Raw genomic sequence first — 55,578 nt, forward strand, 5'->3', positions numbered from 1 at the left:
AAATATCCACCGGCGTGCCGGTGATCCGGGTGATGAACTCGTCGAACTCGTTCTTCAGATAGCCCAGCGAGAAGTTGGCGGTGATGTCGTCGGTCAGGAAGGCCGAACCTTCCAGCTCGAAGCCGTAGATGGTCGAGGCGCCGGCGTTGTCGACCACCGAGGCGATGCCGACGGCCGGGGGCGTGGCCACCTGCTGGGTCGTGATCTGCTGGTCCTTGTAGTCGGAATAGAAGACCGCCGAGGCGAAGTTCATCCGTCGGTCGAAGGCCGAACCCTTCAGGCCCAGCTCATAGGTGGTGACCGTCTCAGGCTGGTAGCCGTCGACCGTCTGCGGCACCAGGGCGGCGTCGCCCCGCATGTCCCAGCCGCCCGACTTGAAGCCCTGGCTGACCGAGGCGTAGCCGGTGATGTCTTCACTGAAGTCATACGAGACGCTGGCGCGCGGCGTGAACTTCTCGAAGGTGTCGGACGCCGAATAGTTGGTCCGGGTGGCGAAGATCGCCCGGTCGGTCCCGCCGGTATAGGGGGTGCGGGTCGCGCCCAGATAGAAGAGGCGCAGGACCGAGGCGTCCTTGTCGTCCTTGGTGTAGCGTCCGCCCAGCGAGACGTGCAGCCGGTCGGTGAGGTCATAGCTGAAGTCGCCGAACACCGAGAAGGACTTGGTGTCCACCGATCCCGCCGCCGCAATGGCCAGACCCAGATTGCCCGCGATGGTGTCGAAGGCGCCGGACGAGGTGCCGTCCAGATAGAAGACGCCGGCCACGCCCGACCAGCGGTCGCCGGTGAACAGGGCCTGGAACTCCTGGGTGAACTGGTCGTCCGAATAGATGGCCGGCACGTCCAGGGTCGGCAGGGGCGTCTGGTCGAAGTCGATGATGGTCTGGGTGTCGCCCGAGCGATAGGCGGTGATCGACTTCAGGGTCAGCATGTCGTTGACCCGGTACTCGCCGGTCAGGGACACGCCCTCGGTGACCACCTTCTGCTCGCCGGTGATCCCGGCATAGGTATCGTATTCGTTGGCCGGGGGCGTATAGCCGCCGGTGGTCGAGTTCACCTCGCGGTGGCCGTGACGCGGGCTGGAATCGTCCTCGACCCGGTCCCAGGCCAGGCGGAAGAACAGGCTGTCGTTCGGCGTCCACTCGGCGCTGGCGCGATAGGCGGTGACGTCCTTGTCATACTGATCCTGGCCGGTGTTCAGGTTCTGGCCGTAGCCGTCGTGCTGATAGGTGGCGACCGCGCCCCCGATCGCGAAGGTGTCGCCGACGGGGACCGAGCCGGACAGCAGGAAGTTGTGCTCATTGTACGAGCCCACCTCGGCCCGCGCCGTCAGGCTGGGATCGACGCCCAGGCGCTTGGTCACATATTTGATCGCCCCGCCGATGGTGTTGCGGCCGTAGAGGGTGCCCTGCGGCCCGCGCAGCACCTCGATGCGCTGGATGTCGAAGATGTCCAGCACGGCGCCCTGCGGACGGGCGACATAGACGTCGTCGATATAGAGGCCGACGCCGGGCTCGAAGCCCCACAGCGGGTCCTGTTGGCCCACGCCGCGGATGAAGCTGATCAGGGTCGAGTTGGAGCCGCGCGCGACCTGAACAGTGGCGTTCGGCGTCTGCTGCTGCAGGGCGGTGATATTGGTCGCGCCCGTCTGTTCCAGCCGCTCGGCGCTCAGCGCCGAGACGGCCACCGGCACGTCCTTCAGCTGTTCGTCGCGCCGACGGGCGGTGACGACGATGTCGTCCACCATATTGGCTTGTCCGGCGTTGGCCGCCTGGGCCGCCGCCTCGGCGTCCTGGGCCGTGGAAGCCCCCGCCAGCACGCCCCACGCCGCGCCGGCCAGCAGCGCGCACTTCACATGACGATTCATGATCCTTAACCCCTTTGTCGTTTCCAGCCTGGTTGACGCTTTTATTCAGCGTTCAATGATTTTCTTGAACCTGACCCGGTTTCGACCGTCTGTCAAACCCCGGGGCTGCCGCAACGTCGTCATCCGCCCACACGGACCGTGCAGCGTGGCGCCGTTGCACCGGCGCCGGCCCTGGCCTAGAGCCTGATCCGTTGAGGAGGAACCGCTTCGCGGTTCGGCTGAAACGGTGAATCAGGCTCCAGATTAAAGCGAGAGCATGATTCACGCTTCTGTCGGAACCGCAAAGCGGTTCCGTCCGAAACGATCATGCTCTAGCGTCGCCGCCATGAGCCAGATCCCCGCCGCGCCCCGTCCCGTCGCCGCCGCCCGGCGCAAGACGGCCGCGCCGGATGCGACGCCTGCGCGGCGCGGCCGTCCGCCCAAGGCCCAGGCCAAGGCGGCGGGTGAAACCCGCGAGCTGATCCTGGATGCGGCCGAGGATCTGTTTTCCAAACACGGCTTCTACGGCGTCACCATCCGCGAGGTGGCGCGTGAGGCCGGCGTCGACACCGCCCTGGTCCACTATTATTTCGGGGCCAAGCGAGACCTGTTCGACGCGGTCTTTCTGCGTCGCGCCGAGGTCTGGAACAATGAACGAGTCGCCGCCATCAACCGTTACGCCGCCCAGGCTGAGGAGACCGGGCGGCCCATGACGCTGGAGGGGCTGCTGGAAGCCTTTCTGCGACCGCCGTTCGAATGGTCGCTCAAGGGCGGGCCGGGCTGGAAACACTATTCCGCCCTGGTGGCCCAGACCAACGCCAACCCGACCTTCGGCGGCGAAACCATGGCCCGCTATTTCGACCCGGCCATCCGGCGGCTGATCGAACTGATCGCCCAGGTCCTGCCCGAGGCCAGCGAGGTCGATCTCTACTGGGGCTATCACAATCTGTCGGGCGCCCTGACCCTGACCCTGGGCGAGACCGGACGTCTGGACCGACTGTCGGGCGGTCGCGCCCGATCCGGGGATCTTCAGACGGCCGGCGACTATATGGTCCGGTTCGCGGCGGCCGGCTTTCGCGCCGTGGCGGGACTGTCGCCTTCTAGCTGAAGAAGACCGCCCACATCAGCCGGCCGGGCAGGAAGGTCAGAAGGCCGGCCACGATCAGTCCTCCGACGAACATGGAGGTCATGGCCCGCCGATGGGCCTGCACCCTATGGCGACGGGCGGCGTAGACCGCCATGGGCAGGCCGACCACCGTCCAACCGCTGAGCAGATGGATCAAGGACAGGCCCGCAGGTCCGCCGGGATTGATGGCGTGAATGAAGAAGGAGCTGATCGCCGTCGTTCCCATCGCCGCCACCCAGGCCCAGCCCAGCGTCCGGTGCAGCCGCGTGCCCTTCACCCCGATCAGCAGCACGATCCCGATCGCCAGGGCCGTCAGGGCGGCCGCCACATGAACTTGGATCGCCGTCGGCGCGGCGGCCAAGAGGTCCAGCTTCGGCGCGTGCGGACGGAAACCCAGCCGTGCGATCTGACCATTGTCTCGGGTCAGATAGATGAGGATCGGAACGCCCAGCAGGAAGAGACCGGCGGCGGACGGCAGATGACGGGCGAGACGGGGGGACATGGCGGGAAAACTCCGGATGAAGGCGGCCCTCCTGCCCGGGGTCCGGTCCTTCCGCATCCGCCCCTGCGTGAACGCCCACCTCGGTTTCGCGAACGCCCACCCCCTTCCGCCCTGGAGGAAATCATGGTTTCAGATCGGACTCCGAACGTAGAAGGCCCTCATGACGTCACCCGCCGACGACCGCCGTCGAACCTTTCTGAGGGGCCTGGTCGTGGCGGTCCTGGTCGGCGTCTTTCTGGCCTCGACCGGCGCCTTCGGCAGCGCCGGCGCGCCCTATCTGGAACGGCTGGCCTATTGGGTTCTGATGATGATCCTGGGCGGCCTTTGGGGCCATCTGTGCAGCGGCTTGGTCACGCGCTTCATCGACGTGGACGACCGGCCCTGGTTGACGATCGGCCTGATGACGGCGGTGATCACCGGCCCGTTGAGCCTGATCATCTGGGCCGCGACGGGTCTCTTCTTCGCCCAGCGCCTTTATCCCCTGTCCGCCCTGCCCCAGCTGTTCGGCCCGGTCCTGATCGTCACCCTGGCGGTGACGACGGTCAATGTCTTCCTGGGCCGCGCCCAGCCGGTTCAGACCCACGCCGCGCCGCCCAGCCAGCCGACGCGTCCGGCGCGCTTTCTGGATCGCCTGCCCCCCAGGCTGAAGGGCGCGACCCTCTACGCCGTTCAGGCCGAGGACCACTATCTGCGCCTTCACACCGATCGCGGCTCGGACCTGATCCTGATGCGCCTGTCCGACGCGGTCGAAGAGTTGGAGGGACTGGAAGGCGCCCGCACCCACCGCAGCTGGTGGGTGGCCCGTTCGGCCGTGCGCGGCGTCGAGCGCGGCGACGGCCGCGCCACCCTGACCTTGGAGGGCGGGCTGAACGTCCCGGTCAGCCGCCGCTACGCCCGCACCCTGCGCGAAGCCGACTGGTGGTGAAGCGTCGGGCCGCCTCAAGTGGCGGGGTACTCTGCCATGGCCAACTGATCGACCAAAGCATCCACGGACATCTCGGCTTCCGAGATCGAGGCGGCGAGACGATCGTCGGAAAACTCGTCGTATTCAACGGCGACGACTTCGCTTTCGTAAAGACCGATGTAGGCAAGGGGAATCTTCAGCCCCGCCTCCACGAGATTCATGTGCGCCAAACGGCCGTCCGGTCCATAACCATAGTCACCACGCGCCGTCAGAATGATCAGACGCTTGCCTGTCGGCAGCATAGGCCAATAGGGAACGTCTGATCGCGCGCGATCGAAACCGAAGGTCACCCCGACACGCACCACATTGTCGATCCAAGCCTTTAGCGGTGCGGGCAATCCGAAATTGTACATGGGCGCGCCGATGACGACGAGATCCGCCTTCATCAAGGCGTCAGTCAAGGCGTCGCTCTCCGCCAATACGACCTTCTGAGCTTCCGTGCGCAGTTCAGGCGGACAGAAGGCGGCGGCGATCCAGGCCTGGCTCACCGGCGTCGGCGGCGTCCGTCCCACGTCAAGATAATCGACGATGTCCTGCGGCCTCATCTCCCTCCAACGATGGATGAAACGTCGACTGAGGCGGCGGGTATGCGATCCATGCTTGTCGCGCCCGGACTCTCCCTGCCGTGCGCTGGAGTCGATGTGAAGCAGGCGAATTGGGTCTAGGATGGAGGGGCTCATGACAAGCTGAACTCACGTGATATGGAAGACATGCGAGCTTATTTTTCTGTAGGTACGGTTGACGAACGCAAAATTTTCGATGGATGGGTGAAATGGATTCATCCGTAGTGACACAGCGAAGACTGCCGCCCCTGGGGGCTTTGCGCGCGTTCGAGGCGGCCGCCCGATGTCTGAGCTTCCGGCGCGCGGCCGAAGAGCTTTGCGTGACGCCGACCGCTGTCAGCCATCAGGTCCGCCTTTTGGAAGAGTGGCTGGGACAGCCGCTCTTCCTTCGCCTAGTCCGCCGGGTGGTCTTGACGAAGGCCGGCGAAACGCTTCTTCCAACCCTCCAGGGCGGCTTCGACGCCTTCGAACGAACGCTTGCGGACATCCGGCAGCACGACCGGCGAAAGGCGGTGACCTTGACCGCGCCCGTCCTCTTCACCGCGCGGCGGCTGATCCCGGCCCTCGCAGATTTCCAGGCCGGCGATTTGGATTTGCGGCTCCACGCGAGCGACGCCGTGGTCGATCTCAACGGAGGCGGAGCCGATCTGGCGGTGCGCTATGGAGCCGGCCCCTTTTCCGGCTTGGTGTCAGAACCGCTCGTCTCGGAACGTTTCGGCGTGGTCAGCAGCCCTCGTCTCCGCCTGACCCGCGTCGACGACCTGTTTAGCGTCCCCTTGCTTCATATCGACTGGAGACGCGCCGGGGACGACCCCGATTGGAAGCGATGGGCGACGGAGGCTGGGCTAAGCGGATTGGCCGTGGAAAAGGGCGCTCGCTTCTCTGACGACACCCATGCGTTGGCCGCCGCGACAGCGGGCCGGGGCGCCGCAATCGCGGCCCTTGAGCTGGCGCGACCCGAGTTGGAAGCGGGGCTTCTGGTCAATCCCTTCGGTCCGATTCTCCTGGGGCAACCATACCATTTGGCCGCGACCCCTGAAGCTTGGGAGGACGAAAGGGTTCAGGCGGTGGCGTCTTGGCTCAGACAGGCGATCATCGGGGCAGCGGCCGACTGAAGATAGGCGCCTAGCTGTGACTCAGCCGGCCTCGTCTCTGGTTGCCAACGCCGCCACCGAGGCGGCGCAGCCGGTCAGGGTGTCGTCGCCGATCTCGACCTTGGCCGTCAGCGGATAGGCGCGATCGCTCATGCCGTCCGAACATTCCGTGGCGATCAGGACGACGTTTAGCGCTTCGTTCAGATCGGTCGAGGTGGCGTAGGTCGCAACCGTGCCCTGCACCGTGGCGCCCCGGTTCGGCGCATGCTGCGCCGGCTGATCCACACGGGTGTAGGTCAGGCCGTCCGGCGTGATTTCGACGCTCCAGAAGGGTTCGGTTCCGAGAGCGCGCACCGGCTTGCCCAGATCGACGCCCGCCAGCACGGGGGCGGGCTCGGGCGGCGGCGCCGCCTCCGGCGCTTGATCCTTGCGATCATAGCAGCCCGCCAGCAGGGGCAGGACCAGAATGATCGCCGTCAGGGCGGCGGGGATCGGGCGCATGCGGAGACCTCTCTCGATTGGCCAGCAAGTGTGGGCGACATCCTCTTCGGTCAAGGGCGGCGGCTGAGTTATGGTGCGGGAATGTCGATTCGCCTGACCGCATACGAGTTCTTCGCCGGCGGCGGTTTGGCCGGCCTCGGCCTGAACGGGGCGAATCCCGGCGGCGTCTCGGGAATAGAGACCGTCTTCGCCAACGATATGGACCGGGCAAAGGCGGCCGCCTTCACGGCCAATCATCCACGGATCCCGTTTCATCTGGGCGACGTCTGGGACCTGACGACGGCGGACCTGCCCGGCGCACCGGACCTGGCCTGGGCTTCGTCCCCCTGCCAGGACGTCAGCCTGGCGGGTGGGCGCGGCGGGCTGACGGCGGGACGGTCCGGCGCCTTCTGGGGTTTCTGGCGTCTGATCGAGGGCTTGTCGCGCGAGGGACGCGCGCCCGGGATCATCGTTCTGGAGAATGTGATCGGTCTGCTGACCTCGGGCGCAGCGCAGGGAGAGGACTTCGCCGCCGTCTGCACGGCCATGGCGGCTGGCGGCTGGCGGATCGGGGCCTTGGAAATGGACGCCGCCCACTGGCTGCCCCAGTCACGCCCGCGCCTTTTCGTCGTCGCCATGGCCGAAGAGATTGCTGCGGCGGCGCCGCAGACGCGCGCGCCGAACGGCCCTTTCCACTCATCCCGGCTGATCGCGGCCCAGGCCCGTCTGCCGCAGGCGGCGCGTGACGCCTGGGCCTGGTGGAGCCTGCCGGTCCCGTCGCGCCGCAATCTTGATCTCGGCGCCCTTCTGGAAACGGACGAGACCGCCGTCTGGCTGGACGACGGCGAGGCGATCCTGGCCCTGGCCGCTCCGCTGCACCGCGCCCGTCTGGAGGCGGCGATCGCCTCGGGACGGCGCACGGTCGGCGCCGCCTATCGCAGGGTCCGCCGAGAAAACGACCGCAAGGTCCAACGGCTCGAAATCCGGTTCGACGGCTTGGCGGGCTGCCTCAGAACGCCGGCCGGCGGTTCGTCGCGCCAATATGTCGTCGTCTGCGACGGGGGACGCGCCCGGGTGCGGCGGCTGACCGGCCGCGAAGCGGCGCGCCTGATGGGCGTGTCGGACGACTATCTGTTGCCGCCCAGCCAGAGCGCGGCCCTGAAGCTGATGGGCGACGCCGTCGCCGTGCCGGTGGTGCGCGCCCTGGCGGAGGGACTGCTGAAACCCGCGCTTTCGGCGCGGCGAGCGGCGGCCTGAGGCGTCAGATCGCCCAAGACCTCAGCGCTGGACCCACTGGCCCTGGGCGTTTCGATACCATTGGCCGGCCGGAATCCGGGGCAGAAGCTGGCTCTGGAACATCCGGGCCCCGGCCACGTCGGGGGTGGCGCCCGCATCGGCGGCGCTGCGGGCGTAGGCGGCGCGGCGGCCGGCGTTGGTCGCTTCGACGGCCGCGCGCAGATCGGCGTCGGCGCTTGAGGTGCGGAAGCCCAGATAGCCGTCCGCCTGTTCACCGACGACCCCGGCGGCCTTGGCCTGATCGATCATGGCCTTTTGGGCGCTGGTCTGAGCCAGGGCGGCGCCGGCCATGGAGACGGCGGCGGCGACGGCGCCGACGGCGATAAATCTGCGAAAGCTCATGTCAGCCTGTCCTTTCAGGAAAAAGCGAGGCGATCAGAAGAGGTTGGGGTTCTGTTGCAGCAGCTGCTGCAACTCTTGATCCAGCCGGACGCGCACGTCTGCGTCCAATTTGGCGTAGATCTGGATGGGCGCAACCTCCAGACGGACCGTCGGGGCGCAGGCCGCGACGGCGGCCGCGGCGGCTCCGAGGCCCAGTCCGGCCAACTGGCGCTTGGTGATCATGGCTTAGACTCCGGCTCGATCAGGTTTGAAGATGCAATAGCACGGCTGCGCGTGAACGGTCTCTGAATGGCCGGGCTCACGGCGCCGTCTCTTCCTGCTGCCCTTGGCGGGCGCGATTCACCGCCAGCAGGTCCGAGAACAGCTGATTGGCGTTCAGGGTCGTATCCAGCGTCAGGTCGATCTGGGTCCCGGACGGCAGGGGCAGTTCCCGCTTGAGGAATTCGCGACTGATCAGCTCCGCCAGGGTCAGACGCAGTTCCTGACGCTGGGGCGGCGCGTGCCGGCCGCGAATACGGAACAGGACCGACAGCCGCCCGCCGACCAGACTGTTCACATCGGCGCTGAGCACGTCGAAGGCCAGGTTCTCCATCGCCTGATAGGCCAGATCCTCGACCATGTTCGGCGGCACGTCCGCTCCGCCTCCGCCGGCGTCCACATCGGTCAGAACCTCGCGCTTGATCGACAGCCGCCCCGGCTGGACCGCCGCCAGGGTCCCGTTGCGGATCGTCAGTCCTGCCTTGGGGTCCATGGTGAAGGGCAGACGGCCCGAGACCACCGCATCCAGCACCACCTTGTCGTCGAAACCCGTGTCGGCCACCACGTCGCCCAGTTGGACCCGGTCCAGCACCACCACCCCGTCATAGGGCTGGGCGGCGTCCAGCGGCACGACGAACGGCTCTACCGAGACGACGCCGCCGCCGGCCTGAACCGAGCCTGCGGAGATCTTGATCCCGGCTGCGTCGACGGCGAAGGTCAGGTCCAGATTCGTCGCCTCCGTCCCCACGGCCAGACTGTCCACCGTCAGCTTCTGATCCGGCGCGGTGATCAGCGGCGTCAGGCTGGTGAAGACGATGTCGCCCTTGACGCCCTTGACCGCCCCGGCCGGGCTGACGAAGTCCAGCCCCGGCACGCTCAGACGCCCGCTCGACGTGGGTTCGGCGGTCTTGGTCCAGTCGAACCGGCCCTCGAAGGCGACCGAACCGGTCACGGGCGACTGCACCAGGTCTGCAACCAGGGGCGTCAGCATGGCTGGTTGCAGGCCGCCCTCGACGAAGGTCACCTGGGGAACCGAAATCTGGAGGCCGCCGACGCCGCTGCGGCCGTCGTGGGTCAGGGTCAAGCGCCCCATGGCGGCCCCCGCCGCCTTGCCGGTCCCTTCCAGGTCGAAACCGCCGCGCCACACCTCCTCGGCCAGCCGCACCTGTCCGACGGCGGCGAGCGGTTCGAACCGCTTCGGGGTCAGGGCGTCCACCGCCCGCGCCTGGGTCACCGTCGCCGTCAGCCCCACGCCGGAGGATGCGCCGTCCACCGTCACCCGACCGGCGGCCCCTTCGAACCGCATGCCCAGGAAGGGCGCCTGGGCCGAAAGGCGATCAAAGCCGCCGACGACGCGCCAGACCCCCTCCTTGGCGCTGAGCAAGGGCGCGTCCGTGGGACAGAGGGCGCCGGCGACTTCATGGACGTCGTTCTCGTCCAGCTCCAGCCGTTCGACCGTCAGGTCCACACATTCGGGGGTGGTGTAGGTGATCCGTCCGTCCGCAAGGGCCAGAAGCCCCCGCGTCCGGGCGTCGATCCCGCGCGCCACGTCGAAATCCAGTCGCGCACGGCCGTCCAGTTGAGCCTCGAAGCCGGCGTCGGTCAGCCGCCACTGCGGCACGTCCACCTCCATTTCCGGCAGTCCCCGTCCCCGCGTCGCCGTCAACCTCAGCGCGCCGCCGCCCAACCGTCCCGGCTCGGCGGCGTAGGCGGTCTGGCCCGCGGGCTGCGACAGGGTCAACACGCCGCCGTTGGCGGGCTTGGCCGTGACCGGTCGCAGGACGCTGGCCTCCGTCCCGGCCGACCCTGTGACCAGGCGAACCGCCGGGGCGTTCAGGGCGAAACCGCCCAACGCCCGCTTCATCTCGGCCAGTTCGGCGATGTCGTCGGGCCCGACCGGCCCGAACAGGGGCCAGGCGCCGTCCGCCGACCGGATCGCGCCCTGGGCGACGATGCGGACCGCCGCGTCCTTGACGACGTCCAGGCTCAGATCGGCGGTCCCACGCCTTAACGTCAGGTCGCCCCAGCCGATACGGTCGAAACCGGCCTTGACCGGCCCGGTCGCCTCGAAAGCCGCGTCGCGCCCGCCCAACGTCAAGGCTCCGGAACGGATCGAGAGACCGCGCGTCTCGACCCCGCCCGCCGCGCCGGCCTCCGCGGTCAGGACCAGCGGCGTCTCCAGCCCCCAGCCCAGGGCGTCTGCGCGCTTGACCTCAAGGCGTCCGCCTTCGGCTCGGACCCGCGCCTGCGTCGCCTTCAGCCCCGGGCCGTCCACGGCCGCCGCCGCCAAGGCCAGGCCGGTCTCGCCGTCCAGCTGGAAGTCTTCGATCCATCCGGCGGTTCGACCGTCGAACCGGGCCTGGATCTCTGCATCACGCGCCTGGGTCGCCCCCAGGCCGAGAACCTCGCCCGTCAAACGCGCATGGAGGCGCGCGCGGCCATCGCCGCGTCGCGTCTTCAAATCCCGATAGGGCAGGTCCCCGTCCAGGCTCAGCAGGGCGCGACGCCCGCTCAGGCCGGCGCCGACGAAACGCTCGGCCTCACCCCGCAACCTTAATTTCACCCGGTCGCCGGTCGTCGTCAGATCGATCGCAGCGGCGAACCCCTGGGCCTGAACCTCGCCGCTTTGAAGCGCGGTCGCCGGAACCGCCGCCTTCAGCCGCATCAGCTTGCCGTCGTCCACCCGCGCATCGCCCAGAATCCGCACGGCGCCGTAGTCCGTCTCCAACAGCGCCCGGCCGTCTTCGACGATGACCAGGGGCGCGCGCGCATCCGGACGCGGCGGGCCGCCCGTGAAGGATTTGATCACCGGGTCCAGCGATCCGAACGCCAGCTTCCCGTCCTTCCAACTGGCGCGCATCACCGGCCTGACCAGTCGAACGCGGCTGGGCGTCACTCCCAGCCCCGTCTTCGACCAGGGCCAGGCCACGGCGTAGTCCACCTCGACCCGCTCGACCGTCACGTCCGGATTTTTGGGATCGCCGATGCGGATACGCCCGACGAAGCCGTCCAGCTCGATCCGCTCGACCTCGACCTCCGCCTGGACCCCGCGCCGGTCCAGCCAACCCACCAGGACCTCGCGCGCCGCCGCTCGACGATTCAGATAAAGCGCCGCCAGCAGGAGGGCGACGACCAGCACCCCAACGCCGGCGACGCGGCCGAGCCGACGCAGCGGATCGTTCCGCCGGGACGGCGGACGCGACCGGTCGGATGGCGTCGTCGTATCGGTCAAACGTCCAGACCGGAAAGCGAAAGAACCATTTTCCAGACCGCCATCGCTGCCCCCGATGAAGATTTACGCCCCAAGCGTCGCCTTGAAGACGCGCGTCCGCAACGTCCGTTCTCATCTTCCGTTGCAGCCAAGCGGGGCGACAAGAGGGCAACCTATGGAACGGGGGCAGGACGACTACGCACCCTTACGGGCTTGAGCCGTCTCTTAACGCCTTGTAAGCAACCGCCTTCCCAAAGTGGAACAGGCGAGGTATAGGCCTAGCCTTCGCATTTTCAGGAATGCGGCGCAGTTTGGTGACTATGGTTTGACGCCTCTGGCGTTGCAGCACGACGAGACCGATGGCTCAGTTCGACCCTCGCCGACAGCCGATGCGCCTCGCCCCGCACGCTCTGACCGCCGCCGCCGCGGTCTCGGTGGCGCTTCTGGCCGGCAGAGTCTATCAACCCGCCAGGGCTGAAGAAGTTCCCGTCCCCTCCTCGGCCCAGATGGCCGCCATGGAGGTTCAGGCCTTCGCCGCCGCCAATGCTCCGGCCGGCATGACCGCCCCGGAAGCCGTTCCCGTCCAGATCCGTCGCGGCGAAACCTTTGAAGAGGCCGTGCGCCGCACCGGCGTCGCCCCGGAAGAGGCCAGCGCCGTCGCCGCCACCGTCGCCAACGCCTTCGACCTGTCCGACCTGCGCGCCGGCCTTCGTTTCGAGACCGCCATCGCCAAGCCGCGCGACGGCCGAGGCGACGCCCGCCTGATCGGCCTGACCATGCGAACCGGCCCGGCCAGCCAGCTGACGGTGTCGCGCAGCTTCGACGGCGCCCTGCGCCTGCGCTCGCTTGAGGAAAAGGTCACCCACGAGACCGTGGTGCTGAAGGGGGACGTCGAACGCTCCCTGTCGGCCAGTGCGCGTGAACTGGGCGCCACCGCCTCCATCGTCCGCGCCGCCAGCCGCCTGTTCGCCACCAAGTTCGACATGCAGCGCGACATCCGCGCCTCGGACGAGTTCACCATGGTCTTCGACCGGGACGTGACCGAGGCCGGCCGCACCGTCGCCGTGGGCGATCTGGTCTATGCCGAACTGCGCGGCGTGACCTTCTATCGCTTCAAGCCGGCCGGCGCCAAAGAGGCGCAGTTCTTCGACGCCTCGGGCAAGAACCTGCGGTCGGCCATGATGCGCACCCCGCTGCAGAACTTCCGGCGCGTGTCGTCGGGCTTCGGCTTCCGGACCCATCCGATTTCCGGCTATCGCAAGATGCACCAGGGCATCGACTTCGCCGCCGGCACCGGGACGCCGGTCGTCGCCCCCGCCGACGGCGTGGTGGTCGAGGCGCGCCGCTGGGGCGGCTACGGCAACTGGCTGCGCATTCGCCATAACAACGGTCTGGAAAGCGGCTACGGCCACCTGTCCCGCTACGGGGCCGGCATCCGCGCCGGCCAGAGGGTCAGCCAGGGCCAGATCGTCGCCTATGTCGGCTCGACCGGCGCCTCCACCGGTCCGCACCTTCACTATGAAATTTGGCGCAACGGACAACGGATCAATCCGGCCGGCGTCAAAACCCAGGAGGGCACCGAACTGTCCGGCGCCGACCTGGCCGCCTTCCGCGCCGAAAAAGCTCGGATCGACCGCATCATCGCCTCCGGCGGCCAAAAACGCCCCGCCCTCCAGCAAGCCTCCGCCAACGGTCTGCGCGCCGCCCAAGGCTGAGTCTCAGCTGAAATCTAGACGTCGCTGGGCGCTTGGCGCTGCCCCGAGCCTCTCAGAATCCTACTGCATCGCCATGCCGAGGCGGGGCATACGGCCTGCGTCGTCTACCACGCGGCTTGGCTGTTAGATGAATTCCGTCTCGACCGTTGCGCGTCTGGCGCCGTCAGGCTCCAAGAAGGCGATCAACCGCAGAGCGCCAAACAAAAGGAAAATGGCGCACCCGAAGAGATTCGAACTCCTGACCCCCAGATTCGTAGTCTGGTGCTCTATCCAGCTGAGCTACGGGTGCGTCTGCCTTGCGGCGAGGGCGGGTCTTTAGCCGCTGAACGGGGTGGACGCAAGCCGGGGAATGCAGTTTCTGTAGCGGGGTTGATCGGCGTGGTCCCCTGGCGGGCCTCGTCGCCCGGACCTCTCCCCCTGTCGGACCGCCTGAATGTTGTTTTTGCGTCGTCGTCTCGTGTCCCTGTTGGTCGCGGCGGTTTCCGTCCCGACGCTTTTGGCCGGATGCCAGACCCCGGCCGCGGCGCCTTCGCTGGAGGCGCGGTCGGACCCGGCCGGGGCCCCGTCGATCGCGCGGGGGCCGTTCGTCGCCGCCGCCAATCCCCTGGCGGTCGAGGCCGGGATGAAGGTGCTGCGCCGGGGCGGCTCGGCGGTAGATGCGGCGGTCGCCGTCCAGGCGGTGCTGGGGCTGGTGGAACCCCAATCGTCAGGCCTGGGGGGCGGGGCCTTTTTGATGAGCTATGAGGCCAAGACCGGCCGGATCACCGCCTATGACGGGCGCGAGACGGCCCCCGCCTCGGCCACGCCCGAACTGTTCTATGAGGACGGCGAGCCCCTGCCCTTCATCGACGCCATACTGTCGGGCCGATCGGCCGGAGCGCCGGGGGCGGTGGCCATGCTGGCCATGGCCCATCAGGATCAGGGACGGCTGGCCTGGCGCGATCTGTTCGATGACGCCGAACGGCTGGCGCGCGACGGCTTTGTGGTCAGTCCGCGCCTGGCGGGCATGATCAACGGGCCGTGGCCCCAGGCCAAGACCCGATGGGCGAGCGCCCTGTTCACCGGCCCAGACGGCCGCCGCTACCGGGCCGGGGACGTCATGCGCAATCCGGCTTACGCCCGGACGGTTCAGGCCCTGGCGGCCGAGGGGCCGGGAGTCTTTTATGGTGGACGCATCGGCCGGGAGATCGCCCGCACCGTCGCCGAGGGTCCGCGCCCGGGCGGCCTGACCGAGGCGGACATCGCCGCCTATCGACCGCTTCGCCGCGACGCCCTGTGCCGGCCCTATCGGATCTATGTGATCTGCGTTCCGCCCCCGCCGTCCAGCGGGGTGGCCCTGTTGCAGTTCCTGGCCATGGCGGAACACACGCCCGACATCCAGAAGGGGGCCGACAGTCCCGAGGCCTGGGTGGCCTTCGGCCGGCTGCAAAGGCTGATGTATGCTGATCGTGACCGCTATGTCGGCGATGCGGATTTCGTGGGCGTGCCGATCGCGGGCCTGCTGGACCCCGCCTATGTGGCCCAGCGCGCGGCCCTGGTCCCCGAGGTCGACGGGCCGGTTCCGGCGGGCGCGCCGCCCGGCTCTGCGCCGCGCAGCGCGGACGCCACGGCCGAGCCGGGCGGAACCTCGCACATGGTCATCGTCGATGCGGACGGGAATGCGGTCAGCATGACCACCACGGTCGAAAGCATCTTCGGCGACGGGCGGGTGGTCGAGGGCTTCTTCCTGAACAATCAGCTGACCGACTTTTCCTTCACCCCGTCCGAAGACGGCCATCCGGCGGCCAACGCCGTAGCGGCGGGCAAGCGGCCGCGCTCGTCCATGACCCCCGTTCTGATCCTGGATCGACAGGGGCGTCTGGTCGGGGCGATCGGGTCGCCCGGCGGGTCCAGCATCCTGGCCTATGTGGCCAAGGCCCTAGTCGGGATGATCGACTGGAACCTGCCGGTGCAGGAGGCGATCGCCCTGCCGAACCTGGTGGTGCGGGGCGGTTCGGTCGGCGCCGATACGGCGCAGATCGCGCCGGACATCGCCCAAGCCCTGGGTGCAGCCGGCATGGGGTTGAGGCCCAACGCCACGGAGACATCGGGCCTGCATGGGGCGATGTGGCGCGACGGCCGCTGGGACGGCGGGGCCGATCCTCGGCGGGAGGGGGTCGCGGTGTCGGAAGCGCCTTGAGGCCCGGAGCCGGACGCGGTCAGCGGCGGGGCTTGATCGAGAGCTGGAAGGCGATCAGCCCCTCATCCACGTCGGTGTCCAGCCCGTTCATGCCGCGCAGCCCCTTGCCGGCGTCGATTTCGCGATAGACCAGGCCGACCGAGGTCTGGATGGCGCCACGGCGATAGGCCACGCCTACGGAAGCGTCGCCCAGGAAGGCCCCGCGGTCCTGGGTATAGCCGGATCGAGCGTAGTCGCCGTCGCGGGTGCGGGCGAAATTATAGCCGACGGCGCGGCCCGAGCCGGCGGCATAGAGGTACCAGCGCGGACGCTGGCCGAACCGGGCGTCGCCGTCGGGCGCCAGGCGGTCCAGCCCCTCGCCGATCTTCAAAGTGGCGCCGGCTTCGGCCGATCCGCCCTCGCTGCCCAGGCCGACACCGGCATGGGGCGTCAGACTGACCTCCAGGCCAGAGGCCGTGCGGCCGACCGCGCTGCGGAAGCCGCGCACATAGCGCAGATCATAGGCTTCGGGCTCCAGAACGGCCCGGTCCTGGAGGGTGACCGGCAGAGGGGAGCCGTCGGCGCGTGTCAGGCGGCCCGCGGTCTCTAGGCTGAGCCGATCGGTGAAGCCTTGGCGGTCGATCCAGATGTCGCGGCGGGTGCTGGCGGCGATCCCTTGAGCCTCGCCCGAGATCGCCAGGGGCGTCTTCATCTCGATCTCAGGGCCGAAGGGCGCGTCGGGAGAGACCCGAAAACTCTGCTGTTCGTTCAACCGAGCCGTGACGTTCGATCCGGTTTCGGGTGCGGCGTCAAAGGCGTCGGGGACCCAGGCCTGGGCGCGAGCATCGACCGCGCCGGCGGACGCCAGCACGCTTGCCACTCCAAACAACCAGGCCGCTACACGCATTCGGTCTCCCCACCGTCCGCTGTTCTCCAGCTTGCACCATGCAGGGCGGGAGTCCAACAGACATTTTCACGACATTCTTTGGTCGTTTTTCAACGCCGCGCCTTGTGGCGGGTTCCGAACACGAAAAAAGGGCTCCGTGACCACGGAGCCCTTTCACGCCAGTTGCTGCGGCGCAGGAGGCCTATTGGCAGGCCAGACACTCGTCGTAGTCGGTCTTGGGCATGGAGAAGAGGTCTGGCTGGTTCGGGTCGATCTCGGCCTCGGCCTTGTCCTCGGCGCCGGCGAAGGCGGCGCGCTGAACCGACTTGGATCGCAGATAGTACAGGGACTTCACGCCGCGTTCCCAGGCCGACCAGTGCAGCATGTGCAGGTCCCACTTGTTGACGTCGCCGGGGATGAAGAGGTTCAGCGACTGGGCCTGGCAGATTTCCGGGGCGCGGTCGGCGGCCAGTTCCACCACCCAGCGCTGGTCCAGTTCGAAGGCGGTCTTGAAGATCCCCTTCTCGTCCTCGCTGAGGGCGTCCAGATGCTGGACCGAGCCCTCGTGCTGGAGGATGGAGCTCCAGACCGCCTCGGTGTTGATCCCCTTCTCGTCCAGCAGACGCTCCAGATAGGGGTTCTTGACGGCGAAGGAGCCCGACAGGGTCTTGTGGGTGTAGATATTGGCCGGGATCGGCTCGATGCCGGCTGACGTCCCGCCGCAGATGATCGAGATCGAGGCGGTCGGGGCGATGGCCAGCTTGTGGCTGAACCGCTCCATCACGCCGCGCTCCTCGGCGTCGAGGCAGGGACCCTTCTCCTCGGCCAGGATGCGGCTGGCCTTGTCGGCCTCGCGGCGCAGGTGCTTGAACAGGCGCATGTTCCACGACTTGGCCATGGCGCTCTCGAAGGCCACGCCCTGTGACTGCAGGAAGGAGTGGAAGCCCATCAGGCCCAGGCCCACCGAACGCTCGCGCTTGGCCGAATAGACGGCGGCGGCCATGGCCGGCGGGGCGCGGCGGATGAAGTCTTCCAGAACATTGTCCAGGAAGCGCATCAGGTCCTCGACGAAGCGGGGCTCCTCGCGCCATTCCAGGAAGGTCTCGGCGTTGACCGACGACAGGCAGCAGACGGCGGTCCGGTCCACGCCCAGGTGGTCGCGGCCGGTGTGCAGCATGATCTCGGCGCACAGGTTGGACTGTTTGACCTTCAGCCCCAGCTCCCGCTGGTGCGGCGCCATCTGGCGGTTCACCGTGTCGGAGAAGATCATATAGGGCTCGCCGGTCTGCATCCGGATGTCGAGCAGCTTGGTCCACAGCGAGCGGGCGTCGACGGTCTTCAGCACCTCGCCGGTCTTGGGCGAGCGCAGGCCGAAGGTGGAGCCGGTCTTCACCGCCTCCATGAACTCGTCAGTGACGTTGACGCCGTGGTGCAGGTTCAACGAGCGACGGTTGAAGTCGCCCGAGGGTTTGCGGATCTCGAGGAACTCCTCGATCTCCGGGTGGTGGATGTCCAGATAGACGGCGGCCGAGCCGCGCCGCAGCGACCCCTGGCTGATCGCCAGGGTCAGGCTGTCCATCACGCGGATGAAGGGGATGATGCCCGAGGTCTTGCCCGCGCCCTTGACCTTCTCGCCGATCGAGCGGACGCCGCCCCAGTAGGTGCCGATGCCGCCGCCGTTCGAGGCCAGGGCGACGTTCTCGTTCCAAACGCTCTGGATGCCGTCCAGACTGTCCCCGACGGCGTTCAGGAAGCAGGAGATCGGCAGGCCGCGATCGGCGCCGCCGTTCGACAGGACCGGGGTCGCCGGCATGAACCACAGGCGGCTCATATAGTCATACAGGCGCTGGGCGTGGTCGGCGTCGTCCGAGAAGGCGGTCGAGACGCGGGCGAACATGTCCTGATAGCTCTCGCCCGGCAGCAGGTAGCGGTCCTCCAGCGTCTTCTTGCCGAAATCGGTCAGCAGGGCGTCGCGCGAACGATCCACCTGGACCGATTTCACGACGGTCAGATGCGGTTTCTCAGGCGCCGCGTTCGTCGCAACACCTTGGAATTCCGCTGTCTTCAAAGCCTCGCCGCCAGCCATAGTCATCTGCGTCCTGAACAATAAACTGCCTAGAGCCACCTGCGCCGTAACCACATCATCTAGTGGCTCCAACGCTCCCCGAGCCCACATATAGGGCGCACATGCCTAATAAGCCGTCAACGTCTTGACGCTCGCTTTGTCGGCGAATCGGTCGGACAAGTCGGCCTCGCCTGGGGAAAGTTCAGCGCGCAAGCCAGCAAACCCCTCACGGACCTTCGCGGCCGAGACATCACGAAGGCGTGATCGGAACTTCGGTCCAGCTTGGCCGTTTCGACGCCCCATGGCCGTTTCCGACTTCCGTCCCTTTTTGATACGCCTGCTGACGGTCGCGCGCGCCGAGACGGCCGCTTTGACGGCCCTGTTCGTCGCCGCCTTGGGCGTGACGGCGTTCGTCGAGATCGCCGACGACATGACCGAGACCGACGGTCAGAGCTTTGATCGTCAGGTGCTTGGCCTGATGCGGCCCTATGCCGACGATCCTGGCCGCCCCTGGGGGCCGTGGTGGCTGAAGGAGGCGGCGGCGGACCTCACATCGCTGGGCGGCATATCGGTGCTGGGCCTGTTCGCCCTGATCGTCGTCCTCTTTCTGCTGAGCCAGAGGAAATGGCTGTCGTCCCTGCTGCTGGTCCTGGGGCTGACGGGCGGCGTCATGCTGAGCGAGGGGCTGAAGGCGGTGTTCGAACGCGAGCGTCCGCCCCAGGCGCTTCAGGCGGTCGAGACGATCAACGCCAGCTTCCCCTCCGGTCACGCCCTGCTCGCGACAGTCTTCTATCTGAGCGTGGCCGTCATGTTGACCCGCGCCTTTCCTCGCAGGCGGTTCAAGATCTTCGTCCTGGGCGTCGGCATGGTCATGGCTCTGCTGGTCGGCCTGACCCGCATCTATCTGGGCGCCCACTGGGCGACGGACGTCTTCGCCGGCTGGGCCGTGGGCTCGGCCTGGGCCATGCTTCTGTGGCTGGTCGCCTATGGGGTCGCGCGTTGGCAAAAGCGTCGCCGGGCGCCCTTGCAGGACGAACCGTCTCCGACGGCGGACGAGACGCCCGGCGATCCGACCAAAGTCTAGAACCTACTCAACCGCGGGAGGCCCCATAGTCGGCGCCGACGACGCCTCGTCCGAACAGGGGCGCGCAGACGGGAGAGACGCCATGGATCACGCCGCCCTCTACGCCGAGCGGCTGAAGACGCCGGACGAAGCCGCCGCCCTGATCCGATCCGGCGCCAGGATCGCCATGGGCCTGGGCGTGTCCCAGCCCCCGGCCCTGCTGAAGGCCCTAGCCCAACGGGCCGAGCGGGGCGAGGTCGAAGACCTGAACCTCTATTATCTCCTCTCCACCGCCATCGCCGGCGACACCGTGCTGCGCTACGAGCTGATGGACCGCATCCGGCCCTGGAGCCTGTTCCACAGCGCCGTCGAACGCCGGCTGGAGCAGCGCGCCTTTGAGGAGGGGCGACCCAGCCCGGTCCAGTTCATCCCGACCGGTTTCCAGCAATCGCCCCGACTGCTGTGCGACGAGGTCGGCGTCGATACCTTGGTCTGCACCGTCTCGCCGATGGACGCCGACGGCTTCTTCTCCTTCGGCACCAATACCGACTACGCCAAGCCGGTGTCGGAGACGGCCCGCACCATCGTGGTCGAGGTCAATCCGCATATGCCGCGCGTGTACGGCGACTGCACCGTCCATGTGTCCAGGGTCGCCGGGATCGTGGAGCACGCCGCCCCCCTGCTGGTCACGCCCAGGGCCGAGCCCCAGTCGGCCGACCTGGCCATCGGCCGGATCATCGCCGACCTGGTCGAGGACGGGGCGACGCTGCAGATGGGGATCGGCGCCCTGCCCAACGCCGTCTGCGACGCCCTGAAGAACCACCGCGACCTGGGGGTCCATACCGAGATGCTGACGCCGGGCCTGGTCGAACTGATGCAGGCCGGGGTGGCGAACCATACCCGCAAGACCCTGCATCCTGGAGTCGGGGTCTTCGCCTTCTCTATGGGCGACCAGAACACCTATGACTTCCTGCACGAGAACCGGGGGCTTGAGGCCCGGCCCGTCTCCTATGTCAACGATCCGGCGGTCATCGCCCGCAACGCCAAGATGGTCTCGGTCAACGCCACGCTCCAGATCGACCTGAGCGGCGCCTGCTGTTCGGAGTATCTGAACGGCCGCCAGTTCACCGCCTCGGGCGGCCAGCTCGACTTCGTGCGCGGCGCCTATGGCTCCGACGGCGGCAAGTCGATCATCGCCTGTCATGCGACGGCGGCCAGGGGGAGCTGCTCGCGCATCGTCGCCCGGCTGGACGGCCCGGTCACCACGCCCCGCAACGACGTGCATATCGTCGTCACCGAGCACGGGTGGACCAACCTGAAGGGCCGATCGACCAGCGAGCGGGCCCGCGCCCTAATCGCCCTCGCCGCGCCCGAGTTCCGCGACGGCCTCACGGCCGAGGCCAGGCGGCAGGGTCTGATCTGAACCCCTTCTTGCGAGTCGTTATCGGCTTTTCATTTCCGGCGTCCTGGCCTAAACCCCGCCGCGTCATCGGGGAGTAGCCGCCCGCAACCATCAGCGGGGCCCGCGTCAACATACTTCCTCTCCCGGAGAGGATGGCGCGGGAACGGTCCAGGGTCTTTCAGATCCGGATCACGGCAAGACCGGCGGCTTTCGCAGGGACGTCCATGCGGGGCCCGGCTGCGAACGCCACAGGTCCGTCCGCCGAGGCTCCCGCGCATACAGGTTCCCGTTGGAAGCCTTCCTCATTTCGACCGGCCTGGTCTCCATCGCGGAGATCGGGGACAAGACCATGTTGCTGTCCATCGTGATGGCGGCGACCTGGCGACGGCCCACGCCCATCATCCTGGGCATTCTGGCGGCCACCCTGCTGAACCACGCCTTCGCCGCCCTGGCCGGCACCGTCCTGGCCCATTTCATCACGGGCGAGTGGATGCGCTGGATCGTCGGCCTCGCCTTTCTGGGTTTCGCGGCCTGGGCCCTGATCCCCGATACGCTGGACGAGCAGAAGGGCGAGGTTCAGCGCGGCTTCTGGGCCATCTTCTGGACCACCGCCTCGGCCTTCTTCCTGATCGAGATGGGCGACAAGACCCAGGTGGCCACCGCCATGCTGGCCGCCCGATTCGAGAATCTGCCGGTGGTCGTCGCCGGCTCGACCCTGGGCATGATGCTGGTCAACGGGCCCGCCGTCCTGCTGGGCGAGACGGCGGCGAAGAAGCTGCCGCTGAAATGGATCCGGTTCGCCGCCGCGGCCGGTTTCGCCGCGACGGGCCTGTGGATTCTGCTGACGCCTTAGAGCCTGATCGGTTGAAGCGGGATCGCTTCGCGATCCCGCTGAAGCCGTTAGGCATGCTTCAGCGGAAGACCGTCAAAGCGAGGTGCTGCAACAGCATGATGGTTTTGGCGTCGCGGATGCGGCCGTCGGCGATCATGGCCAGGGCCTCGTCCACGGTCGGCTCCAGCACCTCGATGTCCTCGCCCTCGTCCGGATGGCCGCCGCCGTCGCCGATCCGCATGGACGCATCATATTCGGCGACGAAGAAGTGCAGGATTTCGGTGACAGAGCCGGGGCTCATGAAGGCCTCGAACACCTTGCGCACCGCGCCGAGGCGATAGCCCAGCTCCTCCTCGACCTCGGCGCGGATCCGCACCTCGGGCTCGGCGTCGTCCAGCAGGCCGGCCGCCGCCTCGATCAGCAGGTCGTCATAGCCGTTCAGATAGGCCGGCAGCCGGAACTGCCGCACCAGCAGCACGGTGCGCGCCGCCGGATTATAGGGCAGAAGCACCGCCCCATTGCCCCGGTCGTAATGCTCCCGCTCCTGGGTCTGCCAGACGCCGTCGCGCCGTTTCCAGTCGAAACGGGTCGTCTTCAGCACATACCAGTTGTCCGAGAGAAGCCGGGTCTGATGGATCCTGATGCGGTCCTTTACGGTCATTCGGCTTCTCCCGCGACGCAGCCTAGCCCTGGCGCGCGCCGCGCTTGGCTAGAACACGCAGGCGGAGCGCATTCAGCTTGATGAAGCCGGCGGCGTCCTTGTGGTCATAGGCCTGGACGCCTTCTTCGAAGGTCACCAGATCCTGGTCGTACAGGCTGTTGGGGCTCTCGCGGCCGATGACCGAGACATTGCCCTTGTAGAGCTTGACCTTGACCGTGCCGGAGACCTTCTCCTGGCTCTTGTCGATGGCGGCCTGCAGCATCTCGCGCTCGGGCGAGAACCAGAAGCCGTTGTAGATCAGCTCGGCGTATTTCGGCATCAGCTGGTCCTTCAGGTGCATGGAGCCGCCGTCCAGGGTGATGCTTTCGATGCCGCGGTGGGCCGCGATCAGGATGGTCCCGCCGGGGGTCTCATAGACGCCGCGCGACTTCATGCCGACGAAACGGTTCTCGACCAGGTCGAGACGGCCGATGCCGTTGTCGTGGCCGTACTGGTTCAGGGCGGTCAGGAGGGTGGCCGGGCTCATGGCCTCGCCGTTGATCGAGACGGCGTCGCCCTTCTCAAAACCGATCTCGATGACGGTCGCCTTGTCCGGCGCGTCCTCGGGCGAAATGGTCCGCTGGTGGACGAACTCGGGGGCCTCGACCGCCGGGTCTTCCAGCACCTTGCCCTCGGAGGACGAGTGCAGAAGGTTGGCGTCGACCGAGAAGGGCGCCTCGCCGCGCTTGTCCTTGGCGATCGGGATCTGGTTCTTCTCGGCGAAGTCCAGCAGGGCCTCGCGGCTGCGGAACGCCCACTCGCGCCAGGGGGCGATCACCCGGATGTCGGGCTCCAGGGCGTAATAGCCCAGTTCGAAGCGGACCTGGTCGTTGCCCTTGCCGGTGGCGCCGTGACAGACGGCGTCGGCGCCGACCTGACGGGCGATCTCGATCTGGCGCTTGGAGATCAGCGGGCGAGCGATGGAGGTGCCCAGCAGATAGTCGCCCTCGTATTGCGCATTGGCGCGGAACATCGGAAAGACGAAGTCGCGCACGAATTCCTCGCGCAGGTCGTCGATGAAGATGTTCTCGGGCTTGATGCCCAGCTTCAGCGCCTTTTCGCGCGCCGGGCCAAGCTCCTCGCCCTGACCCAGGTCGGCGGTGAAGGTCACGACCTCGGCGTTATATTCGGTCTGCAGCCATTTCAGGATGATCGAGGTGTCCAGCCCGCCCGAATAGGCGAGGACGACTTTCTTCACGGGCTTGTCGGCGGGGGCGGACATGGCGGCTCTTTCGGTAAATTCGACGGCGCGATGGGGAGAATTGACGCGCGCATAAGACCGGGGGTCCGGCGATGCAACCTTTTCCGGGGCGGCCCCACGGAAAGATGAAGCTTTGTTCATGTTCACTTGGTCGCGTTGCCAGTGGATCGACCGTCGTTATGGTCGTCGTTCATCTGTCACCAAGGATGTCGAACCCATGCGTCGCGCCTCTTCCCTCGTCGCCGCCGCCGCCCTTCTGGCGGTCTCCACCCCGGTCTGGGCCTCAAACGCCGCCGCGTCGGCCCCCGCAGCCTCGGCCCAGGCCGCCGCGCCCGCCCTGCGGGCCGCACCGGTGTCCGAACTGGTCGCCGAGGTGGACATTCCCTACACCCGCTTCACCCTGGACAACGGCCTGACCGTTCTGGTCCATGAAGACCACAAGGCCCCGGTTGTGGCCGTATCGGTCTGGTACAACGTCGGCTCCAAGGACGAGCCTGAGGGCAAGACGGGCTTCGCCCACCTGTTCGAACACCTGATGTTCGGCGGCTCGGAGAATGCGCCGGGCAGCTATTTCACCCCGATGCGCAACATGGGCGCGACGGACATGAACGGCACCACCTGGTTCGACCGCACCAACTATTTCGAGACGGTTCCGACCCCGGCGCTGGAACAGGCCCTGTTCATGGAAAGCGACCGGATGGGCTATATGCTCGGCGCCATCAGCCAGGAGACGCTCGATCTCCAGCGCGGCGTGGTCCAGAACGAGAAGCGCCAAGGCGACAACCAGCCCTACGGCCTGAACGAATACAAGCAGCTTGAGGCCCTGTTCCCGGAGGGCCACCCTTATCGCCACTCGACCATCGGCTCGATGGCCGACCTGGACGCGGCCTCGATGGAGACGGTGCGGGACTGGTTCCGCTCCAACTATGGTCCGAACAACGCCGTCCTGGTCCTGGCCGGCGACATCACCCCGGCCAAGGCGCGGGAGCTGACCGAGAAGTATTTCGGCCCGATTCCGCGCGGCCCGGTCAACACCCCGGCCCAGGCCTCCGTACCGACCCTGCCGGCGCCGGTCAGCGAAACCACCCACGACCGCGTCTCCAACGCCCGAATTCAGATCAGCTGGGCCGTGCCCGGCCTGTTGGACGCGGACACCGTGCCGCTCAGCATCGGCGCCTCGGTCCTGGGCGGCCTGGCCAGCTCGCGGCTGGACAATGAACTGGTGCGCGGGGAGCAGACCGCCGTCTCGGTCAGCGCGAACAACGGCGCCTTCCACCGCGTCGGCATGTTCGAAATCACCGTCGACGTGAAGCCGGGCCAGGACCCGGCGGCCGTCGAGGCCCGCGCCCGCCAGATCCTGAACGATCTGATCGCCAACGGCCCGACGGCGGCCGAGGTGGAACGGGTCAAGACCCAGTACGTCTCGCGCACGGTTCAAGGTCTGGAACAGGTCGGCGGCTTCGGCGGCAAGGCCGTGGCCCTGGCTGAGGGCCAGCTCTACGCCGGCGATCCGGAGCACTACAAGAAGGAGCTCCAGGCCTATGCGGCGGCCACCCCCGCCCAGGTCCAGACGGCCATGCAGAAATGGCTGACCCGTCCGGCCTATACCCTGACCACCCTGCCGGGCGAGCGTGAGGCCTATCAGGAGGCGGCGGAGGCTCCCTCGGGCGCCAACCGCACCCCGGCGCCCCCGATCGAGCGCGTGGCCCGCATGCCCAAGCCCGAGATCGCCGCCGTCGCCAACGTCGACTTCCCCACTGTGGAGCGCACGCGCCTGTCGAACGGGGTCGAGGTGGTCTACGCCCAGCGCGACGCCGTGCCGGCGACCAAGATCGCGGTCGAGTTCGACGCGGGCATCGCCGCCGACGAGGCGTCCAAGCTGGGGCTGCAGACCCTGATGCTGGACCTGATGGACGAGGGCACCCGCAGCATGAACGCCACCCAGCTGGCCGAGGCGCAAGAAACCCTCGGCGCCGCCATCTCGACCGGCGCCACCATGGATCGGTCGGTGGTCCAGCTGTCGGCCGTGACGCCCAACCTGGAGCCCTCGGTCGCTCTCCTGGCCGAGGTGGTCAAGACCCCGGCCTTCGCCGCATCCGAGCTGGAGCGGCTGCGCGCCACCCGTTTGGCGCGGATCGCGGCGGAACGGACCCAGCCGGCCGCCCTGGCCAATCGCGCCCTGCCGGAACTGATCTACGGCTCGGCCAGCCCCTATGGCCGCCCGTTCAGCGGCAACGGCGACGAGGCCAGCGTCAAGGCGATCACCGAGGCCGACATCCGCGCGGACTACGCCGAGTGGATCCGGCCCGACAACGCCAAGATCTTCGTGGTCTCGGACAAGCCTCTGGCGGAGATCAAGCCTCTGCTCGACGCCCAGTTCGGCCATTGGGTCCCCTCGGCCACCCCCAAGGGCGTGAAGGATTATTCCGCGCCGATCCCCGCGACCCCGTCGAAGATCGTGCTGATCGACCGGCCGCAGTCGCCTCAGTCCTACATCATGGGCGGGACGGTCTTGTCGGCCAAGGGCTCGGACGACCTGCTGGTCTTCAACGCCGCCAACAATGTGCTGGGCAACGACTTCCTGTCGCGCATCAACTCGGACCTGCGCGAGACCAAGGGGTGGTCTTACGGCGTCAACGCCTCGACCGCCGGCTTCGTCGGCCGCGTGCCCTATCTGATCACCGCCCCGGTCCAGGCCGACCAGACCGGGCCGGCCATCACCGCCCTGAACGCCCAGTTCAACGACTTCCTGAAGGGCGGCAAGGGCGTGACGCCGGCTGAGCTGGAGCGGACCGTCAACGGCAATACCCGCCGTCTGGCCGGCAGCTATGAAACCTCCTTGGCGGTTCTGAACGCCATGCGGGTCAACGACATGCTGGGCCGTCCGGACGACTATCCGGAAACGGTGGCCGCTCGCACCAACGCCCTGACGACGGCCGAACTGGACGCCGCGGCCCAGGCCGCGCTCGACCCGTCCCGCTTCGTCTGGGTGGTCGTCGGCGACGCCTCGGTGGTCAAGCCCCAGCTCGACGCCCTAGGCCTGCCGGTCGAGGTTCGCTCGGCGAGCGGCGCCGCCCAGTAAGAGCCTCGTCAGTCGCAAACGACAAAGGCCCGGAGCATTTGCTCCGGGCCTTCTTTTTCGTCCTTACCGCGCCGAAAGGCTCAGATCAGGGCGCCGTGGCAGTGTTTGAACTTGCGGCCCGAGCCGCAGGGGCAGGGCGCATTGCGGCCGGTCATCTCCCAGCCCGGCGGAAGCGCCTCGACCGGCAGTTTCGACCGGTCGTCGCCGATCAGCTGGCCTTCGGGGTTCTGAGCGGCCGGATCGGCCATCTCATTTTCGCCGGTGCCGGGGTTCAGGTGGATTTCCTGGAACTCAGGCAGTTCAGGCGGCGCCTGGAAGCGGAACTCCACCGTCATCAGCCAGCGGGTGACGTTGTGGCGCAGGTCGTAGAGCAGACCTTCGAACAGGTTGAAGGCCTCGGTCTTATACTCCTGCAACGGGTCGCGCTGGCCGTAGCCGCGCAGGCCGATCACGCCGCGCAGATGGTCCAGATGGACCAGGTGTTCGCGCCACTGCATGTCGATCATCTGCAGCATGAATTGCTTTTCCAGGCCGCGCGTCTGTTCGGCGCCGATCAGCTCCAGACGTTCGGCCGCGCGGGCGTCGGCGGCGGCGAGCAGCCGCTCCTCGATCTCCTCGTTGGAGACGCCTTCCTCGGCTGCCCAGTCGTGGAGCGGCAGCTCCAGCCCCAGGGTCGAGCGGACCTTTTCATCCAGGCCGTCGATGTCCCACTGTTCGGCATAGGCCTTGGGCGGCATGTAGCGTTCGACCAGGTCGGACACCACGTCGCGGCGGAAGTCGCCGACCAGTTCCGACAGATCCTCGGAATCCATGAACTCCTGGCGCTGTTCGAACACGGCCTTGCGCTGGTCGTTCACGACGTCGTCGTACTTCAGCAGGTTCTTGCGGATGTCGTAGTTTCGGGTCTCGACCCGCTTCTGGGCGGTCTCGATGGCGCGGTTCAGCCAGGGATGGGTGATGGCCTCGCCCTCAGCGACGCCGAAGGTCTTCATGATCGAGTCCAGACGGTCGCCGGCGAAGATGCGCAGCAGGTCGTCCTCGCAGGACAGATAGAATTTCGACACGCCGGGGTCGCCCTGGCGGCCGGTGCGGCCGCGCAGCTGGTTGTCGATCCGGCGGCTCTCATGGCGTTCGGTGCCCAGGACGAACAGACCGCCGGCGGCGAGCGCCTTCTCGCGGTTGACGGCGATCTCGGCCTTGAACTCGGCCTCCTTGGCCGCGTGCATCTCGGGCGTGACCTCGACGGCCATGTTCCGCTGTTCCAGCAGCCATTTCTGCATCTTCATCTCGAGGTTGCCCCCAAGCTGGATGTCGGTGCCGCGGCCGGCCATGTTGGTGGCGATGGTCACCGCGCCCGGCAGACCGGCGTCGGCGACGATATAGGCCTCCTGCTCATGCTGGCGCGCGTTCAGGACCGAGTGCGGAATGCCGCGCAGCTTGGTCTCGTAGGTAATGTCATAGGCGGCGTCGCCGATCTTCTCGGCCTCCTTGGCCTTGCCCTCGTACTGGGGCTTCAGCTTGCGCGAGACCTCGACCTTGTACTCATAGGTGCGCAGCAGCTCGGACAGCTGTTCGGAGCGCTCGATCGAGACCGTGCCGACCAGGATGGGCTGACCCGCCAGGTGACATTCGGCGATCTGTCGGGCGATGGCCTGGCTCTTTTCCGCATGGGTCCGATAGACTTCGTCGTCATAGTCCTTGCGCTGGATCGGCCGGTTGGTCGGCACCTCCAGCACCTCCATCTTGTAGATGTCGCCGAACTCCTGGGCCTCGGTGGCGGCCGTGCCGGTCATGCCGGACAGCTTCTGATACAGGCGGAAGTAGTTCTGGATCGTGACCGAGGCCAGGGTCTGGTTCTCGGGCTGGATCTTGACGTCCTCCTTGGCCTCGATGGCCTGGTGCAGGCCTTCGGACAGGCGCCGGCCGGTCATCATCCGGCCGGTGAACTCGTCGATCAGAATGATCTCGCCGCCCTTGATGATATAGTCCTTGTCCCGCTGATACAGGGTGTTGGCGCGCAGGGCCTGGTTGGAGTGGTGGACCAGGCTGATGTTGGCGGCGTCGTAAAGACCGGTGGTGTCGGGGGCGAAGTGGCCGCCCTTCTCCAGGGCCTCTTCCAGACGCTCGGAGCCCAGCTCGGTCAGCAGAACCTGCTTCTGCTTCTCGTCCAGCTCATAGGTGTCCTTGTCCTTGATCAGATCTTTGATCAGGGCGTCCAGCACCTTGTACAGGTCCGACCGGTCCTCGGTGGGGCCCGAGATGATCAGGGGCGTGCGCGCCTCGTCGATCAGGATGGAGTCGACCTCGTCGACGATGGCGAAGTTGTGGGGGCGTTGCACCATCTCGCGCCGGTCATAGACCAGGTTGTCGCGCAGATAGTCGAAGCCGAACTCGTTGTTGGTGCCGTAGGTCACGTCGGCGGCGTAGGCGGCCTGGCGCTGGCCCTGGGACAGGCCGTTGACGATGACCCCGACCTCAAGACCCAGGAAGCGATAGACCCGGCCCATGGTCTCGGCGTCGCGGCGGGCCAGATAGTCGTTGACGGTGATGACGTGGACGCCCTTGCCTTCCAGGGCGTTCAGATAGACCGGCGCCACGGCGACCAGGGTCTTGCCCTCGCCGGTCCGCATTTCGGCGATGCCGCCCTCATGCAGGATCATGCCGCCCGCCAGCTGGACGTCATATTGACGCTGGCCCAGCACCCGCTTGGACGCCTCGCGCACGACGGCGAAGGCTTCCGGCAGGATCCTGTCCAGGTTTTCGCCATTGCTCAGACGGTCGCGGAAAGCGTCAGTCATCATCCGCAGCTCGTCGTCCGACAGGGCGGCGAACTTGGGCTCGAGCGCATTGATGCGCTGGGCGTGGTCCTGGAAAGCCTTGACCTTGCGGTCGTTGGAAGAGCCGAAGAGTTTCTTGGCGAAGCCGAGCATGTCAGATCCGGTAAAGGTCGAGCGTCATTAAGGAGCGGCTCTGAAATCCCGTGAGGGGCGGCGAGGATCGCGCCCCAAGCGGCGTTCGGACCGATGACGGCCCCGCCGCGCCGACACAGGCGCGCGCGAAGGGCCGCGCAGACGATCAAAACCCCTCGACTTGGGCGCAGGCGGGACTTAAGCACCGCCCTAACCCCTGTCAACGCGGGGGCTTTCGGCCGCCTTCGACGGAGCGTCCCCTTGATCCCATTCCGGCGCCTCCATTTCCGACACGCCCCTTCCCGAGGGGGCCTTGGATCGGTCGGCGGCATCGCCTTGGTCGCCGCGACGGCCTTGGCTATGACGCTGGCCGCCTGTTCGCGCGGCGGCGACGACGATCGGGCGCCGCAGCCGGGCGACCGGCAGGTGGCCAAGGTTCAGGACCAGATCATCTGGGCCTCGGACGTCAAGCGCGAGGCGGTGGCGCAGGGTCTGATCGGAGAAGGCGAGCCCCTGGACGTGACCTCCGATCTTTTCCGCCGGGTTCTGGACGAGGTGGTCGATCAGAAGCTGCTGGCGCGCGAAGCGGAGCGCCGTCGCCTGGACGCCTCACCTCTGGCGCAGCGGCGGCTGGAGGCGACCCGCGAACGGATTCTAGGCGACATGCTGGTCGAGAGCGTCGTCAACGGCGCCATCTCCGATCAGGCGATCCAGACGCTTTACAATGAGCAGCTGCGCCTGGCGAAGACGTCCGAGGAGATCCGGGTCCGCCTGATCCTGTCGCGCACCAAGCCCGAGGCGGACGCCGTCATCGGCATTCTGGGCCAGGGCGCCAGCTTCGAGGCCGTGGCCATGGAGCGGTCGATCGACGAGGCCACCCGCTTTTCTGGCGGCGACCTGGGCTATTCCACCCTGGACGTCATGCCCCAGGCCTATGCCGGCGCCCTGCGTGACAAGCCGGCCGGTTCGACCGTCGGTCCCTTCCAGACCGAGGGCGGCTGGGCCGTGCTGCGGGTCGAGGACCGGCGCAAGGAAAACCCGCCGACTCTGGAACAGGCTCGGCCGCAAATCGTCCGCTACCTGACCTATGAAGGGGTGAGACGCCTGTTGGAACAGCTGCGCGACAAGGCCAAGGTCGATATTCTGCTGCCCGGCGGTTCCGGCGCGGGTGACGAGGAGCCGGCGTCGGCGCCGTCGGCGGGCCTGACCCGCCCCGCCCCGGCTCCCGCCCCGCCTTCCGCGTCTGACACTCCCCTCCCGGCCGCCTGACATGACCAAGACCCCCACGACCGGCCAAAAGATCGAACAGGCGTTCGAAAAGGCGCTGGACCCCTTCGCTGCAGCCCTGAAGCGCGCCACCCGTCCCGCCGAAGCCGCCGCCGCGCCCGCCGCTACGCCCGCCGGAAAGCCCGGCCTGGCCGTCTCGCCCCTGGCTGTGCCCTTCCCGACCATTCCCCCCATCGGCGGGGGCGAGATCGCCACCGCCCGCCCCCGCTTCTACAAGCATGAGCGCGACGACCTGGTCGTTTTCCGGTTCGCGCGCGGCACCAGCTGCGCCGGGGTCTTCACCCGCCACAAGATCGGCTCGGCGCCGGTCGACTGGTGCAAGAAGCATCTGGGCGGCGCCGAGGGCGGCAAGGACGTGCGCGCCCTGGTGGTCAACGCCGGCTGCGCCAACGCCTTCACCGGCAAGGCCGGCGCCGACGCCGCGCGGCGGGCGGCCTCTGAGGTGGCCAAACGGTTCGGATGCCGCCAGCGGGACGTCATGATGGCCTCGACGGGCGTGATCGGCGTGGTGCTGGACGAAAAGAAGATCATCGCCAAACTGCCGGACATCGAAGCCGGTCTGGACGCCGACCTCCATCCGTCCGAACAGTGGGCCCGCGCCGGGCGCGGCATCATGACCACCGACACCTTCCCCAAGGGCTCCTACGCCGAGGCCGAGATCGAGGGGTATAAGGTCCGGATCGCCGGGATCGCCAAGGGGTCGGGCATGATCGCGCCGGACATGGCGACCATGCTGGCCTTCATCGTCACCGACGCCGACATCCATCCGAACGTGCTGAAGGCCCTACTGGGCCTGCACGTCCGCACCACCTTCAACTCGGTGACGGTGGACGGCGACACCTCGACCAATGACACGGCCCTTCTGTTCGCCACGGGAACTTCGGGCGCACCGCGGATCGGCCGCGTCGGCGACCGGCGGCTGAAGAGTTTCTCGGCCGCCCTGGACAAGGTGATGCTGGATCTGGCGCACCAGCTGGTGCGCGACGGCGAGGGGGCGACCAAGTTCGTCAAGGTGACGGTGGACGGCGCCGCCAGCCCGGCCTCAGCCAGAAAACTGGCCAAGTCGATCGCCGACAGCCCCCTGGTCAAGACCGCCATCGCCGGCCAGGACGCCAACTGGGGCCGGGTGGTCATGGCCGTGGGCAAGACCGAGGAGCCGGTGGACCGCGACCGTCTGGCGATCAGGTTCGGCCCGCACCAGGCCGCCGTCGATGGCGCCCCGTCCCCGACCTACGACGAGGCCAAGATGACCGCCTATATGAAAAATCCCGAGATCGACATCACGGTCGACGTCGGCGCGGGCCGGGCCTCGGCGACGGTCTGGACCTGCGATCTGACCAAGGGCTATATCGAGATCAACGGCGATTATCGGTCGTGACCGAGACGCCGCTCCCCACCGTCCTCGTCGTCGCCGTCGCCCTGATCGACGTCGACGGACGGGTGCTGATCGCCAAACGCCCCGAGGGCAAGACGCTGGCCGGCCTGTGGGAGTTTCCCGGCGGCAAGGTCGAGCCCGGCGAACGGCCCGAGGCGGCCCTGATCCGCGAACTGCGCGAGGAACTGGGCATAGAGGTCAGCGAGAGTTGCCTGGCGCCCTTCGTCTTCGCCAGCCACGCTTATGATTCCTTTCACCTGTTGATGCCATTGTATCTGTGTCGCCGGTGGGACGGCGTGGTCGCCGCGCGCGAACACGCCGCCCTGGCCTGGGTCAGACCGAACCAGCTTTCGGACTATCCCATGCCGCCGGCGGACGAACCTCTGGTCGCCTGGCTGCGCGATCTGCTGTGACCACCGCCCAAGGAGCGGACATGAACGGATTCATCAGCCGCTTCCTGAACGACGACTGCGGCGCGACCGCCATTGAATACGGTCTGATCTGCGGCTTGATCTTCGTCGCCATCCTGGGCGGTCTGAACGCCCTGGGGGGGTCCAACGGCGCCCTCTACAAAGACGTCATGCAGAAGATCGCGGACACCCTGGGACGCTGACGCGCTCCCGCAGCAGCGCGATCAAGCCTGATCGCCCTCCTCCCCCGTCAACTCCTTCACCCCCAGGGCGTCGGCCAGCCGAACCTTGGCCGAGCCGCGCGGCAGCGGCTTCTGCTGGCTCTCGTGCGGCTTCCAACCGGCCAGATGAATGATTTCGAAGGTGGCGGAGATCCGCCCGTCCGCGTCGCCGTGGCGCTCGGCGTAAAGACGGGCCGCGCGGCTCAGAATCGCGCGGTTCAGGGGGCGGATCGGCCCGTGCAGCACATTGGTCTCGCCCATGGCGCGCAGATCGCGGACCAGGGCGAACAGGTCCGCATAGCGGACGACGAAACGGTCCACGTCCGAGACCGGCAGGGCGAAGCCGGCGCGCTGGAGAAGGGCGGCCCCGTCATATCCGTCGGCGAAGGGCGAGACACGCGCCTGGGCCCCGCCGCGTTCGGCCAGCTCGGCCTCTGTCAGGACGGCCCGAAGCTCCTTCAGGGTGCCCGCGCCGAACAGGGTCCCAAGGAACAGGCCGTCCGGCTTCAAGGCGCGTCGAATCTGGGCCAATGCGCCGGGCAGGTCGTTGGCCCAGTGGAGATTGAGCAGGGAGACGATCAGATCCGTCGTCCCGTCTTCCAGCGGCAGGGCGTCGCGACCGGGGGCGGCCCGCTCGGCCCGCGAGGTCGGGGCGACGATCCGCCCTACCCGACCCGCCGCGTCGCTGGACGCCAGGGCTCGGGCGAAGGGGCCGGGATGGGCGGACAGATCGACCGCGACGGGAAAGTCGCGCAATATGGCCTCGAGACTGCCGACCGCGTTTTCGGCCGCGCGGACGTGAAGAAAATCGGCCTGCGTCAGCCGCCTTTCGGACCGCGCCAGTCGCGCCTCTCGACGCCCGGCGTCAAAGATGCGCGGGGGGGCGGTCGTCGGCGACACGGCGTCGGGGCCGGAGGAGGGGGAAAGGCTCATGGACCTTCAGGATGGGGGTTTGGGGCGCGCCTGGGAAGGGGCGGCGCGTCATTTGCGACGCGCCGGCCTGGACTTCGCGCGGGGACTGGCCGATCTGGTCCTGCCGCCCCTGGCGCATGACAGCCCCGAGGCCACGGCCGCTGCGGGCCTGACGCCCGACGCCTGGAGCCGCATACGGTTCTTGGAGGCGCCGGTGTGCGACGGCTGCGGCGCGGCTTTCGAATTCGACGGCGGCGCCTTCGCCGAGACCCGCTGCGCGGCCTGTGTCGCCCAACCCTATGTCTTCGCCCGCGCCCGCGCCGCCTGCGTCTATGACGAGGCGTCCCGGAACCTGATCCTGCGCTTCAAACACGGGGACCAGCAGCAGTTCGCCGCCCTGTTCGCGCGCTGGATCAGCCGAGCGGGCGCCGAACTGGTCGCCGAGGCCGATGCGGTGGTTCCGGTGCCGCTGCACCCGTTGCGACTGCTCTCACGCCGGTTCAACCAGGCCGCGGAGATCGCCCGCCCCCTGGCCCGGCGCGCCGGGCTGGATTACCTGCCCGACGCCCTGATCCGCGCCAGCCATACGGCGAGCCAGGGCGGCAAGAGCCGCCGCGGCCGACGGCTGAATGTGAAAAAGGCCTTCGCCGTGACCGAGGCCGGGCGACGCCGCCTGAAGGGGCGCCGCATCCTTCTGATCGACGATGTGTTGACCACGGGCGCGACCGGCGAGGCCTGCGCGCGCGCCCTGCTCGACGCCGGGGCGCGGGCCGTGGATCTGGCCGTGATCGCACGGGTGCGAAACGCCCGTGAACTGACTATGTAGTTCCTATCGCTCCCCGCGCGGCGGCTCGCTGCCTGAGGGACACTCTTATCTGGAGTTCTGATTTGGCCGACGTCGTCATCTACACCAAGCCCGGCTGCCCCTATTGCTACAGCGCCATGGCGCTTCTGAAGAAGAAGGGAGTCGATTATCATGAGATCGTCGCCTCCAACGACCCCAACAAGAAGGCCGAGATGGTCGAGAAGTCGGGCGGGCGCATGACCTTCCCCCAGATCTTCATCGACGGTCAGCACGTCGGCGGCTCGGACGACATCCACGCCCTGGACCGCGACGGCAAGCTCGACCCGCTTCTGACGGCCTGATGCGATGAGCGGCGGGCTCGACATCGCCCTGATCCAGACCCGCACGCCGGCGACGGCCGAGGCGGCCCTGGCCCATGTCGAGCCCCTGATCCGCAAGGCGGCGGCGGGCGGGGCGAAATTCGTCCTGACGCCGGAAGGGACCAATGTCCTGGAGCAGCGCCGCGACCGACGCGACGCCGCGATAACGGATGAAGAGGCCGACGTCGCCGTCCTGGGCCTTCGCCGTCTGGCGGCGGAGCTGGGGATCTGGCTGCTGATCGGCTCGGCCATCGTCCGCTCCGGCCAAACGGGGGACGGGCGAGCGGCGAACCGGTCGCTGCTGGTCGATCCGGCGGGCGCGATCACGGCCCGGTACGACAAGCTGCACGTCTTCGACGTCGAACTGCCCAATGGCGAAAAATATCGCGAAAGCGCCACGGTGCGGCCCGGCGACGGGGCGGCCGTCGCCGACACGCCCTGGGGGCGGCTGGGCCTGACCATCTGCTACGACATCCGCTTCCCCCACCTGCACCGCCAGCTGGCCAAGGCCGGGGCCTCGATGATCGCCGTGCCCGCCGCCTTTACGGTTCCGACCGGAGAAGCCCATTGGGAGGTGCTGCTGCGCGCCCGGGCCATAGAAGCCGGCGCCTTCGTCCTGGCCCCGGCCCAGGGCGGGCTTCATGAGGACGGGCGCCGCACCTGGGGGCGTTCGACGGTCGTGGGCCCCTGGGGCGAGATTCTGGCCAAGGCGGATCATGACGAGCCTTGCATTCTTACGGCCAGGCTGGACATGGAGGCGACGGCCAAGGCCCGGACCGCCGTGCCGGCCCTGACCCACGACCGCGACTTTCTGCCCGCCCGCTGATTCAGCCCCAACCCTCATGATCCGATACGCCCTCAATTGCGACCAGGCCCACGGTTTTGAAGCCTGGTTCGGCTCGTCCGCCGACTATGACGACCAGGCCGCGCGCGGCCTGGTGGAATGCCCGTTCTGCGGTTCGCGCGCGGTGCGGAAGGCGATCATGGCCCCGGCCGTCAGCGGAACGCGCAAGTCGGACGCGGCCCCCGAGATCGCCGCCCGGATGCAGACCATGATGATGGAGGCCGCGCGCGAGGTGCGCGCCCATGTCGAGGCGAACTTCGACTATGTCGGCGACGCCTTCGCCCGCGAGGCCCGCGACATCCATGAAGGCCGGTCCGAAAAGCGAGAGATCTACGGCGAGGCCACGCCCGCCGAGGTGAAGAAGCTGAAGGAGGACGGCGTGCCGGTCGCCCCCCTGCCCGCCCCGCCGCCGGACCCCTCCAAGGTCAACTGAGGTGACCTCGGGGGAGGAACGGTATCAGGAGTTCGCGCCGCCGCCGGCGCTGGCGCCCTTCGTCCGCGTCATCTGGACCTACGCCGCCCCCGATACCAGTCCAACCATCCAGCGTATCGCGCCTGACGGCTGCCCCGAACTGGTGTTCGACCTCGGCGCCCCCTACGCCGAACAGGGCGAGGACGGTGCTTTCCACCTGCAGCCCCCCGCCCTGTTCGCCGGACAGATGACCTGTCCCCTGGCCATGAAGCCGACCGGTCCCATCGAACTGGTGTCCGTCCGGTTCGAACCGGACGGGGCGCGTGACTTTCTGGGTCGACCGCTGGTCGAGGCGACCGACAGACGGCTGGACATGGTCGAACGCCTCATCGGGTTCGATCCGCCGCCGGGCGATCCGACGGGCCAGGCGGAGGCCTTCGTCGCCTGGCTGACCCGCCAGAAGCAGCACGGGGACTGGACGATCGACCCGATCGTTCGCCCAGAGATCGATGAGGCGGCCGCCGAGCGGCCCGCGCCGCCTCGGTCGTCGGGGGCGCAACGGGCGCTTCAGCGGCGCTTCGCCGACCGGGTCGGTGTCTCGCCCCGCCTGCTGCGTTCGATTTTCCGCTTTCGCCGGGTGTTCGACCACGCCGCACAGCCGGACGGCGAGGCTCAGAGCTGGCTCGAAGCGGGGCTACAGGCCGGCTATTTCGACCAACCGCAGATGGCCCGCGATTTCCGGCGCTTCCTGGGCTGCACCGCCACGGAATGGGCCCGGGAGCAGCACGCCCTGGCCCGAGCCATAGCGTCGCAAACCTACAAGCCGTCGAGCCCGCACGCCGCCTAGCCTGTCGACATCGACCGGAGAGGGAAACCCACCATGCTGACCCCGCTGCTTCTCGCCGCCGCCCTTCAGACCGCGCCGGATCTGCGTCCCGATCTGGGCTGGATGGCCGGCTACTGGCTGTCCTGCGAACCGGGCCGCGAAGTGTCCGAGACCTGGACCGATCCACGCCTGAACCTGATGCTGGGGACCTCGCTGACCGTCCGCGGCGGACGGGCGGGGTGGGAGCTGTCGCGCATCGCCCCGGTCGATCCGACCCCGGCCGCGCCCCTGGCCTATTTCGCCCAGCCGGAGGGCCAGCCTGCCGCCGTCTTTCCGGTAGTCGCCTCCGGGCCGAGCCGGGTGGTGTTCGAACAGGCGGCCGACGACGACTTTCCAAAACGGGTCGTCTATGAACGCGACGGCGACGTCCTGAACGCCCGGATCGAAGGCGTGCTGGTCGGCCAGGAGAGGATCATTCGATGGCGGTTCCAGAAGGCGGCGCTGAACGCGCGCTGCCCCAGCTAGTCTGGCGGCCCATGCGGCCGAGCGACATCGACGCCGTGGTCGAGATCGCCCGTCTGTCCTTCCCCGATCATTTCGAGGCAGGGGCCTGTTTCGAGAACCGGCTGGCCCTTTATCCGCGCGGCTGTTTCGTCCTGGCGGACGGGGACGCCCCGGCGCAGGGCTATCTGATCGCCTATCCCTGGCGGGCCGACGGGGCGCCGCCGCTGAACACGGTGATCGAAGGCCTGCCGACGGACCCGGCTGTCCTCTATCTACACGACCTGGCCCTGCAGCCCGAGACGCGGGGCGGCGGGCTGACGCACGCGGTGGTCGAACGGCTGGCGGAACAGGCGACGGAGGACGGCTGGCCCGCCGTCGCCCTGGTGGCCGTCAATGACGCCGTCGCCTTCTGGTCCCGCCACGGCTTCGTTGAGCAGACGGCGCCGGGCATGGCCGCCAAATTGGCCAGCTACGGCGCCGACGCCCGCTATATGGTGCGTCGTCTCTAAAACTGGTTCAGCAGGCGACGCCCGCCGGCCTTGACGAACAGGCGGCGTTCGGAAGCAGGCAGCTGATAATAGGCGCGGCGCCGCATTTCCCGCTCGCACATCTGCGGCAGCCCCAGGTCGCTAGGCGTCAGAACCGCCCGATGCTGGGCGCACCAGTCTCGGCTGGCCGTCTGAATTCGATCGGCCAGAACCGCTGCGTCCCCCGTCCGGCCCATGCTCAGCCCCTTGGCGTCCACGCGCATGTCCGGCGCGCCGCAGGGCGCCAGAACGGCCGCCGCCAGCATCAATCCCATTAAGCCCGTCATCATCGTCTCCCTTGTCCAAACGGTCACGCCGTCGAGGGGTAGAGGAGTGGGCTCGACCGCGCGGATGCGGCGTCCGGAATGAAATATCGGTAAGGCGGCGGCAGGCGGCGAAACGCCCGCTCTGGTCTTTCCGTCAACATGGCTGTAAGAGGCGCGCGCTCCCTGCACGCCTTTTCATGACCAGCGGCCGCCCGCATCTCGGCCGCGCCTTTTCGCGATTATCAAATGAACCTGCGCAACGTCGCCATCATCGCCCACGTCGACCACGGCAAGACGACCCTGGTGGACCAACTTCTGGCACAGTCCGGCGTCTTCCGAGCCAATGAGGCGACGACCGAGCGCGCCATGGACTCCAATGACCAGGAGAAGGAACGGGGCATCACCATCCTGGCCAAATGCACCTCGGTGCTCTGGAACGGCGAGGCCGGCGAAACCCGGATCAACATCATCGACACCCCCGGCCACGCCGACTTCGGCGGCGAGGTGGAGCGGATTCTGGGCATGGTGGACGGCTGCGTCCTGCTGGTCGACGCCGAGGAAGGCGTCATGCCCCAGACCAAGTTCGTCCTGACCAAGGCGCTGAAGATGGGCCTGCGCCCCATCCTCTGCATAAACAAGGTCGACCGCGCCCACGCCGATCCGGACCGGGTCCACAACGAGACCTTCGACCTGTTCGCCGCCATCGGCGCGACCGACGAACAGCTGGACTTCCCCCACATCTACGCCTCGGGCCGCAACGGCTGGGCCACGCTGGACCTGAACCAGCCGAACGACAATCTGGCGCCCCTGTTCGACCTGATCGTCCGCCACGTCCCGCCGCCCAAGCAGCAGCAGAATGTGGACAAGCCGTTCCAGATTCTGAACGTCCTGATCGAATCCGACCCCTTCCTGGGCCGTCTGCTGACGGGCCGGATCGAGAGCGGCAAGGCCGTGCCCGGCATGGCCATCAAGGCCCTGGACCGCGACGGCAAGGAGATCGAGCGCGGCCGCATCACCAAGGTCCTGGCCTTCCGCGGTCTGAAGCGCCAGCCGCTGGACGAGGGCTCCGAGGCCGGCGACATCGTCGCCATCGCGGGCATGTCCAAGGCGACCGTGGCCGACACCCTGTGCGCCCTGGAAGTCACCGAGGCCCTTCCCGCCCAGCCGATCGACCCGCCGACCATCTCCATGACCGTCTCGGTCAACGACAGCCCCCTGGCCGGCCGCGAAGGCGACAAGGTCCAGTCGCGCGTCATCCGCGACCGCCTGCTGAAGGAGGCCGAGGCCAACGTCGCCATCCGCGTCACCACCACCGAAGGCGGCGACGCCTATGAGGTGGCCGGTCGCGGCGAACTGCAGCTGGGCGTTCTGATCGAGAACATGCGCCGCGAGGGCTTCGAACTGTCGATCTCGCGTCCGCGCGTGGTCTTCCAGGAAGGTCCGAACGGCGAGAAGATGGAGCCGATCGAAGACGTCATGATCGACGTCGACGACGAGTTCTCGGGCATCGTCATCGAGAAGCTGTCGGCTCGTAAGGCCGAAATGACCGACATGGGCCCGTCGGGCGCCGGCAAGACCCGCATCCAGCTGAAGTGCCCCTCGCGTTCGCTGATCGGCTATCAGGGCGAGTTCCTGACCGACACGCGCGGTTCGGGCGTGCTGAACCGGGTGTTCAGCCACTATGAGCCGCACAAGGGCGCCATCGCCGGCCGTCTGAAGGGCGTGCTGATCTCGAACTCCGACGGCGAAACCGCCGCCTTCGCCCTGTGGAACCTGGAAGACCGCGGCGTCATGTTCGTCGGCGCCGGGGAAAAGACCTATCAGGGCATGATCATCGGCGAGAACGCACGCTGGGACGACCTGGACGTCAACCCGATCAAGGGCAAGCAGCTGACCAACGTCCGCGCCGCCGGCAAGGACGAGGCCGTGCGCCTGACCCCGCCGCGCCAGATGTCGCTGGAACAGGCCATCGCCTATATCGACGACGACGAGCTGGTCGAGGTGACGCCGAAGTCCATCCGTCTGCGCAAACAGGTGCTGAACCCGTCGTTCCGCAAGAAGCGCGTTCGCCCGGAGTGATCCTTCACTGACGCATAGGGGTTCGGCGCCTATATGGGGCGGCCATGACCCTTGTTTCGCCCAGCCTGGATGACCGCCTTGACGAGGCCGCCCGCGCGGAAGACCCGCGCGCGGCGGTCTCTGTCGTTCTGCGCGAGGCTTATGACGCCGCCCGCGCCCGGGCCGAGCGGAAGCTGGACGGGGGGATGAAGGGGCGCGAGGTCGCCCGGCTCTACGCCAAGGCCGCAGACGACATGCTGGCGGCCCTGTGGCGTGTGGCGACCGAGGTCCTGTTTCCGGTTTCCCCGGTCGAGAGCGAGCGTCTGTCCCTGGTGGCGGTCGGCGGCTACGGCCGGGGCGTTCTGGCGCCCTATTCCGACCTGGACCTGTTGTTCCTGCGGCCGGCCAAGGCGACGCCGCGCGGGGGGACGGTGATCGAATTCGTCCTTTATGTTCTGTGGGATCTGGGCATCAAGGTCGGGCCTTCCGTGCGGTCGGTGGAGGAGTGCCTGAGCCTGTCGCGCACGGACATGACGGTGCGGACCACCCTCTTGGAGGCGCGCCATCTGGCGGGGGACGCGCGCCTGTCCGAGCTGATGATCGGCCGGTTCCGCGACATGGTGGCCAAGGCCGACCCCCGCCCCTTCATCGCCGCCAAGCTGGAGGAACGCGCCGCCCGGCACCAGAAGGCCGGCGTGACCCGTTACAAGGTCGAGCCGAACGTCAAGGACGGCAAGGGAGGCTTGCGCGACCTCAACACCCTGTACTGGATCGCCCGATCCCTGGCGCCGGACAGCCGACTGGGCGCGGCGGTGATGGACGAACTGTTCACCCCGCGCGAACGCCGCACCTCCGACGACGCCTTCGACTTCCTGTGGCGGGTGCGGATCCATCTGCATCTGGTCGCGGGGCGGGCGGAGGAGAAGCTGACCTTCGACATGCAGCCCGAGGTCGCCCGGCGCATGGGCTGGCAGGGGCGGGGCGACGAGCCGGCGGTCGAGCGGTTCATGCGGCGCTATTTCCTCTACGCCCGAGACGTCGGCGCCCTGACGCGGGCCATGTCGGCCAAGCTGGAGGCCCGTCACCAGAAGACGGCCCAGGGTCTGTCGCGCCTGATCGCCTTCAAACCCAGCCGGCGGAAGCTGGAGGTCGAAGGCTTCTGGATCGACCAGGGGCGGCTGTCGGTCGAAGACGTCTCAGTGTTCGAACGCGACCCGGTTCGGCTTCTGACCCTGTTCGTCTGCGCCGACCGGCATGATCTGGATCTGCACCCCGACGCCTTCTCCGCCGTGACGCGATCGCTTTCGCTGGTCACGCCCCGACTGCGCCGGGATCCGGCGGCGTCGCGGGCCTTCCTCGACATATTGGCCCATGGTCAGAGGCCCTATCGCACCCTGACCATCATGAACGAGACGGGGCTGCTGGGGCGGTTCCTGCCGGAGTGGGGCCGGATCGTCGGCCAGACCCAATTCAACATGTACCACGCCTATACGGTGGACGAGCACACCCTCCAGGCCATCGGCGTGATCAATGACATCGCGCGCGGAAAGCTGAAGGCCGACCACCCGATGGCCAGCGAGATCGTGCACCTGATCTCGGACATGGAAGCCCTGATGCTGGGCATGCTGCTGCACGACGTCGGCAAGGGGGGCGAGCGGGGCCAGTTGGAGGACGGGGCCATTGCGGCGCGCCGGGCCTGCGAACGACTGGGCGTCGATCCGCGCCGCATCGAACTGGTCGTCTGGCTGGTGCGCAGCCACCTGGCCCTGTCCGACTACGCCCAGAAGCGCGACCTGTCCGATCCGGGCACCATCCGGGCCTTCGCCGAACTGGTGGGCGATCCGGAGCGGCTGCGGATGCTGCTGGTCCTGACCGTGGCCGACATCCGCGCCGTTGGGCCGGGGGTCTGGAACGGCTGGAAGGGCCAGCTGATGCGGACCCTCTATGACCAGGTCGCCGCCCTGTTCCGGGGCGAAGACGTGGCGCGCGCGGATCCGCTGGCGGCCCATCCGGCCCTGGTGGAGCGGGCGCGCCAGACCGGCGCCGCCGCCCAGGCCGCCCCCTTGACGCCGGTCGAGGGTCTGCCGGTCCAGGCTACGGAAATCTCCATCGCCGCCCTGGACCGGCCCGGCCTGTTCGCCGACCTGGCCCAGACCATGGCCGCCCTGGGCGCCGACGTCACGGACGCCCGGGTGGCGACCACGGACGAAGGGGTGGTGCTGGACGTCTTTCGGGTTCAGGATGGGGCGGGCCTGCCTTACGGCCAAGCCGAGCCGCGCCGGCTGAACGCCCTGATCGAGGCGCTGGAGAAGGCCGCGCGCGGCGAGGGCCGCATCGGCAAGGCGCCCGCCCCGGCCGGCAACGCCCGAAAAGCCGCCTTCGAGGTCCGGCCCGTGGTCATGGTCGATCACCACGCCAGCGAGACCGCCACCGTGGTCGAGGTGTCCGGCGCCGACCGGCCCGGCCTCCTGGCCGCCCTGTCGCGGGTCTTCAGCGACGAGGGGCTGAACATCCGCTCGGCCCATGTCGCCTCCTATGGCGAGCGGGCGGTGGACAGCTTCTATGTGGTCGATCGCAAGGGTCGGAAGATCACCTCGGAACAGCGGGTCGCCGAACTGCGCGCGGCCCTGGAAGCGGTACTGGACAGCCGCGCCCCGGCGCCGGAGGGCCGCAAGGTCGCCTCGGCTCGCGCCAGCGCGCGCGACGTCTCCGAACTGGGGCGGCGGACCCGCGCCAAACCCGTATCGCCGCCGACGGAAGCGCGCTAAGCCTCGCCTTTCTCCAGCCTTCCTCCCCCGGTCCGCATGAGCCTCGCCCGCAACACCCTGGTTCAGTCCAGCCTGACCCTGGGCAGCCGAATTCTGGGATTTGTCCGCGACATGGCGCTGGCGGCGCGCTTCGGCCAGGGGCCGATGATGGACGCCTTCACCACGGCCTTGATGCTGCCCAACATGTTCCGCCGCCTGTTCGCCGAGGGCGCTTTCGCCCAGGCTTTTGTCCCCGTCTACGGCGGGGTCCGGGCGCGCGAAGGCGAAGAGGCCGCCGCCGTCACCGCATCCGAGGCGCTCAGCTTCATGCTGGCGGTGGTCGCCGGCTTCTGCATCCTGCTTCAGGTCGTGATGCCCTGGATCATGCCCTGGCTGCTATCGGCCTATCAGGGTCGACCCGAGGTGCTGCGCGCCGCCGTGATCGCGACCCAGCTGGCCATGCCCTATCTGGCCTGTATGACCGCGGCCTCGCTGCTGTCAGGGGTGTTGAATACCGGCGGACGGTTTGCGCTGTCGGCCGCCGTACCGGTGTTTCTGAACCTGTGCACCCTGGCCGCCCTGCTACCGCCGATGTTCCTGCCGATCCCGCAGGAGACCGTGCTGCTGATGGTGACGGCTGCGGTGACGGTGTCAGGCGTCATTCAGGCGGGCCTCTTGTGGTGGGGCGTGCGGCGGCTGGGCGTGCGGCTCAGGATCGGCCTGCCCCGGATCACGCCCAATGTCCGCCACACCCTGGCTCTGGCCGTACCCGGCGCCCTGGCGGGGGGCGCCCTGCAGATCAACTCCCTGGTGTCGCAGTTCCTGACCGGGTCGGACGAAGGCGCGCGGTCGGTGCTCTATAACGCCGACCGGCTGTACCAGCTTCCCCTGGGTCTGGTCGGGGTCGCCATCGGCCTGGCCCTGGTGCCACGCCTCACCAAGGCCTTCGTCTCCGGCGATCACGCGGGCGGGCAGAAGACGCTGGATGACGGGATCAACCTGGCCATGGCCTTCACCCTGCCGGCCGCCGTGGCCCTGTTCGTCATCCCCTTCTTCATCATCGACGCCACGGTGACGCGCGGCGCCTTCACCAGCGCCGACGCCGCCCGCACCGCCGATGTGCTGCGCCAGTTCGCCTGGGGCGTGCCGGCCTTCGTCCTGGCCAAGGTTCTGACCCCGCCCTTCTTCGCGCGCCAGGACACACGCCGGCCGATGATCTTCGCGGTCGTCAGCGTGGTCATCACCGTCGTCCTAGGCTCGGGCCTGTTCTTCTGGTTCAGCGCCCAGGGCTGGGACGGGGTGCTGGGCCTGGCGATCGCCACCAGCGTCTCGGCCTGGATCAATGTCGGCCTGTTGGCCGGGGTTCTGGTTCGCGAGAACAGCTGGCGGCCGTCGCCGGCCTTCGTTTCCCGGCTCTCCCGCGTCCTGGCCGCCAGCGCGGTCATGGCCGGCCTGCTGCTGCTGGCGGGGATCAACTACGGACTGCTCAGCCGGTTGCTTCTGGCCAAGGAGATCGCCGTGCTTGTGGTGTGCGGCCTGGGCGCGGGCGTCTATGGCGTCTGTCTTCTGGCCTTCCGCGCCGTCACCGTGGCGGAGCTGAAGGCCACCCTGCGCCGCGAGCCCGGCGGTTCGGCCGTCTCCGGTCTGGACTGAACTCCGCCGAGACGATAAGCGCGAGCCATGATCCTTTCGGGCCTGATCTCCACCTGGCGATGGCGCGGCTGAACCGCCGCCCCCTTCGTCACACCTGATTCCGACTTTGCAAGACCCGACCCCATGACCGATCAAACCCCTCCGGCCCTCTACACCGGCCCGCGCCGCATCCTGTCCGGCATCCAGGCCTCCGGCGCCCTGCACCTGGGCAACTATCTGGGCGCCCTGAAGCGGTTCGTCGAACTGCAGGACCAGGGCGCGCCGGTCTTCGTCTTCGTCGCCGACCTGCACGCCATCACCGTCTGGCAGGAGCCCGAGAAGCTGGCGGCCCAGACGCGCGAGATCGCCGCCGCCTATCTGGCCTCGGGTCTGGATCCGGCCCGGTCGATCATCTTCCCGCAATCGGCCGTGCGCGCCCATGCCGAACTGGCCTGGATCTTCAACTGCGTCGCCCGCCTGGGCTGGCTGGACCGGATGACGCAGTTCAAGGAGAAGTCCGGCAAGCACAAGGAGCGGGCCTCGGTCGGCCTCTATACCTATCCGGTGCTCCAGGCCGCCGACATCCTGCTGTACAAGGCGACGGAAGTGCCGGTCGGGGAGGACCAGAAACAGCATCTGGAGCTGACCCGCGACATCGCCGCCAAGTTCAACAACGACTTCGGCGTTCCCGGCTTCTTCCCCCTGCCCGAACCGGTGATCCAGGGGCCGGCGACGCGCGTCATGTCCCTGCGCGACGGGGCGGCCAAGATGTCCAAGTCGGACCCGTCCGACAACAGCCGGATCAATCTGACCGACGACGCCGACACCATCGCGTCCAAGATCCGCAAGGCCAAGACCGATCCCGAGCCCCTGCCGGAGACCTTGGACGGGCTGAACGACCGGCCCGAGGCCAAGAATCTGGTGGCCATCTACGCCGCCCTGGCCGGGATGACGCGCGAACAGGTGATCGAACAGTTCGGCGGCCAGGGTTTCGGCGCCTTCAAGCCCGCCTTGGCGGATCTCGCCGTCTCGGCCCTGGCGCCGGTCACGGCCGAGATGCGCCGCCTGATGGACGATCCCGTAGAGATCGACCGGGTGCTGAAGGCCGGGGCCGAGCGCGCCGCCGAGATCGCCGATCCGGTGGTGGAAGAGGTCAAGAAGATCGTCGGCTTCTGGAGGACGTGATGGGCAAGTACGAGGCGAAGGTCGCCTGGAGCCGGGGGGACCAGCCCTTCCTCGACAAGCGTTACAGCCGCGCCCATTCCTGGACCTTCGACGGCGGTGCGGTGGTGCCGGGGTCCTCGGCGCCGGCCAGCGTGCCCCTGCCGATGTCCGATCCTTCCGCCGTCGATCCCGAAGAGGCGATGATCGCCTCCCTGTCCAGCTGCCACATGCTGTGGTTCCTGGCCTTCGCCGCCAACGCCGGCCTGGTGGTCGACACCTATGTCGACGAGGCTTTCGGCAAGATGGGCAAGAACGACCAAGGGCGCGGCTATATCGCCGAAGTGACCTTGAACCCATGCACCAGTTTCACGGGTCGCGTGCCGACGCAGGACGAGTTGGACGCCTTGCACCACCAGGCCCACGACCATTGCGAAATGGCCCACTCCGTACGCGCGACGATCACGACGATCGCGACGATCGGCTGACCTAGCCGTTCAGCGCCATCGCCATGAAGACCGGCGCGCCGAGAATGCCGACCGCCGCGACGAGCGCAACAAGGCCGCCCAGAACGAGCAGCCCTTTGAGCGCGATGGATGTCTTGGCGGGAACTTGCATGCGCACAACCTAGCCTGATCAGACTCGCGCGGAAGGCGACATGTTGTCGCCGCGCCAATCAGGCCGCGCGCTGCGTCTCCTCCTCCACCAGCGAGCGGAACAGGGCGTGGCCGGCGATCATGCCGTCCGAGGTCGCCAGGGTGATGTTGGACGCGGCCCGCGCCAGGTCGCCGGCGGCGAAGACGCCCGGCTGGGTCGTCTGCTGCATCCCGTCCACCTTGATCACCCGGCCCATGGGAGTGTCGGTCATTTCGCACCCCAGGCGCTCGGCGAAAGGATTGCCGACCTGGATCTGGGCGCCGACGAAGAGGGCCTTTAACGCCACAAACCGCCCGTCGGCCAGGCGCGCGCCCGTCAGGGTGGGGGCGTCGCCCTCCAGCCGCTCTATGGGCGTGGTCTCGATGGTCACGCCGCGCCGGTACAGCAGATGGGCGTCCTCGGGCGACAGTCCGACCTCCAGCCCCATGAACAGGGTGACCTGGCCCCACTCCGCCACGGTGGCGGCGTACTGGACCGCATGGTCGCCGCGCCCCAGCACCCCGATCGAGCCGCCGCCGATCTCATAGCCGTGGCACCAGGGACAGTGGAGCGCCGTCCGGCCCCAGCGTTCCTTGACGCCCGGAATGTCCGGCAGCACGTCCTCGACCCCGTGCGACAGCAGCAGACGGCGGCCGGTGGTCCGCGTCCCGTCGGCGAAGACGACCGAAAAGCCGCCGTCGATCCGCTCGACCTCGACCGCCTCAGCCATGCGGAAGGCGACGGTCGGATAGGCGGCCACTTGGGCGCGGGCGGCGGCGGCGATCTCGGCCCCCGGCCTGCCGTCCTGGCTCAAAAACCCGTGGGCGCGGGCGGCGAACCTGTTGCGCGGCTTTCCGTCGTCAATGACCAGCACCCGGCGACGGGCGCGGACCAGTTGCTGAGCGGCGGACAGGCCGGCGTAGGAGCCGCCCAGGATCAGGGCGTCATGCGGCATGGGCTCACTCGGGACGATGGAGGTTGAGACGGGCATTCAGCAGATCCTTTTTCGGGTGGTCGGCCATTCGGCGCGCGAAGTCCGCCGCCAGATCGGCCAGGGTGATCTCGTTCAGCCGTGCGACCAGCAGGGCGCGAGCCTCGGCGTAGGTCTCGGCCAGGGCGTCGTTGACCGCCGCCTCGACCAGACAGCCGTCGGCCTCGATCGGCGGGGTTTCGGGGAACAGGCCGGGCTCGCCCAAGGCCGTATTCACTTGGCCAAGGGTGACCTGATCCAGGGGCCGGGCCAGCCGCCAGCCGCCGCCACGCCCCTTTTCCGAGACCACCAGCCCCTGTTCGCGCAGACCCGCCATGGTCCGGCGCACCACGACTGGATGGGTCGACAGGCAGGCAGCCAGCTGATCCGACGTCATGGACGCGCCGGTCCTCGCCTCGTACTCGGCCATGTGCAGCAGGGCGTGGAGGATGTTGGAGAGGCGGGAGTCCCTTTTCATGTAACTTCAATTGTTACGTGATAGGCCGATCGTCAAGACGGAGACGGGACTCTTTTTCAGACATGCGGCGCGACGTCGGTCAGGAAGGCGCGGAATCGACGCAGGGATTCCTCGGTCAGGTCCGGGTCGTGGCGCATTGGGCCGTTGTTGGTCGGTTCGTCGAAGGCGTGGGTGCCGGGGGCGACCCAACTTTCGACCTCGGCGCCGCAGTCGCGGATCATGGCGTTGACCAGTTCGGCGTTGCGCACCGTGGTCAGATGGTCGCGTTTGCAGGTGACGGCCAGCACCCGGGGGCAATGCCGCCACGGCTTCATCCGGTTGAAGGCGAAGGGCCCGATATAGGGGTAGGCCAGCCAAACGGCGCGAACGCCCGACAGGTCGGCCGCCCCGGGGTCGGCCACGCCCAGGGTGTTGGGCGCAGGATCGGCGCTCATCATCTCCATGATCGACCAGCCGCCGTGGCTCCAGCCGGCTAGGGCCAGCCGGGTCGCGTCCACGTCCGGTCGGGCCGAAATCCCCTGGATCGCCGCCAGGACGTCGCCCGCCCGCTCATAGCCCCGGAAGGCCAGGCCGGTGCAGACCGCCGTCAGGGTGAAGGCCCGGCCCCAGCCGCGCGGCCCGTAGGAATCGATGGTGAAGGCGCGCCAGCCGGCCGCCTTGGCCGCCTCCGCATAGCGGGGCAGGTGTTCGCGCAGACCGCCGCAGCCGTGGAACAGCAGGACCGCCGGGCGGGGCCGGTCGTCGTCGGGCCCGACGACGGTCAGGTGGGGTTCGAGGCGGGCCCAGCGGCGTTTCAGATCGTCCATCCTGGACATACGCCGCAGCGGCGCGCCGAAAACCAGCCCCCCTTGCGGATTTCGATATTTCGATATATCTGAAAACTCATGAATAGATATATCGAAAAGGAAGCGATGATGAGGACCACGGGGATGTTCTACGGCCGCAACGGATGCGGCGAAAAACACGGCCGTCACGGCTTCGGCCACGGCTTCGGAATGGGGTTGGGGCGAGGCATGCGCGGCGGACGCGGCGCGGGCTTCGGTCCGGGCTGGGGCGGCGAAGGGCGAGGGCGCGGCCATGGGCCCGGACGCCACGGCGGCGGCCGCCTGTTCGACCACGGGACCCTGCGCTGGGTCCTGCTGTCGCTGATCGCGGAAAAGCCCAGCCACGGCTATGAGTTGATCAAGGCGGTCGAGACGAAACTGGGCGGCGCCTATTCGCCCAGCCCCGGCGTCATCTATCCCAGCCTGACCCTGCTGGAGGAAATGGGCGCGCTGGACTCCGAGGCCCAGGGCGGCAAGAAACTCTATTCGATCACCGAGGCCGGGCGCGCCCTGCTGGCCGAGAACGAGGCGATCCTGCGCGCCGCCGAGGCGACGATGGACAATTTCGCCGCCCGCGCCCTCAGGCCGACCGCCATCCAGGACGCCATCGGCCGCCTGCGCCACACGATTCACGGCCGTCTGACGGGCGAGACCGCCCTGACCGAGGCCCAGATTCAGGCCATCGCCGCCATACTGAACGAGGCCGCCGACAAGGTGGAACAGGCATGACCGGGCTCTTGCGCATCCCGCGTAGCGTGCGGCACGAACTGAAGTTCCGCACCCTGGCCGTCGCCTCGATCGAGGATCTGACGCCGACCTATCGCCGCATCGTGCTGGAAGGCGCGGATCTGGACGGCTTCGTCTCCCTGGGCTTCGACGACCATGTGAAGATCTTCCCGGTCGCCGAGGGTCAGGCGCCGGTCCTGCCGACGCTCGGGCCGGACGGTCCAGTCTTCGCCGAGCCGCGCCCGGTGATGCGCGACTACACCCCCCGCGCCTATGACGCCGCCGCCCGTCGCCTGACCCTGGACTTCGTCACCGGCCACGGCGGTCCGGCGACCGAATGGGCCATGGCGGCGAAGACCGGCTCGGTCCTGGGGGTGGGGGGGCCGCGCGGCTCCTTCATCGTCCCCACCGCCTATGCCGATCATGTGCTGATCGGCGACGAGACCGCCCTTCCGGCCATCGCCCGCCGTCTGGAGGAACTGCCCGCCGACGCACGCGCCCATGTGGTGGTCGAGGTTGCGGATAGGGAGTCGACCTGGACCTTCGAAAGCGCCGCAGATGTCGCCTTTACCTGGGCGATCCGCGACGGCGCGCCCCGAGGCCGTTCCGACGCCTTGCTGACGGCGGCGGATCGGGCCCTGACCGAGGTGGAGCGCAAGGACGCCTATGTCTGGATCGCCGCCGAATCCGCCGTGGCCAAGGCCCTGCGCACACGCGTGCTGGCGCTCGGCTTTTCGGCCAAGTCCGTGAAGGCCGCCGGCTATTGGCGCCTCGGCGGCGCCGGCGCCCACGAGGTCATTGAGGACTGAGCCCCGCCACGCGCAGGGTCAGATTCAGCCGTCCCCCGCCCGGGATCAGGCGCGACGAGCCCCCCAGGACGCGATCGACCCCGTGCCGGGCCAGCCGCGCCGGCCCGGTCAGGGCGCAGACGTCGCCGCTGTCCAGCCGCAGCGTCGCAGTGCGACCGCCCTCGGCCGCCCCGATACGGAACAGGGCCGCCTCGCCCAGCGACACCGAAAGAACCGGAGCCGTCAGGTCCGCCTCGTCCCTGTCCTGGTGCAGGCCCATCTTCGCCCCCTCGCGGTACAGATTGACCAGACAGGCGTCCGGCTGCTGAGGCCCGCCGACGGTCGCCCGCCACAAGTCGAGCAGCACCGGCGGAATATCCGGCCAGGCCCGCCCGGTCTGCGGGTGCGTCGGCTGATAGCGATAGCCGCTGCGGTCCGAGACCCAGCCCAGCGGCCCGAAATTGCTCATCTGCACCGAAAACGGCCGCCCGCCAGGGGTGATCGGTCGATAAAGGGGCGCAGCCTCCAGACGCGCGAACACCGCATCGACCAGATCGGCCTGGGCCGGACCGTCCAGGGCGCCGGGCCACAGGCGGAAGCCTTGAACGGCGGTTTGGACCTCTGAAATCATGCTGAAACCGGGGACATGGCCTCATCCTGCGGGAAAACCGGGGCCGGCGCATCGCTGAATCGCAGAACGCCCTTGCAGGCCTAGGGGACTTTCCCATATCGGGGCCAGCTTCGGAGAAACCCCGCGAAACCTGGGGCTATCCGGCACCATCACGCCAACCCACAGGGGGCGGTCACGCGCGGCGCTTCATCGAAGGCCGCCGCATCGCCCGCCGATACGGAGAGAACAGTACGCCCATGGCCAAGATTATCGGCATCGACCTCGGCACCACCAACTCCTGCGTGGCCGTCATGGACGGCAAGAACCCCAAGGTCATCGAGAACGCCGAAGGCGCCCGCACCACCCCCTCGGTGGTCGCCCTTCAGGACGGCGGCGAGACCCTGGTGGGTCAGCCGGCCAAGCGTCAGGCCGTCACCAACCCGGCCAACACCTTCTTCGCCATCAAGCGCCTGATCGGCCGCAACTTCGACGATCCCGTCGTGGCGAAGGACAAGGGCATGGTGCCCTATGAGATCGTCAAGGGTCCGAACGGCGACGCCTGGGTGCGTGCGCACGGCAAGGACTATTCGCCCCAGCAGATTTCGGCCTTCACCCTGACCAAGATGAAGGAGGCCGCCGAGGCCTATCTGGGCGAGAAGGTGACCCAGGCCGTCATCACCGTCCCGGCCTATTTCAACGACAGCCAGCGCCAGGCCACCAAGGACGCCGGCAAGATCGCCGGGCTGGAAGTCCTGCGCATCATCAACGAGCCGACTGCGGCCGCCCTGGCCTATGGCCTGGAGAAGAACGACGGTCAGAAGATCGCGGTCTATGACCTGGGCGGCGGCACCTTCGACGTCTCCATCCTGGAGATCGGCGACGGCGTCTTTGAGGTGAAGTCGACCAACGGCGACACCTTCCTGGGCGGCGAGGACTTTGACCTGCGCCTGGTCGACTATCTGGCCGACGAGTTCAAGAAGGAGCAGGGCGTCGACCTGCGCCAGGACAAGCTGGCCCTGCAGCGCCTGAAGGAAGAGGCCGAGAAGGCCAAGAAGGAACTGTCCTCGACCACCCAGTACGAGGTCAATCTGCCGTTCATCACCATGAACGCCTCGGGCCCGCTGCACCTGAACATCAAGCTGTCGCGCGCCAAGCTGGAGGCCCTGGTCGACGACCTGGTCGCCCGCACCATCGAGCCGTGCAAGAAGGCCCTGGCCGACGCCGGCCTGAAGGCGTCGGACATCGACGAGGTCGTCCTGGTCGGCGGCATGACCCGCATGCCCAAGGTCCAGGAGGCCGTGAAGGCCTTCTTCGGCAAGGAGCCGCACAAGGGGGTGAACCCCGACGAAGTCGTGGCCCTGGGCGCCGCGGTTCAGGCCGGGGTGCTGCAAGGCGACGTCAAGGACGTGCTGCTGCTGGACGTGACGCCCCTGACCCTGGGCATCGAGACCCTGGGCGGCGTCTTCACGCCCCTGATCGAGCGCAACACCACCATCCCGACCAAGAAGAGCCAGACCTTCTCGACCGCCGACGACAACCAGTCGGCCGTGACGATCCGGGTCTTCCAGGGCGAGCGGCCGATGGCGGCGGACAACAAGCTCTTGGGTCAGTTCGACCTGATGGGCATCCCCCCGGCGCCGCGCGGCATGCCGCAGATCGAGGTCGCCTTCGACATCGACGCCAACGGCATCGTCAACGTCTCGGCCAAGGACAAGGCGACCAACAAGGAGCAGTCGATCCGCATCCAGGCCAACGGCGGCCTGTCGGACGCCGACATCGAGAAGATGGTCAAGGAAGCCGAGGCCAACGCCGCCGCCGACAAGGCCCGCAAGGACCTGGTCGAGGCCCAGAACGCCGCCGACAGCCTGATCCACTCGACCGAAAAGGCCCTGGCCGACCACGGCGACAAGGTCGAGGCCGACGTCAAGACCGCGATCGAGACCGCTCTGGCCGATCTGAAGACCGCCCGCGAGGGTACGGACGCCGAGGACATCCGCGCCAAGACCAACACCCTGGTCCAGGCCTCGATGAAGCTGGGCGAAGCCATGTACGCCGCCCAACAAGGCGCGCCCGCCGAAGGCCAGCCGGCTGACGACGGCGTGGTGGATGCGGAGTTCGAGGACGTCTCGGACACCGACGAGAAGAAGAGCGCCTGATCCGCAACAGGTCGCTGAAATGATACGGCCCCGCTTGTCTTGCGATAGGCGGGGTCTTTTCATGAAACTTGCATCAAGCGTTCCGGCCCCCATGTCAGCCGGGACACCGCCTTTTCCAGAGCCCGCAGAGGTTCGGGCCGGGCGGCAGGGGAAGTAATGAGGACTGACGCCCGATGGCGCGTGACTATTACGAAATTCTGGGCGTCGAGCGGACGATCGACGCCGCCGGCCTGAAATCGGCCTATCGCAAACTGGCGATGATCCATCACCCGGACCGGAACGGCGGCTCGGAAGAGTCCATGGCCAAGTTCAAGGAGATTTCCGAGGCCTATACGGTTCTGTCCGACGACCAGAAGCGGGCGGCCTACGACCGGTTCGGCCATGCCGGGGTCAACGGCGGGGGCGGCGGCAATCCCTTCGGCCAGGGCCAGGGCTTCTCCGATCTGAACGACATCTTCTCCCAGGTCTTCGGCGACGCCTTCGGGGACGCCTTCGGCGGCCGCCAAGGCCGGGGCCAGCAGGGCGGACCGCGCCGCGGCTCGGACCTGCGCTACGACCTGGAGATCTCGCTGGAGCAGGCCTATCGCGGGGCCGAGGTCCAGATCGACGTCCCCGCCACCCTGACCTGCGAGACCTGCGAGGGCTCGGGGGCCAAGCCGGGCACCAAGCCGGTCACCTGCACCACCTGCAACGGCGCGGGCCGCGTGCGCCAGGCCAACGGCTTCTTCCAGGTCGAGCGGACCTGCCCCCGCTGCCACGGCGCGGGCCAGATGATCGCCGACCCCTGCCCCACCTGCCACGGCCACGGCCAGGTGCGAAAGACACGCACCCTGAACCTGAAAATTCCCGCCGGCGTCGACGACGGTTCGCGCATCCGCCTGACCGGCGAGGGCGACGCCGGCCAGCGCGGCGGCCCGCGCGGCGACCTGTACGTCTTCCTGTCGGTGACGCCGCACGACCTGTTCGAGCGCGACAACCTGGACCTGCTGGTCACCGTGCCTGTGCCGATGACGGTGGCGGCCCTGGGCGGCGAGATCGACGCCCCCTGTCTGGTCTCCGACGCCTGCGACGGCAAGTGCAAGGCCGCCGTCCAGGTGCCCGCCGGCGCCCAGACCGGCAAGACCGTGCGGATCAAGGGCAAGGGCATGCCCCATCTGAACGGCCGCACGCGCGGCGATCTGGTCGTCGAACTGTTCGTCGAGACCCCCACCGACCTGACCCCCCGTCAGAAGGAATTGCTGCAAGAGCTTGCCCTGTCCTTCGGCGAGGCGCAGAACCCCCGGAATTCCAGCTTCGCCGGCAAGGCGAAGCGCTTCTGGGCCGACATCCTGGGCAGCCAGGATGCGGACGGGTCGAAAGAGAACGCGGCTTGAGCGCAATCTTCCACGCCGGCATTTCCGGCTATCGCGGCCGGATGGGCCGCGCGGTGTCACAGGTTCTGGATGCGCGCGAGGACGTGGTCGTCGCCGCCCGGTTCGACTGGGGCGAGACGGCCGACATCTCTCTGTGCGACGTCATCATCGACTTTTCGACGCCCGACGCCTCGGTCGCCCTGGCCCAGTCTGCGGCCGAGCGCGGCGGTCCGGCCCTGGTCATCGGCTCCACCGGCTTCACCCCGGCCCAAGAGGCCGAGCTGATGAAGGCCGCCGAGAAGATCGCCATCGTCAAGAGCGGCAACTTCTCCCTGGGCGTGAACATCCTGATCGGTCTGGTCCAGCATGCGGCCCAGCGTCTGGACGCCCAGGACTGGGACATCGAGATCACCGAGGCCCACCACCGCCGCAAGGTGGATTCTCCCTCCGGCACCGCCCTGATGCTGGGCGAGGCCGCCGCCGAGGGCCGCTTTACGGATCTGGCCGAGATCCGCTCCAAACCCTATGACGGCGTCCAGGGGGAGCGCGAGACCGGCAAGATCGGTTTCTCCTCGATCCGGGGCGGCGGAATCATCGGCGAACATACGGTGCTGTTCGCCTCCGAGGACGAGGTCCTGACCCTCAGCCATTCCGCGATCGACCGGTCGCTGTTCGCCAAGGGCGCGGTCGCCGCCGCCGCCTGGGTTCGCACCCGCCGACCCGGCCTTTACGACATGCAGGACGTGCTGGGCTTCCGTCAGGCTTGAAGCCGCGCCTGGCCCCCCGAGCCCGCTGAACTCAGTGCAGCACCCTGCGCCGCCCGAAGGCCGTGCCCGTCAGCAAGGTCTTGATGAAGAAGAAGACGGCGATGACGATGGCGTAGCCCAGGAACAGGGCCAGACCCGTCAACCAAAAGCCCGCCGTCAGGATGGCCGGCAGGGCGAAGTCGCCGCCGTTCAGGACGGGAAGGACGGCCACGACGATCAGATGAACCAGGGTC

General features: G+C 68.0%; 51 protein-coding genes, 1 tRNA gene and 1 riboswitch (2 of these 53 running past the window's edge). Of the genes, 31 read left to right on the forward strand and 21 right to left on the reverse strand.

Annotated features, from left to right (window positions below):
* On the reverse strand, positions 1-1,864 hold the 5' portion of the coding sequence (locus tag JMT67_RS10195) for a TonB-dependent receptor (RefSeq protein ID WP_201463391.1). Its footprint begins 362 nt before the window's first position; the window shows 1,864 of its 2,226 coding nt (coding positions 1-1,864); its start codon is at positions 1,862-1,864; the stop codon falls past the left edge of the window.
* A gap of 325 nt (positions 1,865-2,189) precedes the next feature.
* Between JMT67_RS10195 and JMT67_RS10200 the strand changes: the two genes are divergently transcribed.
* The gene (locus tag JMT67_RS10200) at positions 2,190-2,951 is read left to right on the forward strand and encodes a TetR/AcrR family transcriptional regulator (RefSeq protein WP_182713866.1); all 762 of its coding nucleotides are present in this window, start codon (positions 2,190-2,192) and stop codon (positions 2,949-2,951) included.
* Here JMT67_RS10200 and JMT67_RS10205 read toward each other — a convergent pair.
* Positions 2,944-3,471, reverse strand: a complete 528-nt coding sequence (locus JMT67_RS10205) for a DUF2306 domain-containing protein (protein ID WP_182713865.1) — start codon at positions 3,469-3,471, stop codon at positions 2,944-2,946. The two genes, JMT67_RS10200 and JMT67_RS10205, sit on opposite strands and share 8 nt — an antisense overlap.
* Positions 3,472-3,631: 160 nt before the next feature.
* On the opposite strand from JMT67_RS10205, the gene JMT67_RS10210 reads away from it, so the two are divergent.
* Positions 3,632-4,396, forward strand: coding sequence for a LytTR family DNA-binding domain-containing protein (locus tag JMT67_RS10210; protein WP_182713864.1), 765 nt, complete (start codon positions 3,632-3,634; stop codon positions 4,394-4,396).
* A gap of 14 nt (positions 4,397-4,410) precedes the next feature.
* On the opposite strand, the gene JMT67_RS10215 is transcribed toward JMT67_RS10210, so the two are convergent.
* A complete protein-coding gene (locus tag JMT67_RS10215; RefSeq protein ID WP_183216581.1) occupies positions 4,411-5,115 on the reverse strand; it encodes an FMN-dependent NADH-azoreductase in 705 nt (234 codons plus the stop codon).
* A 92-nt stretch (positions 5,116-5,207) separates the two neighbouring features.
* Between JMT67_RS10215 and JMT67_RS10220 the strand changes: the two genes are divergently transcribed.
* Positions 5,208-6,113 (forward strand): LysR substrate-binding domain-containing protein, encoded by a 906-nt coding sequence (locus JMT67_RS10220; protein ID WP_201463392.1) that lies wholly within the window; start codon positions 5,208-5,210, stop codon positions 6,111-6,113.
* Positions 6,114-6,134: 21 nt separating this feature from the next.
* On the opposite strand, the gene JMT67_RS10225 is transcribed toward JMT67_RS10220, so the two are convergent.
* Complete coding sequence (locus JMT67_RS10225; RefSeq protein WP_233455856.1) at positions 6,135-6,593, reverse strand: COG3650 family protein; 459 nt, start codon at positions 6,591-6,593, stop codon at positions 6,135-6,137.
* Between the two features lie 81 nt (positions 6,594-6,674).
* On the opposite strand from JMT67_RS10225, the gene JMT67_RS10230 reads away from it, so the two are divergent.
* Positions 6,675-7,829 carry a DNA cytosine methyltransferase gene (locus tag JMT67_RS10230; RefSeq protein WP_201463393.1) on the forward strand — a complete coding sequence of 385 codons (1,155 nt, stop codon included), beginning with the start codon at positions 6,675-6,677 and terminating at the stop codon, positions 7,827-7,829.
* 21 nt (positions 7,830-7,850) lie between these two features.
* Here the strand turns inward: JMT67_RS10230 and JMT67_RS10235 are convergent, their stop codons facing one another.
* The 3 genes from JMT67_RS10235 to JMT67_RS10245 form a co-directional block, all read right to left on the reverse strand.
* Positions 7,851-8,210: a DUF1318 domain-containing protein gene (locus JMT67_RS10235; protein ID WP_191558435.1), complete on the reverse strand. Its 360-nt coding sequence runs from the start codon at positions 8,208-8,210 to the stop codon at positions 7,851-7,853.
* Positions 8,211-8,243: 33 nt separating this feature from the next.
* A complete protein-coding gene (locus JMT67_RS10240) occupies positions 8,244-8,432 on the reverse strand; it encodes a YnbE family lipoprotein (protein ID WP_054764280.1) in 189 nt (62 codons plus the stop codon).
* 76 nt (positions 8,433-8,508) lie between these two features.
* Positions 8,509-11,700, reverse strand: coding sequence for an intermembrane phospholipid transport protein YdbH family protein (locus JMT67_RS10245; RefSeq protein WP_233455857.1), 3,192 nt, complete (start codon positions 11,698-11,700; stop codon positions 8,509-8,511).
* A 338-nt stretch (positions 11,701-12,038) separates the two neighbouring features.
* Between JMT67_RS10245 and JMT67_RS10250 the strand changes: the two genes are divergently transcribed.
* Entirely contained in the window at positions 12,039-13,394 is a 1,356-nt protein-coding gene (locus tag JMT67_RS10250; protein WP_054764281.1) for a M23 family metallopeptidase, read from the forward strand.
* A 212-nt stretch (positions 13,395-13,606) separates the two neighbouring features.
* Here the strand turns inward: JMT67_RS10250 and JMT67_RS10255 are convergent.
* Positions 13,607-13,683: transfer RNA gene (locus JMT67_RS10255), tRNA-Arg, on the reverse strand.
* A gap of 144 nt (positions 13,684-13,827) precedes the next feature.
* On the opposite strand from JMT67_RS10255, the gene JMT67_RS10260 reads away from it, so the two are divergent.
* A complete protein-coding gene (locus JMT67_RS10260) occupies positions 13,828-15,573 on the forward strand; it encodes a gamma-glutamyltransferase family protein (RefSeq protein WP_201463394.1) in 1,746 nt (581 codons plus the stop codon).
* A 19-nt stretch (positions 15,574-15,592) separates the two neighbouring features.
* Here the strand turns inward: JMT67_RS10260 and JMT67_RS10265 are convergent, their stop codons facing one another.
* Both JMT67_RS10265 and JMT67_RS10270 read right to left on the reverse strand, forming a co-directional pair.
* A complete protein-coding gene (locus JMT67_RS10265) occupies positions 15,593-16,423 on the reverse strand; it encodes a lipid A-modifier LpxR family protein (protein ID WP_224764248.1) in 831 nt (276 codons plus the stop codon).
* A gap of 217 nt (positions 16,424-16,640) precedes the next feature.
* The gene (locus JMT67_RS10270) at positions 16,641-18,530 is read right to left on the reverse strand and encodes a ribonucleoside-diphosphate reductase subunit alpha (RefSeq protein ID WP_152949170.1); all 1,890 of its coding nucleotides are present in this window, start codon (positions 18,528-18,530) and stop codon (positions 16,641-16,643) included.
* A gap of 274 nt (positions 18,531-18,804) precedes the next feature.
* On the opposite strand from JMT67_RS10270, the gene JMT67_RS10275 reads away from it, so the two are divergent.
* The 3 genes from JMT67_RS10275 to JMT67_RS10285 all read left to right on the forward strand — a co-directional run bounded on the left by JMT67_RS10275 (position 18,805) and on the right by JMT67_RS10285 (position 21,821).
* Positions 18,805-19,587, forward strand: a complete 783-nt coding sequence (locus JMT67_RS10275) for a phosphatase PAP2 family protein (protein ID WP_201463395.1) — start codon at positions 18,805-18,807, stop codon at positions 19,585-19,587.
* 82 nt (positions 19,588-19,669) lie between these two features.
* Positions 19,670-20,989, forward strand: coding sequence for an acetyl-CoA hydrolase/transferase family protein (locus JMT67_RS10280; RefSeq protein ID WP_201463396.1), 1,320 nt, complete (start codon positions 19,670-19,672; stop codon positions 20,987-20,989).
* A 55-nt stretch (positions 20,990-21,044) separates the two neighbouring features.
* A riboswitch (yybP-ykoY riboswitch) is annotated at positions 21,045-21,191 on the forward strand.
* A gap of 66 nt (positions 21,192-21,257) precedes the next feature.
* Positions 21,258-21,821 carry a TMEM165/GDT1 family protein gene (locus tag JMT67_RS10285; protein ID WP_182713849.1) on the forward strand — a complete coding sequence of 188 codons (564 nt, stop codon included), beginning with the start codon at positions 21,258-21,260 and terminating at the stop codon, positions 21,819-21,821.
* A 58-nt stretch (positions 21,822-21,879) separates the two neighbouring features.
* On the opposite strand, the gene JMT67_RS10290 is transcribed toward JMT67_RS10285, so the two are convergent.
* Together JMT67_RS10290 and JMT67_RS10295 are read right to left on the reverse strand one after the other, a co-directional pair.
* Positions 21,880-22,461, reverse strand: coding sequence for an NUDIX domain-containing protein (locus tag JMT67_RS10290; RefSeq protein WP_201463397.1), 582 nt, complete (start codon positions 22,459-22,461; stop codon positions 21,880-21,882).
* Positions 22,462-22,483: 22 nt separating this feature from the next.
* Entirely contained in the window at positions 22,484-23,722 is a 1,239-nt protein-coding gene (locus JMT67_RS10295; RefSeq protein WP_054764289.1) for an argininosuccinate synthase, read from the reverse strand.
* A 196-nt stretch (positions 23,723-23,918) separates the two neighbouring features.
* Here JMT67_RS10295 and JMT67_RS10300 point away from each other — a divergent pair, with 196 nt between their 5' ends.
* A complete protein-coding gene (locus JMT67_RS10300) occupies positions 23,919-26,783 on the forward strand; it encodes a M16 family metallopeptidase (RefSeq protein ID WP_201463398.1) in 2,865 nt (954 codons plus the stop codon).
* 80 nt (positions 26,784-26,863) lie between these two features.
* Here the strand turns inward: JMT67_RS10300 and secA are convergent, their stop codons facing one another.
* On the reverse strand, positions 26,864-29,713 hold the full coding sequence (secA, locus tag JMT67_RS10305; protein ID WP_201463399.1) for a preprotein translocase subunit SecA: 2,850 nt from the start codon (positions 29,711-29,713) through the stop codon (positions 26,864-26,866).
* Between the two features lie 339 nt (positions 29,714-30,052).
* On the opposite strand from secA, the gene JMT67_RS10310 reads away from it, so the two are divergent.
* The 4 genes from JMT67_RS10310 to JMT67_RS10325 are packed head-to-tail and all read left to right on the forward strand — an operon-like array spanning position 30,053 to position 32,967.
* Positions 30,053-30,961, forward strand: coding sequence for a peptidylprolyl isomerase (locus tag JMT67_RS10310; protein WP_201463400.1), 909 nt, complete (start codon positions 30,053-30,055; stop codon positions 30,959-30,961).
* 1 nt (position 30,962) lies between these two features.
* Positions 30,963-32,357 (forward strand): bifunctional glutamate N-acetyltransferase/amino-acid acetyltransferase ArgJ, encoded by a 1,395-nt coding sequence (argJ, locus tag JMT67_RS10315; protein ID WP_201463401.1) that lies wholly within the window; start codon positions 30,963-30,965, stop codon positions 32,355-32,357.
* On the forward strand, positions 32,354-32,767 hold the full coding sequence (locus JMT67_RS10320) for a (deoxy)nucleoside triphosphate pyrophosphohydrolase (protein WP_201463402.1): 414 nt from the start codon (positions 32,354-32,356) through the stop codon (positions 32,765-32,767). The genes argJ and JMT67_RS10320 overlap by 4 nt, the downstream gene beginning before the upstream one ends.
* 20 nt (positions 32,768-32,787) lie before the next feature.
* Entirely contained in the window at positions 32,788-32,967 is a 180-nt protein-coding gene (locus tag JMT67_RS10325; protein WP_182715208.1) for a Flp family type IVb pilin, read from the forward strand.
* A gap of 21 nt (positions 32,968-32,988) precedes the next feature.
* Here the strand turns inward: JMT67_RS10325 and JMT67_RS10330 are convergent, their stop codons facing one another.
* A complete protein-coding gene (locus JMT67_RS10330; RefSeq protein ID WP_201463403.1) occupies positions 32,989-33,918 on the reverse strand; it encodes a methyltransferase domain-containing protein in 930 nt (309 codons plus the stop codon).
* Between JMT67_RS10330 and JMT67_RS10335 the strand changes: the two genes are divergently transcribed.
* From JMT67_RS10335 to JMT67_RS10365, 7 genes are all read left to right on the forward strand, one after another.
* A complete protein-coding gene (locus tag JMT67_RS10335) occupies positions 33,917-34,723 on the forward strand; it encodes a ComF family protein (protein ID WP_201463404.1) in 807 nt (268 codons plus the stop codon). The genes JMT67_RS10330 and JMT67_RS10335 overlap by 2 nt on opposite strands.
* A gap of 62 nt (positions 34,724-34,785) precedes the next feature.
* Positions 34,786-35,043: a glutaredoxin 3 gene (gene grxC, locus JMT67_RS10340; protein WP_201463405.1), complete on the forward strand. Its 258-nt coding sequence runs from the start codon at positions 34,786-34,788 to the stop codon at positions 35,041-35,043.
* 4 nt (positions 35,044-35,047) lie between these two features.
* Positions 35,048-35,887: a carbon-nitrogen hydrolase family protein gene (locus JMT67_RS10345; protein WP_201463406.1), complete on the forward strand. Its 840-nt coding sequence runs from the start codon at positions 35,048-35,050 to the stop codon at positions 35,885-35,887.
* A gap of 16 nt (positions 35,888-35,903) precedes the next feature.
* Positions 35,904-36,338 carry a DUF1178 family protein gene (locus tag JMT67_RS10350; protein ID WP_054764299.1) on the forward strand — a complete coding sequence of 145 codons (435 nt, stop codon included), beginning with the start codon at positions 35,904-35,906 and terminating at the stop codon, positions 36,336-36,338.
* A gap of 1 nt (position 36,339) precedes the next feature.
* Positions 36,340-37,164 carry an AraC family transcriptional regulator gene (locus JMT67_RS10355; protein WP_201463407.1) on the forward strand — a complete coding sequence of 275 codons (825 nt, stop codon included), beginning with the start codon at positions 36,340-36,342 and terminating at the stop codon, positions 37,162-37,164.
* 33 nt (positions 37,165-37,197) lie between these two features.
* Entirely contained in the window at positions 37,198-37,668 is a 471-nt protein-coding gene (locus JMT67_RS10360) for a DUF6265 family protein (RefSeq protein WP_201463408.1), read from the forward strand.
* Positions 37,623-38,156 carry a GNAT family N-acetyltransferase gene (locus tag JMT67_RS10365; protein ID WP_233455858.1) on the forward strand — a complete coding sequence of 178 codons (534 nt, stop codon included), beginning with the start codon at positions 37,623-37,625 and terminating at the stop codon, positions 38,154-38,156. Before JMT67_RS10360 ends, JMT67_RS10365 begins: the two co-directional genes overlap by 46 nt.
* Here the strand turns inward: JMT67_RS10365 and JMT67_RS10370 are convergent.
* A complete protein-coding gene (locus tag JMT67_RS10370) occupies positions 38,153-38,461 on the reverse strand; it encodes a UrcA family protein (RefSeq protein WP_201463409.1) in 309 nt (102 codons plus the stop codon). The genes JMT67_RS10365 and JMT67_RS10370 overlap by 4 nt on opposite strands.
* Before the next feature lie 225 nt (positions 38,462-38,686).
* Between JMT67_RS10370 and typA the strand changes: the two genes are divergently transcribed.
* The 5 genes from typA to JMT67_RS10395 all read left to right on the forward strand — a co-directional run bounded on the left by typA (position 38,687) and on the right by JMT67_RS10395 (position 46,526).
* On the forward strand, positions 38,687-40,519 hold the full coding sequence (gene typA / locus JMT67_RS10375; protein ID WP_201463410.1) for a translational GTPase TypA: 1,833 nt from the start codon (positions 38,687-38,689) through the stop codon (positions 40,517-40,519).
* 44 nt (positions 40,520-40,563) lie between these two features.
* Entirely contained in the window at positions 40,564-43,266 is a 2,703-nt protein-coding gene (glnD, locus tag JMT67_RS10380) for a [protein-PII] uridylyltransferase (protein ID WP_201463411.1), read from the forward strand.
* A 36-nt stretch (positions 43,267-43,302) separates the two neighbouring features.
* Positions 43,303-44,898, forward strand: coding sequence for a murein biosynthesis integral membrane protein MurJ (gene murJ, locus JMT67_RS10385; RefSeq protein WP_201463412.1), 1,596 nt, complete (start codon positions 43,303-43,305; stop codon positions 44,896-44,898).
* 123 nt (positions 44,899-45,021) lie between these two features.
* Entirely contained in the window at positions 45,022-46,062 is a 1,041-nt protein-coding gene (gene trpS / locus JMT67_RS10390) for a tryptophan--tRNA ligase (RefSeq protein ID WP_201463413.1), read from the forward strand.
* Entirely contained in the window at positions 46,062-46,526 is a 465-nt protein-coding gene (locus JMT67_RS10395; protein WP_201463414.1) for an OsmC family protein, read from the forward strand. The genes trpS and JMT67_RS10395 overlap by 1 nt, the downstream gene beginning before the upstream one ends.
* A 1-nt stretch (position 46,527) precedes the next feature.
* On the opposite strand, the gene JMT67_RS16410 is transcribed toward JMT67_RS10395, so the two are convergent.
* The 4 genes from JMT67_RS16410 to JMT67_RS10410 are packed head-to-tail and all read right to left on the reverse strand — an operon-like array spanning position 46,528 to position 48,928.
* On the reverse strand, positions 46,528-46,656 hold the full coding sequence (locus tag JMT67_RS16410; protein ID WP_267904143.1) for a hypothetical protein: 129 nt from the start codon (positions 46,654-46,656) through the stop codon (positions 46,528-46,530).
* 58 nt (positions 46,657-46,714) lie between these two features.
* A complete protein-coding gene (locus JMT67_RS10400; protein WP_233455859.1) occupies positions 46,715-47,665 on the reverse strand; it encodes an NAD(P)/FAD-dependent oxidoreductase in 951 nt (316 codons plus the stop codon).
* Positions 47,634-48,122 carry an Rrf2 family transcriptional regulator gene (locus tag JMT67_RS10405; RefSeq protein WP_201463415.1) on the reverse strand — a complete coding sequence of 163 codons (489 nt, stop codon included), beginning with the start codon at positions 48,120-48,122 and terminating at the stop codon, positions 47,634-47,636. Before JMT67_RS10405 ends, JMT67_RS10400 begins: the two co-directional genes overlap by 32 nt.
* A 56-nt stretch (positions 48,123-48,178) precedes the next feature.
* The gene (locus JMT67_RS10410; protein ID WP_183216536.1) at positions 48,179-48,928 is read right to left on the reverse strand and encodes a dienelactone hydrolase family protein; all 750 of its coding nucleotides are present in this window, start codon (positions 48,926-48,928) and stop codon (positions 48,179-48,181) included.
* Positions 48,929-49,036: 108 nt separating this feature from the next.
* On the opposite strand from JMT67_RS10410, the gene JMT67_RS10415 reads away from it, so the two are divergent.
* Both JMT67_RS10415 and JMT67_RS10420 read left to right on the forward strand, forming a co-directional pair.
* The gene (locus JMT67_RS10415) at positions 49,037-49,675 is read left to right on the forward strand and encodes a PadR family transcriptional regulator (RefSeq protein WP_201463416.1); all 639 of its coding nucleotides are present in this window, start codon (positions 49,037-49,039) and stop codon (positions 49,673-49,675) included.
* Positions 49,672-50,481 (forward strand): siderophore-interacting protein, encoded by an 810-nt coding sequence (locus JMT67_RS10420; protein ID WP_201463417.1) that lies wholly within the window; start codon positions 49,672-49,674, stop codon positions 50,479-50,481. Before JMT67_RS10415 ends, JMT67_RS10420 begins: the two co-directional genes overlap by 4 nt.
* Here JMT67_RS10420 and JMT67_RS10425 read toward each other — a convergent pair.
* Positions 50,468-51,091 carry an alpha-ketoglutarate-dependent dioxygenase AlkB gene (locus tag JMT67_RS10425; RefSeq protein WP_201463418.1) on the reverse strand — a complete coding sequence of 208 codons (624 nt, stop codon included), beginning with the start codon at positions 51,089-51,091 and terminating at the stop codon, positions 50,468-50,470. The genes JMT67_RS10420 and JMT67_RS10425 overlap by 14 nt on opposite strands.
* Positions 51,092-51,327: 236 nt before the next feature.
* On the opposite strand from JMT67_RS10425, the gene dnaK reads away from it, so the two are divergent.
* The 3 genes from dnaK to dapB all read left to right on the forward strand — a co-directional run bounded on the left by dnaK (position 51,328) and on the right by dapB (position 55,345).
* Complete coding sequence (gene dnaK, locus JMT67_RS10430) at positions 51,328-53,226, forward strand: molecular chaperone DnaK (protein ID WP_152949185.1); 1,899 nt, start codon at positions 51,328-51,330, stop codon at positions 53,224-53,226.
* 173 nt (positions 53,227-53,399) lie between these two features.
* The gene (dnaJ, locus tag JMT67_RS10435) at positions 53,400-54,599 is read left to right on the forward strand and encodes a molecular chaperone DnaJ (RefSeq protein WP_201463419.1); all 1,200 of its coding nucleotides are present in this window, start codon (positions 53,400-53,402) and stop codon (positions 54,597-54,599) included.
* Positions 54,596-55,345 carry a 4-hydroxy-tetrahydrodipicolinate reductase gene (gene dapB / locus JMT67_RS10440; RefSeq protein WP_201463420.1) on the forward strand — a complete coding sequence of 250 codons (750 nt, stop codon included), beginning with the start codon at positions 54,596-54,598 and terminating at the stop codon, positions 55,343-55,345. The genes dnaJ and dapB overlap by 4 nt, the downstream gene beginning before the upstream one ends.
* A gap of 31 nt (positions 55,346-55,376) precedes the next feature.
* On the opposite strand, the gene JMT67_RS10445 is transcribed toward dapB, so the two are convergent.
* Positions 55,377-55,578, reverse strand: partial view of a hypothetical protein gene (locus tag JMT67_RS10445; protein WP_201463421.1) — the 3' portion only. It continues 164 nt past the right edge of the window; the window shows 202 of its 366 coding nt (coding positions 165-366); the start codon falls outside the window, past its right edge — the gene reads right to left on this strand; it ends in the stop codon at positions 55,377-55,379.

Origin of the sequence: Brevundimonas aurantiaca (assembly GCF_904830995.1) — a bacterium.
In the GTDB taxonomy this organism is placed as follows: Bacteria; Pseudomonadota; Alphaproteobacteria; order Caulobacterales; family Caulobacteraceae; genus Brevundimonas; species Brevundimonas aurantiaca.

Bases quoted from the DNA above. Each gene is read 5' to 3' on its own strand.
- JMT67_RS16410 (WP_267904143.1), bottom strand. From the start codon at position 46,656: ATGCAAGTTCCCGCCAAGACATCCATCGCGCTCAAAGGGCTGCTCGTT.
- trpS (WP_201463413.1), top strand. From the start codon at position 45,022: ATGACCGATCAAACCCCTCCGGCCCTCTACACCGGCCCGCGCCGCATC.
- JMT67_RS10410 (WP_183216536.1), bottom strand. From the start codon at position 48,928: ATGGACGATCTGAAACGCCGCTGGGCCCGCCTCGAACCCCACCTGACC.
- JMT67_RS10400 (WP_233455859.1), bottom strand. From the start codon at position 47,665: ATGCCCGTCTCAACCTCCATCGTCCCGAGTGAGCCCATGCCGCATGAC.
- JMT67_RS10325 (WP_182715208.1), top strand. From the start codon at position 32,788: ATGAACGGATTCATCAGCCGCTTCCTGAACGACGACTGCGGCGCGACC.
- JMT67_RS10290 (WP_201463397.1), bottom strand. From the start codon at position 22,461: ATGACCGTAAAGGACCGCATCAGGATCCATCAGACCCGGCTTCTCTCG.
- dnaK (WP_152949185.1), top strand. From the start codon at position 51,328: ATGGCCAAGATTATCGGCATCGACCTCGGCACCACCAACTCCTGCGTG.
- JMT67_RS10275 (WP_201463395.1), top strand. From the start codon at position 18,805: ATGGCCGTTTCCGACTTCCGTCCCTTTTTGATACGCCTGCTGACGGTC.
- JMT67_RS10260 (WP_201463394.1), top strand. From the start codon at position 13,828: ATGTTGTTTTTGCGTCGTCGTCTCGTGTCCCTGTTGGTCGCGGCGGTT.
- murJ (WP_201463412.1), top strand. From the start codon at position 43,303: ATGAGCCTCGCCCGCAACACCCTGGTTCAGTCCAGCCTGACCCTGGGC.
- JMT67_RS10295 (WP_054764289.1), bottom strand. From the start codon at position 23,722: ATGTCCGCCCCCGCCGACAAGCCCGTGAAGAAAGTCGTCCTCGCCTAT.
- JMT67_RS10230 (WP_201463393.1), top strand. From the start codon at position 6,675: ATGTCGATTCGCCTGACCGCATACGAGTTCTTCGCCGGCGGCGGTTTG.
- JMT67_RS10250 (WP_054764281.1), top strand. From the start codon at position 12,039: ATGGCTCAGTTCGACCCTCGCCGACAGCCGATGCGCCTCGCCCCGCAC.
- JMT67_RS10395 (WP_201463414.1), top strand. From the start codon at position 46,062: ATGGGCAAGTACGAGGCGAAGGTCGCCTGGAGCCGGGGGGACCAGCCC.
- JMT67_RS10270 (WP_152949170.1), bottom strand. From the start codon at position 18,530: ATGACTATGGCTGGCGGCGAGGCTTTGAAGACAGCGGAATTCCAAGGT.
- JMT67_RS10420 (WP_201463417.1), top strand. From the start codon at position 49,672: ATGACCGGGCTCTTGCGCATCCCGCGTAGCGTGCGGCACGAACTGAAG.
- JMT67_RS10215 (WP_183216581.1), bottom strand. From the start codon at position 5,115: ATGAGCCCCTCCATCCTAGACCCAATTCGCCTGCTTCACATCGACTCC.
- JMT67_RS10235 (WP_191558435.1), bottom strand. From the start codon at position 8,210: ATGAGCTTTCGCAGATTTATCGCCGTCGGCGCCGTCGCCGCCGCCGTC.
- JMT67_RS10280 (WP_201463396.1), top strand. From the start codon at position 19,670: ATGGATCACGCCGCCCTCTACGCCGAGCGGCTGAAGACGCCGGACGAA.
- JMT67_RS10345 (WP_201463406.1), top strand. From the start codon at position 35,048: ATGAGCGGCGGGCTCGACATCGCCCTGATCCAGACCCGCACGCCGGCG.
- JMT67_RS10360 (WP_201463408.1), top strand. From the start codon at position 37,198: ATGCTGACCCCGCTGCTTCTCGCCGCCGCCCTTCAGACCGCGCCGGAT.
- JMT67_RS10240 (WP_054764280.1), bottom strand. From the start codon at position 8,432: ATGATCACCAAGCGCCAGTTGGCCGGACTGGGCCTCGGAGCCGCCGCG.
- JMT67_RS10205 (WP_182713865.1), bottom strand. From the start codon at position 3,471: ATGTCCCCCCGTCTCGCCCGTCATCTGCCGTCCGCCGCCGGTCTCTTC.
- argJ (WP_201463401.1), top strand. From the start codon at position 30,963: ATGACCAAGACCCCCACGACCGGCCAAAAGATCGAACAGGCGTTCGAA.
- secA (WP_201463399.1), bottom strand. From the start codon at position 29,713: ATGCTCGGCTTCGCCAAGAAACTCTTCGGCTCTTCCAACGACCGCAAG.
- JMT67_RS10415 (WP_201463416.1), top strand. From the start codon at position 49,037: ATGAGGACCACGGGGATGTTCTACGGCCGCAACGGATGCGGCGAAAAA.
- JMT67_RS10405 (WP_201463415.1), bottom strand. From the start codon at position 48,122: ATGAAAAGGGACTCCCGCCTCTCCAACATCCTCCACGCCCTGCTGCAC.
- glnD (WP_201463411.1), top strand. From the start codon at position 40,564: ATGACCCTTGTTTCGCCCAGCCTGGATGACCGCCTTGACGAGGCCGCC.
- JMT67_RS10370 (WP_201463409.1), bottom strand. From the start codon at position 38,461: ATGACGGGCTTAATGGGATTGATGCTGGCGGCGGCCGTTCTGGCGCCC.
- typA (WP_201463410.1), top strand. From the start codon at position 38,687: ATGAACCTGCGCAACGTCGCCATCATCGCCCACGTCGACCACGGCAAG.
- JMT67_RS10200 (WP_182713866.1), top strand. From the start codon at position 2,190: ATGAGCCAGATCCCCGCCGCGCCCCGTCCCGTCGCCGCCGCCCGGCGC.
- JMT67_RS10300 (WP_201463398.1), top strand. From the start codon at position 23,919: ATGCGTCGCGCCTCTTCCCTCGTCGCCGCCGCCGCCCTTCTGGCGGTC.
- JMT67_RS10210 (WP_182713864.1), top strand. From the start codon at position 3,632: ATGACGTCACCCGCCGACGACCGCCGTCGAACCTTTCTGAGGGGCCTG.
- JMT67_RS10350 (WP_054764299.1), top strand. From the start codon at position 35,904: ATGATCCGATACGCCCTCAATTGCGACCAGGCCCACGGTTTTGAAGCC.
- JMT67_RS10335 (WP_201463404.1), top strand. From the start codon at position 33,917: ATGGACCTTCAGGATGGGGGTTTGGGGCGCGCCTGGGAAGGGGCGGCG.
- JMT67_RS10365 (WP_233455858.1), top strand. From the start codon at position 37,623: ATGGCGGTTCCAGAAGGCGGCGCTGAACGCGCGCTGCCCCAGCTAGTC.
- JMT67_RS10425 (WP_201463418.1), bottom strand. From the start codon at position 51,091: ATGATTTCAGAGGTCCAAACCGCCGTTCAAGGCTTCCGCCTGTGGCCC.
- JMT67_RS10225 (WP_233455856.1), bottom strand. From the start codon at position 6,593: ATGCGCCCGATCCCCGCCGCCCTGACGGCGATCATTCTGGTCCTGCCC.
- JMT67_RS10220 (WP_201463392.1), top strand. From the start codon at position 5,208: ATGGATTCATCCGTAGTGACACAGCGAAGACTGCCGCCCCTGGGGGCT.
- JMT67_RS10330 (WP_201463403.1), bottom strand. From the start codon at position 33,918: ATGAGCCTTTCCCCCTCCTCCGGCCCCGACGCCGTGTCGCCGACGACC.
- dnaJ (WP_201463419.1), top strand. From the start codon at position 53,400: ATGGCGCGTGACTATTACGAAATTCTGGGCGTCGAGCGGACGATCGAC.
- JMT67_RS10310 (WP_201463400.1), top strand. From the start codon at position 30,053: ATGACGCTGGCCGCCTGTTCGCGCGGCGGCGACGACGATCGGGCGCCG.